Annotated in this window: 45 protein-coding genes, 1 tRNA gene, 2 rRNA genes and 1 pseudogene (2 of these 49 cut by a window edge); 20 read left to right on the top strand and 29 right to left on the bottom strand. The window is 60.6% G+C overall.

The features are described 5' to 3' along the window. Positions 1–1,685: the 5' portion of a DNA polymerase I gene (gene polA / locus ACTG2J_RS00610; RefSeq protein WP_113740652.1), read on the bottom strand. 1,081 nt of this gene lie to the left of the window's left edge; 1,685 of the gene's 2,766 nt are visible here — the first part of the coding sequence; it begins with the start codon at positions 1,683–1,685; its stop codon lies beyond the left edge, outside the window. 400 nt (positions 1,686–2,085) lie between these two features. On the opposite strand from polA, the gene elbB reads away from it, so the two are divergent. Next, positions 2,086–2,736 carry an isoprenoid biosynthesis glyoxalase ElbB gene (elbB, locus tag ACTG2J_RS00605; RefSeq protein ID WP_106844590.1) on the top strand — a complete coding sequence of 217 codons (651 nt, stop codon included), beginning with the start codon at positions 2,086–2,088 and terminating at the stop codon, positions 2,734–2,736. A gap of 72 nt (positions 2,737–2,808) precedes the next feature. On the opposite strand, the gene ACTG2J_RS00600 is transcribed toward elbB, so the two are convergent. From ACTG2J_RS00600 to fieF, 4 genes are all read right to left on the bottom strand, one after another. Continuing rightward, positions 2,809–3,018 (bottom strand): cell division protein ZapB, encoded by a 210-nt coding sequence (locus ACTG2J_RS00600; protein WP_005339554.1) that lies wholly within the window; start codon positions 3,016–3,018, stop codon positions 2,809–2,811. 246 nt (positions 3,019–3,264) lie between these two features. Next, positions 3,265–4,545, bottom strand: coding sequence for a hypothetical protein (locus ACTG2J_RS00595; RefSeq protein WP_439997062.1), 1,281 nt, complete (start codon positions 4,543–4,545; stop codon positions 3,265–3,267). Positions 4,546–4,565: 20 nt separating this feature from the next. Next, the gene (cysE, locus tag ACTG2J_RS00590; RefSeq protein ID WP_019446522.1) at positions 4,566–5,345 is read right to left on the bottom strand and encodes a serine O-acetyltransferase; all 780 of its coding nucleotides are present in this window, start codon (positions 5,343–5,345) and stop codon (positions 4,566–4,568) included. An 8-nt stretch (positions 5,346–5,353) separates the two neighbouring features. Beyond that, on the bottom strand, positions 5,354–6,265 hold the full coding sequence (gene fieF, locus ACTG2J_RS00585) for a cation efflux pump FieF (RefSeq protein WP_005339551.1): 912 nt from the start codon (positions 6,263–6,265) through the stop codon (positions 5,354–5,356). Positions 6,266–6,350: 85 nt separating this feature from the next. Between fieF and ACTG2J_RS00580 the strand changes: the two genes are divergently transcribed. The 3 genes from ACTG2J_RS00580 (at position 6,351) to trmL (ending at position 8,937) form a co-directional block, all read left to right on the top strand. Next, on the top strand, positions 6,351–7,046 hold the full coding sequence (locus ACTG2J_RS00580; RefSeq protein WP_267514239.1) for a response regulator: 696 nt from the start codon (positions 6,351–6,353) through the stop codon (positions 7,044–7,046). Further along, complete coding sequence (locus tag ACTG2J_RS00575; protein WP_005356054.1) at positions 7,028–8,398, top strand: ATP-binding protein; 1,371 nt, start codon at positions 7,028–7,030, stop codon at positions 8,396–8,398. The genes ACTG2J_RS00580 and ACTG2J_RS00575 overlap by 19 nt, the downstream gene beginning before the upstream one ends. 74 nt (positions 8,399–8,472) lie before the next feature. Then, the gene (trmL, locus tag ACTG2J_RS00570; protein ID WP_113740649.1) at positions 8,473–8,937 is read left to right on the top strand and encodes a tRNA (uridine(34)/cytosine(34)/5-carboxymethylaminomethyluridine(34)-2'-O)-methyltransferase TrmL; all 465 of its coding nucleotides are present in this window, start codon (positions 8,473–8,475) and stop codon (positions 8,935–8,937) included. A 13-nt stretch (positions 8,938–8,950) separates the two neighbouring features. Here trmL and dinF read toward each other — a convergent pair whose 3' ends face one another. The 4 genes from dinF to lexA form a co-directional block, all read right to left on the bottom strand. Then, the gene (dinF, locus tag ACTG2J_RS00565) at positions 8,951–10,312 is read right to left on the bottom strand and encodes an MATE family efflux transporter DinF (protein WP_113740648.1); all 1,362 of its coding nucleotides are present in this window, start codon (positions 10,310–10,312) and stop codon (positions 8,951–8,953) included. 2 nt (positions 10,313–10,314) lie between these two features. Then, the gene (locus tag ACTG2J_RS00560) at positions 10,315–10,941 is read right to left on the bottom strand and encodes an SCO family protein (protein WP_439997061.1); all 627 of its coding nucleotides are present in this window, start codon (positions 10,939–10,941) and stop codon (positions 10,315–10,317) included. A 210-nt stretch (positions 10,942–11,151) separates the two neighbouring features. Further along, positions 11,152–11,367: a hypothetical protein gene (locus ACTG2J_RS00555; RefSeq protein WP_005356042.1), complete on the bottom strand. Its 216-nt coding sequence runs from the start codon at positions 11,365–11,367 to the stop codon at positions 11,152–11,154. A 484-nt stretch (positions 11,368–11,851) separates the two neighbouring features. Continuing rightward, positions 11,852–12,475, bottom strand: a complete 624-nt coding sequence (gene lexA, locus ACTG2J_RS00550) for a transcriptional repressor LexA (protein WP_005339540.1) — start codon at positions 12,473–12,475, stop codon at positions 11,852–11,854. A 205-nt stretch (positions 12,476–12,680) separates the two neighbouring features. Here lexA and plsB point away from each other — a divergent pair, with 205 nt between their 5' ends. Next, entirely contained in the window at positions 12,681–15,104 is a 2,424-nt protein-coding gene (plsB, locus tag ACTG2J_RS00545; protein ID WP_107683348.1) for a glycerol-3-phosphate 1-O-acyltransferase PlsB, read from the top strand. A 69-nt stretch (positions 15,105–15,173) separates the two neighbouring features. On the opposite strand, the gene ubiA is transcribed toward plsB, so the two are convergent. Both ubiA and ACTG2J_RS00535 read right to left on the bottom strand, forming a co-directional pair. Then, positions 15,174–16,043, bottom strand: coding sequence for a 4-hydroxybenzoate octaprenyltransferase (gene ubiA / locus ACTG2J_RS00540; RefSeq protein WP_005339536.1), 870 nt, complete (start codon positions 16,041–16,043; stop codon positions 15,174–15,176). Then, positions 16,040–16,576: a chorismate--pyruvate lyase family protein gene (locus ACTG2J_RS00535; protein WP_047434103.1), complete on the bottom strand. Its 537-nt coding sequence runs from the start codon at positions 16,574–16,576 to the stop codon at positions 16,040–16,042. The genes ubiA and ACTG2J_RS00535 overlap by 4 nt, the downstream gene beginning before the upstream one ends. A gap of 145 nt (positions 16,577–16,721) precedes the next feature. Between ACTG2J_RS00535 and ACTG2J_RS00530 the strand changes: the two genes are divergently transcribed. Further along, positions 16,722–17,156 (top strand): flagellar basal body-associated protein FliL, encoded by a 435-nt coding sequence (locus ACTG2J_RS00530; protein WP_005339527.1) that lies wholly within the window; start codon positions 16,722–16,724, stop codon positions 17,154–17,156. Positions 17,157–17,269: 113 nt separating this feature from the next. Beyond that, a complete protein-coding gene (locus ACTG2J_RS00525; RefSeq protein ID WP_005339525.1) occupies positions 17,270–17,434 on the top strand; it encodes a hypothetical protein in 165 nt (54 codons plus the stop codon). A gap of 20 nt (positions 17,435–17,454) precedes the next feature. Here the strand turns inward: ACTG2J_RS00525 and ACTG2J_RS00520 are convergent, their stop codons facing one another. From ACTG2J_RS00520 to ACTG2J_RS00505, 4 genes are all read right to left on the bottom strand, one after another. Continuing rightward, the gene (locus tag ACTG2J_RS00520; RefSeq protein WP_047434106.1) at positions 17,455–17,787 is read right to left on the bottom strand and encodes a DUF2799 domain-containing protein; all 333 of its coding nucleotides are present in this window, start codon (positions 17,785–17,787) and stop codon (positions 17,455–17,457) included. A gap of 137 nt (positions 17,788–17,924) precedes the next feature. Beyond that, positions 17,925–18,050, bottom strand: coding sequence for a hypothetical protein (locus ACTG2J_RS00515; RefSeq protein ID WP_005339521.1), 126 nt, complete (start codon positions 18,048–18,050; stop codon positions 17,925–17,927). 74 nt (positions 18,051–18,124) lie between these two features. Continuing rightward, positions 18,125–19,105, bottom strand: a complete 981-nt coding sequence (acuI, locus tag ACTG2J_RS00510; protein ID WP_047434108.1) for an acrylyl-CoA reductase (NADPH) — start codon at positions 19,103–19,105, stop codon at positions 18,125–18,127. A 32-nt stretch (positions 19,106–19,137) separates the two neighbouring features. Next, the gene (locus tag ACTG2J_RS00505) at positions 19,138–20,160 is read right to left on the bottom strand and encodes a LacI family DNA-binding transcriptional regulator (protein WP_439989115.1); all 1,023 of its coding nucleotides are present in this window, start codon (positions 20,158–20,160) and stop codon (positions 19,138–19,140) included. Between the two features lie 251 nt (positions 20,161–20,411). Between ACTG2J_RS00505 and ACTG2J_RS00500 the strand changes: the two genes are divergently transcribed. From ACTG2J_RS00500 to ACTG2J_RS00490, 3 genes are read left to right on the top strand one after another with little or no spacing between them, the layout of a single operon-like run. Next, the gene (locus ACTG2J_RS00500) at positions 20,412–20,855 is read left to right on the top strand and encodes a PTS sugar transporter subunit IIA (protein ID WP_088868151.1); all 444 of its coding nucleotides are present in this window, start codon (positions 20,412–20,414) and stop codon (positions 20,853–20,855) included. 35 nt (positions 20,856–20,890) lie between these two features. Beyond that, complete coding sequence (locus tag ACTG2J_RS00495; RefSeq protein ID WP_005356014.1) at positions 20,891–21,178, top strand: PTS sugar transporter subunit IIB; 288 nt, start codon at positions 20,891–20,893, stop codon at positions 21,176–21,178. 51 nt (positions 21,179–21,229) lie between these two features. Next, complete coding sequence (locus ACTG2J_RS00490) at positions 21,230–22,489, top strand: PTS ascorbate transporter subunit IIC (protein ID WP_113740655.1); 1,260 nt, start codon at positions 21,230–21,232, stop codon at positions 22,487–22,489. Between the two features lie 78 nt (positions 22,490–22,567). Here the strand turns inward: ACTG2J_RS00490 and waaA are convergent, their stop codons facing one another. Both waaA and waaF read right to left on the bottom strand, forming a co-directional pair. Further along, positions 22,568–23,833 (bottom strand): lipid IV(A) 3-deoxy-D-manno-octulosonic acid transferase, encoded by a 1,266-nt coding sequence (waaA, locus tag ACTG2J_RS00485; RefSeq protein ID WP_113740641.1) that lies wholly within the window; start codon positions 23,831–23,833, stop codon positions 22,568–22,570. A gap of 1 nt (position 23,834) precedes the next feature. Continuing rightward, the gene (gene waaF / locus ACTG2J_RS00480) at positions 23,835–24,869 is read right to left on the bottom strand and encodes a lipopolysaccharide heptosyltransferase II (RefSeq protein WP_042030388.1); all 1,035 of its coding nucleotides are present in this window, start codon (positions 24,867–24,869) and stop codon (positions 23,835–23,837) included. 218 nt (positions 24,870–25,087) lie between these two features. Between waaF and ACTG2J_RS00475 the strand changes: the two genes are divergently transcribed. Continuing rightward, entirely contained in the window at positions 25,088–25,864 is a 777-nt protein-coding gene (locus tag ACTG2J_RS00475; RefSeq protein WP_439989116.1) for a glycosyltransferase family 2 protein, read from the top strand. Positions 25,865–25,915: 51 nt separating this feature from the next. On the opposite strand, the gene ACTG2J_RS00470 is transcribed toward ACTG2J_RS00475, so the two are convergent. Next, positions 25,916–26,953: a glycosyltransferase family 9 protein gene (locus tag ACTG2J_RS00470; protein WP_113740639.1), complete on the bottom strand. Its 1,038-nt coding sequence runs from the start codon at positions 26,951–26,953 to the stop codon at positions 25,916–25,918. 134 nt (positions 26,954–27,087) lie between these two features. Here ACTG2J_RS00470 and coaD point away from each other — a divergent pair, with 134 nt between their 5' ends. Continuing rightward, positions 27,088–27,573, top strand: a complete 486-nt coding sequence (coaD, locus tag ACTG2J_RS00465) for a pantetheine-phosphate adenylyltransferase (protein WP_005357393.1) — start codon at positions 27,088–27,090, stop codon at positions 27,571–27,573. A gap of 93 nt (positions 27,574–27,666) precedes the next feature. Here the strand turns inward: coaD and ACTG2J_RS00460 are convergent, their stop codons facing one another. The 6 genes from ACTG2J_RS00460 to radC all read right to left on the bottom strand — a co-directional run bounded on the left by ACTG2J_RS00460 (position 27,667) and on the right by radC (position 31,329). Next, the gene (locus tag ACTG2J_RS00460; protein WP_371155592.1) at positions 27,667–28,539 is read right to left on the bottom strand and encodes a VirK/YbjX family protein; all 873 of its coding nucleotides are present in this window, start codon (positions 28,537–28,539) and stop codon (positions 27,667–27,669) included. A 177-nt stretch (positions 28,540–28,716) separates the two neighbouring features. Next, positions 28,717–29,529 carry a bifunctional DNA-formamidopyrimidine glycosylase/DNA-(apurinic or apyrimidinic site) lyase gene (gene mutM, locus ACTG2J_RS00455; protein WP_439989117.1) on the bottom strand — a complete coding sequence of 271 codons (813 nt, stop codon included), beginning with the start codon at positions 29,527–29,529 and terminating at the stop codon, positions 28,717–28,719. A gap of 24 nt (positions 29,530–29,553) precedes the next feature. Continuing rightward, on the bottom strand, positions 29,554–30,009 hold the full coding sequence (locus tag ACTG2J_RS00450; protein ID WP_139438964.1) for a hypothetical protein: 456 nt from the start codon (positions 30,007–30,009) through the stop codon (positions 29,554–29,556). A 93-nt stretch (positions 30,010–30,102) separates the two neighbouring features. Next, positions 30,103–30,270: a 50S ribosomal protein L33 gene (gene rpmG / locus ACTG2J_RS00445; RefSeq protein WP_005307500.1), complete on the bottom strand. Its 168-nt coding sequence runs from the start codon at positions 30,268–30,270 to the stop codon at positions 30,103–30,105. A gap of 11 nt (positions 30,271–30,281) precedes the next feature. Continuing rightward, on the bottom strand, positions 30,282–30,518 hold the full coding sequence (gene rpmB, locus ACTG2J_RS00440) for a 50S ribosomal protein L28 (RefSeq protein ID WP_005307492.1): 237 nt from the start codon (positions 30,516–30,518) through the stop codon (positions 30,282–30,284). A gap of 136 nt (positions 30,519–30,654) precedes the next feature. Further along, positions 30,655–31,329, bottom strand: a complete 675-nt coding sequence (radC, locus tag ACTG2J_RS00435; RefSeq protein ID WP_005339502.1) for a RadC family protein — start codon at positions 31,327–31,329, stop codon at positions 30,655–30,657. A 147-nt stretch (positions 31,330–31,476) separates the two neighbouring features. On the opposite strand from radC, the gene coaBC reads away from it, so the two are divergent. The 5 genes from coaBC to pgi all read left to right on the top strand — a co-directional run bounded on the left by coaBC (position 31,477) and on the right by pgi (position 36,873). Continuing rightward, complete coding sequence (gene coaBC, locus ACTG2J_RS00430; protein WP_439989118.1) at positions 31,477–32,679, top strand: bifunctional phosphopantothenoylcysteine decarboxylase/phosphopantothenate--cysteine ligase CoaBC; 1,203 nt, start codon at positions 31,477–31,479, stop codon at positions 32,677–32,679. An 81-nt stretch (positions 32,680–32,760) separates the two neighbouring features. Continuing rightward, the gene (dut, locus tag ACTG2J_RS00425) at positions 32,761–33,219 is read left to right on the top strand and encodes a dUTP diphosphatase (RefSeq protein WP_201991014.1); all 459 of its coding nucleotides are present in this window, start codon (positions 32,761–32,763) and stop codon (positions 33,217–33,219) included. A gap of 68 nt (positions 33,220–33,287) precedes the next feature. Continuing rightward, positions 33,288–33,884 (top strand): nucleoid occlusion factor SlmA, encoded by a 597-nt coding sequence (gene slmA / locus ACTG2J_RS00420; protein ID WP_005339495.1) that lies wholly within the window; start codon positions 33,288–33,290, stop codon positions 33,882–33,884. Between the two features lie 164 nt (positions 33,885–34,048). Beyond that, complete coding sequence (locus ACTG2J_RS00415) at positions 34,049–34,885, top strand: mechanosensitive ion channel domain-containing protein (RefSeq protein WP_439989119.1); 837 nt, start codon at positions 34,049–34,051, stop codon at positions 34,883–34,885. A 338-nt stretch (positions 34,886–35,223) separates the two neighbouring features. Then, entirely contained in the window at positions 35,224–36,873 is a 1,650-nt protein-coding gene (pgi, locus tag ACTG2J_RS00410) for a glucose-6-phosphate isomerase (protein ID WP_439989120.1), read from the top strand. 156 nt (positions 36,874–37,029) lie between these two features. Here pgi and ilvC read toward each other — a convergent pair whose 3' ends face one another. Beyond that, on the bottom strand, positions 37,030–38,511 hold the full coding sequence (gene ilvC, locus ACTG2J_RS00405) for a ketol-acid reductoisomerase (RefSeq protein ID WP_041210772.1): 1,482 nt from the start codon (positions 38,509–38,511) through the stop codon (positions 37,030–37,032). Positions 38,512–38,732: 221 nt separating this feature from the next. Here ilvC and ilvY point away from each other — a divergent pair. After that, positions 38,733–39,624, top strand: a pseudogene (gene ilvY / locus ACTG2J_RS00400) (HTH-type transcriptional activator IlvY). Here ilvY and ACTG2J_RS00395 read toward each other — a convergent pair. Further along, positions 39,613–40,473, bottom strand: a complete 861-nt coding sequence (locus ACTG2J_RS00395) for a transporter substrate-binding domain-containing protein (RefSeq protein ID WP_113740653.1) — start codon at positions 40,471–40,473, stop codon at positions 39,613–39,615. The pseudogene ilvY and the gene ACTG2J_RS00395 sit on opposite strands and share 12 nt — an antisense overlap. A gap of 180 nt (positions 40,474–40,653) precedes the next feature. Between ACTG2J_RS00395 and ACTG2J_RS00390 the strand changes: the two genes are divergently transcribed. Both ACTG2J_RS00390 and ACTG2J_RS00385 read left to right on the top strand, forming a co-directional pair. Continuing rightward, positions 40,654–40,845, top strand: coding sequence for a hypothetical protein (locus tag ACTG2J_RS00390; protein ID WP_113740635.1), 192 nt, complete (start codon positions 40,654–40,656; stop codon positions 40,843–40,845). A gap of 73 nt (positions 40,846–40,918) precedes the next feature. Continuing rightward, positions 40,919–43,501 carry a bifunctional acetate--CoA ligase family protein/GNAT family N-acetyltransferase gene (locus tag ACTG2J_RS00385; RefSeq protein WP_113740634.1) on the top strand — a complete coding sequence of 861 codons (2,583 nt, stop codon included), beginning with the start codon at positions 40,919–40,921 and terminating at the stop codon, positions 43,499–43,501. 266 nt (positions 43,502–43,767) lie between these two features. Here ACTG2J_RS00385 and ACTG2J_RS00380 read toward each other — a convergent pair. From ACTG2J_RS00380 to ACTG2J_RS00370, 3 genes are all read right to left on the bottom strand, one after another. Further along, positions 43,768–43,844, bottom strand: a tRNA-Asp gene (locus tag ACTG2J_RS00380). A 97-nt stretch (positions 43,845–43,941) separates the two neighbouring features. Continuing rightward, positions 43,942–44,056, bottom strand: a 5S ribosomal RNA gene (gene rrf, locus ACTG2J_RS00375). 125 nt (positions 44,057–44,181) lie between these two features. Continuing rightward, positions 44,182–45,000, bottom strand: a 23S ribosomal RNA gene (locus ACTG2J_RS00370) (it continues 2,071 nt past the right edge of the window).

The raw sequence follows: 45,000 nt of genomic DNA, 5'->3' as shown, positions 1-45,000 counted from the left end.
GCCTGCTTCTCCAGCTCCGCCAACCGCAGCTCGATCTCCTGGCTCTGCTGGTGCAGCAGCTTGGGATCGATGGTGGTGCCGAGCAACTCCATCCGCGCCAGTACCGGCAGCAGGGGCAGTTCGATCTCGCTGAATACCTTGGCGAGACCCGGCACGGCCTCCAGCTGACCCCACAGGGTCTGGTGCAGACGCAGGGTGATATCGGCATCTTCCGCCGCATAGGGGGCCGCCTGCTCCAGCTCGATCTGGTTGAAGGTGAGCTGTTTCACCCCTTTGCCCGCAATATCTTCAAAGGAGGTGGTCTCGACCCCGAGGTAACGCTTGGCCAGCGAATCCATATCGTGACGACTGGCGGTGGAGTTGAGCACGTAGGACTCGAGCATGGTGTCGTAGGCAATACCCTGCAGGTCGATGTCGTGGTTGAGCAGCACGTTGCGATCGTACTTGAGGTTCTGCCCCACCTTGAGACGAGTCGGATCTTCCAGCAGCGGCTTGAGCTTGCCGAGCACCACGGCCTCGCTCAGCTGTACCGGTGCCCCCAGATAGTCGTGGCCAAACGGCACATAAGCAGCCTTGCCCGGCTCAACCGCGAAGGAGACGCCGACGATCCGCGCCTCCATGTAATCGAGACTGGTGGTTTCGGTATCGAAGGCAAACAGCGGTGCCGCTTTCAGCTGTTCCAGCCAGCCGTCAAACTCGGCTTCGTCCAGAATGCAGCGGTAGTCGGTTTCGATGGCGGCAACCGGAGCGGCGCTCTCATCGCCAGCTTCGTCCTGTCCGGCGCTCTCGCTCCCCTCTCCACCACCGGATTCCAGCTCCTTGATCAGGTTGCGCAGCTCGTATTCGCGATAGACCGCCAGCAGGGACTCCTTGTCGACCGGCTTGAGCAACAGCTCTTCCAGACTCTGTTCCAGCTCGACATCGGTCTTGATGGTCGCCAGTCGATAGGAGAGACGAACCTGCTCCTCCTGCTCGCGGAACTTGTCGGCGAACGCCTTGGAGCCACGGAAGCCGAGCGCAGCTACCTTGTCGAGGTTGGCGGCAATCTCGTCGATACTGCCAATTCCCTGCAGCAGAGCCAGTGCGGTCTTCTCGCCGACACCGGTCATGCCGGGAATGTTGTCGACCTTGTCCCCCATCAGGGCCAGATAGTCGATGATGAGCTCGGGCGGTACGCCGAACTTCTCGATCACCCCTTCCCGATCGGTCTTCACATCTTTCATGGTGTCGATCAGGGTGACATGGTCGGAGACCAGCTGCGCCATATCCTTGTCACCGGTGCTGATCAGCACCGGCAGCTGCTTCTCGGTCGCCTGGCGGGCCAGGGTGCCGATCACGTCGTCGGCTTCAACCCCCTCCACCATCAGGAAGGGGAAACCCATCGCCTTGATCATCTGGTGGATCGGGGCAACCTGGCTGCGCAGATCGTCCGGCATGCTGGCGCGGGTCGCCTTGTACTCGGGATAGATGTCGTCGCGGAAGGTCTTGCCCTTGGCATCAAACACCACGGCCACATGACAGTCAGGATATTGCTTGCGCAGGCTGCGCATCATGTTGGCCATGACACGGACGGCGCCGCTCGGCAAACCGGTCGATGTGCGCAGATCAGCCTGCTGGGAGGCGAAGAAGGCGCGGTAAAGATAAGAGGAGCCGTCGACCAGAATAAGGGGGTTGCTAGGGGCCATGAAATCGTCCTGCCAGAGATAAACAGCCGCTAGGATGCCACAGGGCCCCCCTCACACCAAGGGGCGCAGCAACAGCACACAGCGCCTGATAAAGGGACTCAAGCTGTGGATAACTCTGTGTTCAAAAATGGGGCGCATCAGAGCGCACAGTGATAAAACTGTGCGTAAGAATATAAAAAGCCATTAAAAACAATATATTGAGATCGTAAAAACCGATCGCAAGACAGTTAGAATGATCTCGATCAATGTGGAAAAAGATTTAAGGGAGTAGGTACGGCAGGATCCAAAACGAAACAATCCTAGCACAGCAAGATGACTTGACCAGCGGAGGGCGAGCGATAACCATACAAAAGTACAACAATCCATCCTGGCTCACATTTTCAACAACGAGGAGTTTGCCATGAAAAAAGTGGCCGTGATTTTGAGTGGCTGCGGTGTCTTTGACGGGGCCGAAATCCACGAGGCCGTCATCAGCCTGCTGGCGTTGGCCCGTCAGGGAGCCGCCGTCCAGTGCTTCGCCCCGAACGTGTCGCAACTCCATGTCATCAACCACCTGACCGGTGAAGTGAGCGAGGGAGAGAGCCGCAATGTGCTGGTCGAAGCGGCCCGCATCTGCCGTGGCCAGATAAAGGATGTGGCCGAGCTGGATGCGGCCGATTACGACGCGCTGCTGGTGCCCGGCGGCTTTGGCGCGGCCAAAAACCTGTGTGACTTTGCTATCAAAGGAGCCGAATGCCAGATCCAGCCCGATGTGCTGAAAGCGTGCCAGAGCTTTGCCAAAGCCAACAAACCGGCCGCCTATATCTGCATCGCACCCGCCATGATCCCGCTGATCTATGGCGCCGGGACGCTGGCGACCATAGGCCATGACGAGGGTACCGCCAACGCCATCGAGGCGATGGGCGGCAGCCATCTCAACTGCCCGGTCAACGAATTCGTGGTGGATCAGGAGCGCAAGGTGATCTCCACCCCCGCCTACATGCTGGCCAACAATATTGTCGAAGCGGCGGATGGCATCGAGAAGACTGTCAAACAACTGCTTGCGCTGTAATCTCAACCCTGCCAAAAACAGACGGGCCGCTCATGGAGCGGCCCGTTTTCAATTCTGCCTGAAGGCGATGAATTAGATGGTTTCGCCCATCTGATCCATTTTGCCCAGCAGGGCACGCAGACGCTCCTGCCATGCAGTGTGCTCGTTGCGCAGCTGATGGTTCTCGTCTTGCAGCTTGCTGTTCTGCTCTTTCAGCTCGTCCAGCTCCATCTTCAGCAGGGAGATGTTGTCAACGGCGGATTGTACTTTGGATTCAAGTTGCTCAAGGACTTCTAGTGACATATGCATACCTGTTTGTTCAATTGCGATGCCCCACAGAGGGCGATTCAAGCGCGTGAAGCCAGCATACCCCGAGCGCATCGGCACAAACAAGCCAGTGCGCTGTAAAATGCGCCTTCCATAGATGTATTGTCTAAATATGCGTCTATTTTTCTCGCATCCTGCGCCCGAGCCGCGACAACACACTGAACCATGCGTAAAAGACCCCGCCGCCCGCGCATCATTTGCCCCCTCCTGACGGCGCCGCCGTTATCCATGCAAGGCGATATAAGCCCCCAGCAACAGACAGGCGACCACATACATCAGCAGGCCGTAGAGCAGGTTCCAGCGCAGGATCAACCCGGCACTGAGGTTATAACGGGAGGCCAGCGCCAGATTGGATCCGGAGAGCGGACTGGTGCCGGTGGCAAGCCCCCACCCCAGCAGGAAACACATACCGAGCAGGCTGGGATCCGGCGCCAGCGGCCATAGCAGTGGCGCCAACCCGGAGATGCTGATGAGCGGATGCACCCCGACGATGGCCACCAGCAAAATCAATAGCAGAGTGAGGGATGCCTCAAGCCAGCCAAAGTGGTTGAACAGCGGCAGGCCGTGACCGGCACCGAGATCGATGACCGACAACGCACTGTTGATGCCTGCCGCCAGCAAACCGGCCCCCAGAAACAGCACCAGCTGACCACCGATGGCGGGAAAGCGCTCCACCACCTGCCGCTTGAGGGCCGCCTTGCGCCCGGCCCTAGGCATAAAAAGCAGCGCCAGCAGCGGGGCCACCAGCGCGATCACCGCCAGAATGCCGAGCTGGGGCCAGATCTGCTTGATGAGCAGTACCAGCAACGCCAGCGTGACCGGCAACCCCAGAGTCTGCAACCGCAGCGGATAACCGGCAAAGTCGGCCACCCCGATCCGCTCCACCTGCCAGGCGGTCAGCCCCATCGCCAGCAAGGCGGCGAAGATCCCGAACGGCAGAATATGGGAGAGCTGCAAGCCCGGCGCATAGGTGAGCGCCACCGCCATGGCGACAAAGAAGGGTGACCAGAAGGCAGCCGCACAGAAGATCCGGCTCAGCACCATCACCTGACGCCGCTCCAGGGTGCCATTGCGCTCCAGCCGATCGCCGATGATAAAGAGCACCGAGAGGTTGATGACCGCCCCCAGCAGATTGAGGCTGGCCATAGTGCTCCACAGCCCCTTTCGCCCGGTCCAGGAGGTGGTGCCGGTCAAGAGACCCGAGGTAGCGAGATTGAGGGTGCTCACCGCGGCAAACATGGTGAGCATATTGATGTTGGGCAGCAGCCAGTCACCGGCGGTGAGGGGCGCGCCCTGCCACCAGGAGAAGATCAACAGCAGCAGGGCGGCACCATACAAGGCCAGCGCCTGCCGCTTGGCGGCACCCACCAACCAGGGCCAAGTGAGCAGTGACGCCCCCCAGGCCGCCATGGCCGCAGGCCAGGGGGAGAGTCCCAGATAGAGATGCAGCAGGTTGAGCAGCCACATCCCCAAAATCAGATAACCCGACCAGCGTTTGGCCATCGACTACTCCGGCCGGGAGATCAGAGACACTGATCCATATCCAGTGAAGGCTTGTCGCACTCCGGACGGCCGACGATCTTGGCGGGTACGCCAGCGACCGTGGTATGAGGCGGCACCGGGTTGATCACCACGCTGCCCGCGCCAATTTTGGCACCCACGCCCACTTCGATATTGCCGAGCACCTTGGCGCCCGCCCCTATCATCACCCCTTCGCGGATCTTGGGATGGCGATCGCCGCTCTCCTTGCCGGTACCGCCGAGGGTCACGCTCTGCAGGATGGAGACGTCATCTTCAATCACCGCCGTCTCGCCCACCACTATGCCGGTGGCATGGTCAAACATGATCCCTTTGCCGATGCGGGCGGCCGGGTGCACATCCACCCCGAACACCACCGAGATCTGGTTTTGCAGATAAAGGGCCAGCGAGCGGCGCCCCTGACGCCACAGCCAGTTGGCGACCCGATACCCCTGCAGGGCATGGAACCCCTTGAGATAGAGCAGCGGGGTGGAGAAGAGATCGACCGCAGGATCCCGCTCCTGCACGGCGCAGATGTCGGCCGCCACTACCGTCAGCAGCTCGGGCTCGCTGCGCAGGGCCAGCTCGATCACCTCGCGCAGGGCGATGGCGGGCATGGTGGCGCTGTCGAGTTTATTGGCCAGCTGGAAGCTGAGGGCCGAACGCAGATTCTTGTGATTGAGAATGGTGGAGTGGAAGAAGCTGGCCAGCATCGGCTCCTGGGCCGCCATGCACTGTGCTTCTTGCTGAATTTTGTGCCAGGTTTTGGCAACCAGTTCATCCATGTTGCAGCCTACTGTTGTTCTGGGTGAGGGCTCTGTTGTTCTTTTGTCAGCACCGAGATGGGGTCCATGTGGATGATGACATCCATCCGCTCGAATGCCTGGCGTACCGCCAGTTCGGCTTCATCGGCGATCTGATGGGCCTTGACCAGGGGGATCTGATCATCCAGTTCAAGATGCAACTGTACGAATCGGGTCGGCCCGGATTGACGGGTGCGCAGGTCATGTACGCCGTGTACACCTTCTACGGCACAGCAGAGCGCCATTATTCTCGCTTGTTCTTCCGCTGGCAACTGACGATCGAGCAGCGCCTGCACCGACTCGTAGCCGATGTGTCCCGCCCCCCACAACAGGAATAGCCCGATCAGGATGGCAAACAGGCCGTCGGCCCAGTACCACCCCTGCCCCGCCAGCACCAGCGCCAGCAAGACACCGGCATTGAGCAGCAGATCGGAGCGGTAGTGCAGCATGTCGGCCTTGATGGCCACACTGTTGGTCTTGCGAATAACGAAACTCTGAAAACTGACCAGCAGCAGGGTCAGCACGATGGATCCGCCGCTGACCCAGAGACCCGCCTCCAGCCGCAGGATAGGCGCCTGATTGAGCAGGGATGAAATTCCGTGCATCACCAGCAGCAGGGCGGAGCCGGAGATAAAGGCCGACTGGATGAGGCCCGCCAGCGACTCCGCCTTGCCGTGGCCGAAACGGTGTTCGTCATCGGCGGGGGCAAGCGCATAGCGAATGGCCAGCAGGTTGATGATGGAGGCACTCACATCCATGAAGGAGTCGGTGAGCGACGCCAGCAGGGTCGACGAGTCGGTCATCAGCCAGGCGATCAGTTTGCCGATGATCAGCAAGGTAGCGGTGGTGACCGCCGCTATGCTGGCAAAGGTCACCCAACGGGAATATTGTTGATGGCTCAAAACCGGCTTTCCTCTGGCGATGAAAAACTTATTATACCCTGACCCCGGCGTCAGTTTGGCGCGAAAATCTGCGGAATAACACCAGATGAACAGAATACTCCTGGTCGACGACGATCTTGAATTGACCCAACTGCTCACCGAAATTCTGACCCTGGAGGGATTTCAGGTCACGGTCGCCGAGGATGGTGAAGAGGGGCTGCAACGGCTGGCGGAGCAGAGCTTCGATCTGGTGCTGCTGGATGTAATGATGCCCAAACTCAACGGCTTTGCCATGCTGACCAAGCTGCGCAAGACCCACGATACCCCGGTGCTGATGCTGACCGCCCGCGGTGACAGCCAGGATCGGGTCAACGGTCTGGAAGCGGGTGCCGACGACTATCTGGCCAAGCCATTCGATGACAGGGAGCTACTGGCCCGGGTACGCGCCATCCTGCGCCGTACCCAGAGCGTCCCGCCCCAGCGCGGCAGCTCCTCCGACGAAGTACACTTCATGGATATCGTGCTGCAACCCGGCCTGCAGCAGGCCCGCTGCGGCGAACAACTGCTGGAGCTGACCGCCACCGAGTTTGGCCTGCTGGAGTGCCTGCTGCGCAATCCCGGCCAGATCGTCAGCAAGAGCCACCTCTCCGAGCAGGTGCTGGGCAAGAAGCTGGAACCCTTCGATCGGGCCATCGACATGCACCTGAGCAACCTGCGCAAGAAGCTGCCGGACCGCACCGATGGCCAGCCCCGCTTCAAAACCGTACGGGGGCGCGGGTACCTGTGGCTAGAGCAAGAATAGAGCGCATCAACTCCCTAAACGGGATCTCGACCCACATCTTCCTCTGGTTCTGGTTCATGCTGCTGGTGATGCTGGCCGCCGTGATCAGCCTGCCGACCCTGGATCCCCGCAACCAGATCCCGCTGCCGACCCACGAAGTGGCGCGGATGCAGAACAACGTGCAGGCCCTGCTCAACGCCGCCGAGCCGGATCAGGATTTCGATCTGGCCAAAGCGATGGACAAGATCGCCATGCTGCCGGTGGACAACGTCTACCTGCGCGACGAGAAGGGGCAGATCCAGTCCACCACCCATCCGCGCAAGTTCGTGGTGCGCTTTATGGTGGATGCCGATGATCCGGCCAATCCCATGCTGGGCAACGAGGATCGCAAGGCGATCGCCGGCCCCTTCCTGATGGAGCACCACGGCCATCGCTATCACGTCTATTTCGGCCTCAATGCCGAGAACCCCTACCTGTTCCTGTTCATACAGGTGCTGGATCACCCGATCCGCATTCTGGGCATCTCGATGCTGGTCAGCACCCCGCTCTGCCTGCTGCTCGCCTGGCGGCTGACCCGCCCCATCCTGCAGTTACAGAAGTCGGTCTCCCAACTGGCGGCTGGCAATCTGGAAGTACAGATCCCCAACCTGGGACGGGGCGACGAGATCGGCCAGCTGGCGGACAACGTCAGCCGCATGGTAGAGACGCTCAAGAGCATGATCCAGAAGCAGAAACAGCTGCTTTCCGATATCTCCCACGAGCTGCGCAGCCCCCTCACCCGGATGCAACTGGCGCAGGCGCTGATCCGCCGCAAGCAGGGTGACAGCGCCGAGCTGGCGCGGATCGAATCGGAGATCGGACGGCTGGACAAGCTGATCGGCGATCTGCTGGATCTGTCGCGAGTGCAGCAGCATGTGGAGGCGCCGGTGGTACATCCGCTGGCCGACCTGCTGGAGCCCATCCTCGAAGATGCCATGTTCGAGGCAAACCAGAGCGGCAAACAGCTCAGACTGCCGCCACTGCCCGCAGAGTCGATCCAGATGTGGCCCGAGCTGCTGGCCCGGGCGGTGGAGAACCCCCTGCGCAACGCCCTCAAATATGCCCGCGAGTTCATCAAGGTGGACTGGTATCGGGAGGGACTGGAGTGGGTGATGACCATTCGGGATGACGGCCCCGGGGTGCCTGACGAGCAGCAGGCGCTGCTGTTCCAGCCCTTCTTCCGGGTCGATGATGCCCGCAACGCCAAGACTGGCGGCACCGGGCTGGGGCTGGCCATAGCCTCGGAGGCAATACAGCGCCACGGCGGCACCATTGCGGCCAGCAACAATCACCCGACCGGGCTGACCATCACCATCCGCTTGCCCATCGCCTGATCCTTTTCATCCGGACGGGCGCTGGGTATGCTGGCGCCCCTTCTTGGCTTTACATCTCTTTGCAGGAGCTCGTCATGCTCGATATCGTCCTCTACCAGCCGGAAATTCCGCCCAACACCGGCAATATCATCCGGCTCTGCGCCAATACCGGTTACCGGCTCCACCTGATCGAGCCGCTGGGATTTGAGTGGGATGACAAGCGGGTAAAGCGGGCGGGACTCGACTATCACGAGTTTGCTGAGGTGAAGCGCTGGCCGAGCTATGAGGCTTTTCTGGCCGCCGTGGCGCCCAAGCGGGTGTTTGCCTGCACCACCAAGGGCCGCACCGCGCACTCGGCAGCACAATATGCCCTTGGCGACGCCCTGCTGTTTGGCCCGGAGAGTCGCGGCCTGCCCATCAAGATCATCGAGAGTCTGCCATTCGAGCAGCGGCTGCGCATCCCTATGGTGCCCCAGAGCCGCAGCATGAACCTCTCCAACGCGGTATCTGTCTTTGTCTACGAGAGCTGGCGCCAGCTCGGCTACGACGGTGCCATGTAAGCGCCACCGATGATCAGTGGCGGGCGTCGAGCAGATGCCCGCTGCGCTCCAGCCGCCAGCAAGTAACCCCCAGCGACAGACCTCGCCCCACCATCAGCGCCGCCATCGCCGCCCATAACGCGGCCACGCCCCAAGACTGACAGAGCCACCAGATCGGGAAGAAGCCGCCAAACGCGGCCAGCAACATGCTGTTGCGCATCTCCCGCGCCCGGGTCGCCCCGATAAATACGCCATCCAGCAGGAAACACCAGACCGCCAGCAAGGGCATAGCGATCAGCCAGGGAAGCTGACGATGTGCCTCCGCCACCACGGCCGGAATGTCGGTGATATAGCCGATAAGGTGGGCACCAAAGAGGGCAAACACCAGGGTAAAACCACTGGCGATGAGGGCGGCCCAGCCCAGATTGAGCACGATGGCCTCCCGCAGTTTCTGCCGATCCCGCTGACCGATGGCTCGTCCTACCATGGCCTCCACCGCATAGGCAAAACCATCGAGCCCATAGGAGATGAGCATCAGGAAGTTGAGCAGCACCGCATTGGCGGCCACCGCCACATCCCCCAGTCGTGCCCCTTGCAGAGTCATGAAGGCGAAGCAGAGCTGCAAACAGAGGGAGCGCAGGAAGATATCGCGGTTGAGGCCGAGCAGCCGCACCATGGGCGCGAGCTGTCGCCAGCGCTGCCAGCCATCCTGCCACACCGTCGGCGCCAGTTGCCCCAGCTGACGGCGTACCAGCCAGATGCCGACGGCCAGCGCGCAGTAGTCCGCCATGACCGAGGCCGCCGCCACACCCCGTACCTGCCAGCCAAGCCCCAGCACAAAAAGGGCATCGAGCGCCATATTGACCAGATTGGTGAGGATCAACATCACCATCGGGCTGCGGGCATCCTGCATCCCCAACAGCCAGCCCATGATCACCAGATTGCAGAGCGCCGCCGGAGCGCTCCAGATCCGCACCGCCACGTATTGGCCCGCATAGAGCTGCACCTCGGGCGAGCCGCCACTCAGGGCGATCAATCTCGGCAACAGGGGGAAGAGCAACAGAAGCAGCATCAACCCCAAGGCGATAGCCAGCCCCAGTACCCGCAGCAGGGTATCAAGCTGGGCACGACCGTCGGCGGCGCCGTGCGCCTGCGCCGTCAGCCCGGTGGTCGACATCCGCAAAAAGCCGAGCAGCCAGAAGATGAGGTTGATCAGGGTCGCACCGACCGAGACGCCCCCCAGAAACCAGGCCTGACCGAGATGACCGATCACCCAGGTGTCCACCAGCCCCAGCAAGGGGGTGGTGATATTGGAAAAAACCATGGGCAGAGCGAGCGCAAAGACGGCGCGGTGGCGAGAGGGATCTCGCCAACAGGGAGCAACAGCTGGGGTCACGCTCAGTGGCCGGCCAGCTTCAGAATGCGGGCGAAGTCAGAGAGCATAGTGGCCATCTGCACTCTGGGCACCTGACCCGGCGCCACTTGCGGACGGAATACCGCCTGCAGCTTGCCCTTGGGATTGATGAGCACGATGGAGGCGGAGTGATCGATCAGGTAATCCTTCTCCCCCTGATTGGCGATGGAGTAGATCAGCCCCAGATTGCGCACAAACGGGAACAGTTTGTCGTGGGGGGCGGTGGCCGCCTTGAACTCGGAATTGAAGAAGGCGGTATAGGTCTTGAGACGTGGAATATCATCACGCTGGGGATCCGCCGAGATAAACACCACCTGACTGTCGGGCGCCATCTTCTTCAGCTGGTCATAGACGGAGCGCATATCTGCCAGGGTGGTGGGGCAGATATCGGGGCAGAAGGTGTAACCGACAAACAGGAAGGTCCAGTGCCCCTTCAGGTTGGCAGGGGTGAACGGCTGGTTGTCCGCATCGGTAAAGGCAAAATCATTGATGTCCCGCCCCGCCGGATAATAATCGGCCTGTTCCGGCTGCTCTGGCTGCGTGGCGTAAAACACCAGAATCAGACAGGCTGTCAGCAGCAGAAAGAGCAGGGGATAGCGGAGCTTCATCATAACAAGAGACCCTTTCAGTTCGAGGCAGATGGCCAGCAGTGACCGGACAAGAGGGGGGCATTGTACCCCAGCGAGCCGCCAAGGTGGTTCAACCTTGTGCAACGCCCTGTCAGGAGTCGACCATTTGGCATAATTAATCGCCAGTTGCGGCCATAAAAAAACCGGCCCCCTCGGGTGCCGGTTATGGATGGATTTGTTTGTCTCTTCTGCTCAGGGGCGAACGTTGCGTCCCTGCTGCAACATCTTGCCGATGGCCCGCACGCCGATGGGAATCACGGGGGCCAGCCAGCCCTCTTCCCCCTGGCGATCACCGTGACCCCGTTTGAACAGCAGCACCAGACGCACCACCTTCTCTTTCGGGCATCCCAGCCAGAGCGTCCAGTGCGAACCACGATGGTGCAGCCAGAGACCGTAAAACCAGGTCATCCGGCTACCTTTGACAAAACGGGTGATTGACGATTCCGCTGGCGCAGCCCCAGCCTCTGAATCCCATGGCGATCTTGATGCCATACCAGTCCTCCTTGACCGACAGGTCATGTTGCTTCGTCGGCCTGAACTGGGAACAGGCCCGTCACGACTATCTGCAACCATTACGAGTGGTCCCCTTTGCCCGACAAGGCTCGGGATCTCCCCACTCCCCCTTCATATCCCGTGAAGGTGTACTGCCCGATTCTCGTTGTTACCGGCCCTCCCGTACCGACGCATTGCGATGGTCAGAGGGAGGCGCCAAGGCCTGTCTCGGCGACAGGGCACTGATCTGAGCATATATCTGAAATGGATGATTGGTAGCCGGTCGCGCAGGACAAAAATGCCGCCGCCGATGATCTGTTTGATATGACAGGGAAAGTGCGCCAGAAACAGCACGGCCTCCCGAAGGAGGCCGTGTGGCAAACGCAGTTGGCGGGGATGATTACATCCAGTCGGCGTTGCGGATTACCCCGACAGCCAGCCCCTCGATGGTGAGCTGCTGGCAGGAGAGATCCACCTCGATGGGGGAGAGCTCTTCATTTTCCGGCAGCAGCCATACCTGACTGCCCTTGCGCTGGAAGCGCTTGACGGTGACATCCTCATCGAGACGGGCAACCACCACCTGACCGTTGCGCACCTCCTGGGTCTTGTGCACAGCCAGCAGATCGCCATCCAGAATGCCGATGTTCTTCATGCTCATCCCCTGTACCCGCAGCAGAAAATCTGCGCGCGGGTGGAACAGGGCGGGATCCACCTGATAGTGGCTCTCGATATGCTCCTGAGCCAGAATGGGTTCACCGGCGGCAACCTTGCCGATGAGCGGCAGGCCGCTCTCTTCCAGCACCTCTTCCTCTTCGAGCAACAGGCGAATGCCGCGGGACGTGCCCGGCATGATCTCGATGACCCCTTTTTTGGCCAGGGCCTTCAGATGTTCTTCGGCCGCATTGGCCGACTTGAAACCAAGCTTCTGGGCAATCTCGGCACGAGTCGGCGGCATGCCGGTCTCGCTCATGTTCACCTTGATCAGCTCCAGCACTTCGGCCTGGCGGGGGGTAAGGGGTTTCATAGAATTGGCACCTGTCTTTTTATACAGCACACTGGCAGTATATACAGTGCAGTGGCCAAGGCAAGGCGCAGCTGACATTTGTCGCAACCAACCCCCTCATTTACTGCTGTTTTGATCCTGCGCAGCTGACTCATCGTACCTCTCGGCGACAAGGGGCTGTCGATTTGCTATGCTCACGCCGCATTTTTTTGGAGAGCAGACGCACATGTCCCTAGGACAGAAGATTTCCAGAGCCATCTTGCAATGGCCGGTCAGCGGCTTGGTCAATCACAAGAGCCTGCCGGAAAATCCCATCACAGAACTCAATCTGGATCCGGCCAGACCCATCGTCTATGCCCTGAAAACCAGTTCGATCACCGACCTGATGACCCTGCAGCAGTGCTGCGAGGATCTCGGTCTGCCCGGTCCCTTCACGCCGCTGGAACTGAACGGCCAGCTGCTGCCGCGCTATGTCTGTCTGGACCGTCCGCCTCCCCTGTTTGGCAAACGCAGCAAACCGCTCCCCTTCCTGCAAGAGTTCCACCAGCTGCTGGACCTACACAAGCAAGATCCCGAGCTGGATATCCAGGTGGTGCCCGTCACCCTGTTCTGGGGCCGCGCTCCGGGTCGGGAAGGGGAAGAAGCCTCCGGCCTCAACATCATCAGCAGCCTGGCGCCGAACCGGCTGAAGAAGGCACTTATCGTGATCCTCAAGGGGCGCGAGAATCTGGTGCGCTTCTCGCCGCCGCTCTCCCTGCGCTACATGGCGGACAAGCACGGCACTGACGAGGCCATCGCCCACAAGCTGGCACGAGTGGCCCGTACCCACTTCAGCCGTCAGCAGCTGGCTGCCACCGGCCCGAAACTGCCGAACCGCAACCTGCTGTTCAAGCAGCTGCTCGACTCCGCGGTGATCCAGCAGGCGATTGAAGAGGAGGCCCAGCGCGAAGGGATCAGCCTCGAGAAGGCGCAAAAGCGTGCCCATGGCTACATGGACGAGATCGCCTCCAACTTCTCCTACCGGCTGATCCGCCTGGGCGAGAGCTTCCTCGGCTGGCTGTGGAACAAGCTCTACCGCGGTTTGTCGGTCAATGGCGCCGAGAAGGTGCGCCAGCTGGCGCAGGAAGGGCACGAGATCGTCTACGTTCCCTGCCACCGCAGCCACATGGACTACCTGCTGCTCTCCTACGTCATCTACCACCAGGGGATGGTGCCGCCCCATATCGCGGCAGGCATCAACCTCAACTTCTGGCCGGCGGGCCCCATATTCCGCCACGGCGGCGCCTTCTTCATTCGCCGCACCTTCAAGGGCAACCCGCTCTACAGCACGGTATTCCGGGAATACCTCAACCTGCTGTTTGCCAAGGGTTACTCGGTAGAGTTCTTCACCGAAGGTGGTCGCTCCCGTACCGGCCGTCTGCTGCCGCCCAAGACCGGCATGCTGGCGATGACCCTGCAGGCAATGATGCGCGGGCTGGACAGGCCGGTCACTCTGGTGCCGGTCTATCTGGGTTACGAGCACGTGATGGAGGTGAACACCTACCACAACGAGCTCAAGGGCAGCCGCAAGGAGAAAGAGAGCTTCCTGCAGGTGCTCGGCATCCTGCGCAAGCTGCGCAACTACGGCCGTGGTTTCGTCAACTTCGGCGAACCGCTGACCCTCAACAGCTACCTGAGCGAACATATCCCCGACTGGAAAAAGCACATCGGGGAAGAGGAGCGTCCGGAGTGGATGGCGGGCACTGTCAACAATCTGGCCGAACTGCTGATGACCCGCATCAACGGCGCTGCCGCGGTCAACGGCCTGACCCTGAGTGCGCTGGCGCTGCTGGCCGCCGAGCGCCACGCCCTGACCCGCGACGAGTTGCAGGCCCAGCTCAACACCTATCTGGATCTGCTCAAGGCGGTGCCCTACAGCCCGCAGAGCACCATTCCGGATGAGGATGCCAAGACCCTGCTGGATCAGGCGATGGAGCTCAACAAGTTCGAGGTGAGCGAGGACAAGCTGGGTCAGATCATCAGTCTCGACCGCTATCAGGCGATCCTGCTGACCTACTACCGCAACAACATCCTCCACCTGTTCGCCATGCCCTCTCTGGTGGCGGCATTGATCGAACGGTGCGAAGGGATCTCCCGCAGCGAGATCATGGCCCGTTGCATCGACATCTATCCGCTGCTCAAGACCGAGCTGTTCCTGCGTTATGAAGAGGATGAGCTGCCAGCGCTGGTCGACAGCCTGCTCGACGCTCTGCAGACCCAGCAACTGATCGAGACCCGCGATGACGGCTACTGGGTCAATCCGGCCAACCAGATGCGCCTGCTGCTGCTGGCGGAGAGCATTCAGGAGACCCTGCAACGGTACGCCATCGTGCTGACCCGGGTGTTGGCCCAGCCTCACATCGAGGCGGAGCAGCTGGAGGCGGACGGCCTGATGATGGCAGAGCGCCTCGGCACCCTGCACGGCATCAACGCCCCCGAGTTCTTCGACCAGAAGCTGTTCAGCACCCTGATCCACACCTTGCGCAAAGAGGGTTACCTCTCTCCCGAGTGCAAGCCGGATCTTGGCCGCTTCCAGGCGCTGGCCGACAACATAGTGCCGCTGCTGAGCAACAAGATCCGCCGCACCATTCAGGCGGGCAATCAGCTCTAATCAGCAACGCAAACAAAGAAGGCCGCATGATGCGGCCTTCTTTTTTATCGGAGTCTGCGCGGGAACATGTCACGCCAGCAGGTAATCGAGCACCAGACCGGCAAACACCAGCGCCCCCACATAGTTGTTGTTGAGAAACGCCTGGAAGCAGGCTTCCCGCTGCCGCTCGCGAATAAGCCGCTGCTGATAGACAAACAGCACCGCCGCCCCCAGCAATCCCCAGTAATACCAGCCCCCCAGCGTCATCAGTTGCCCGACCGCCAGCAACAGCAGCAGCGTCGAGAGTTGCAATGCGCCGATGATCCGTTTGTCGTAACGACCAAACAGGATGGCGCTGGATTTGAGGCCGATCTTGAGGTCGTCATCCCGATCCACCATGGCGTACTGGGTGTCGTAAGCCACCGTCCAGAGCAGATTGGCAAAGAAGAGCAACCAGGCCACCAGCGGCAGGGCATCCGCCTGCGCCGCATAGGCCATCGGGATCGACCAGGAGAAGGCCATCCCGAGCACCAGCTGGGGATTGGAGATAAAGCGCTTCATGAAGGGGTAACTCACCGCCAGCAGCAGGGCGACAAACGACAGGCCGATGGTGAGCGGATTCATGGTCAGCACCAGACCAAACGAAATGAGCGCCAGCACGAAGAAGAGCGCCAACACCTCCCACGGTTTGACTCTGCCCGTGGGCAAGGGGCGACCGGCGGTGCGTTTGACGTGGCCATCGAAGTTGCGATCCGCATAATCGTTGATCACGCACCCTGCCGAGCGCATCAGAAAGACGCCGACCACAAACACGGTCAGCACCCAGAGATTGGGTAGGCCACCAGCGGCCAGCCAGAGCGCCCACAGGGTTGGCCACAGCAGCAACAGAGTACCTATGGGCTTGTCGACGCGGGCCAACTGCATGTAGGCAAGTCCCCGCTCCTTGGTTAACAGATTCACTCCAGCTCCTTGTCACAGACGAGAGAGGGCAGAAACAGCTCGTGCACCAGCAGTGGCCACTGCCCCAGAAACAGACGGGAACGACGCCCCCAGACAGTGGCGGCCGGGCAACGGGGATTGGCGGCAATATCGAAACGGGCCAGCTGCAGATGATCGCGGCGGACAGGCTCATGGCCAAATACCCGCTCACCCAGCGGCTGCTCGCCAAGCTCGGCAATGCCGCTCCCTTGCAATGCGTCATCGGCAAACAAGGTCCAGCCCAGCACGGCGGGCCCACGATCCCCATGCAGGATCACCTCGCGGCAGGTACCGGCCGGCGAGGCCGAATCCACCAGCCACTGCTCATCGGCAGTAAGGGCGACCGGGTGATTGCCCAGCCACTCCACCGAAAAGTGGCGATTGTGCTGACGCAGCCGCCGGGTCATGGAACCTGGCTCCAGCAGCCAGGGGCGCAAGCTGGCGGGCAATTCGCAACATTCGGGGGCCAGCCACCCGCTTAACGGCGTGAGGGGAACAGTCAACTCGGACTTCACAGCTTCACCATCCAGAGATTTCCGTGTTCAGGTTAAAATCCGGTTTATTATCCGTAAATCAATAGCGAAATGTAAGAACATCCGTGCTTGACGGCCCCGATGGCAACATCAAAAATGGGTTATCTCTTGCTGATGAGCCATCTATATGAAGATCTTCAAAATTCTGCTGGTGTTGTTACTGAGCTGTGGCGCCCTGCAGCAGCAAGCTCTGGCTGAAGATGAGCCGCCCGCCGAGGGCGCAGAGGGGGCTGCCAAGCCCGGTTTCTCCTACCACGCGCTCGATCCCGACATCATCACCAACTACCTGAGTGATAGCAAAACCCTCGGTTATATCCGGGTCACGGTAGAGCTGATGGCGGAAAACGAAGCCGACCTCAAACTGCTGGAGCAGCATGACCCGCTGATCCGCGATGCCATCATCCGCCTGATTGGCAGCAAAAATGCCGATCAAGTGAAGTCCCTGACCAACCGAGAAGAGCTGCGCAAGGAGTGCGAGACAACCGTCAACGAACTGCTGGTGAAAGAGACCGGCAAGAAAGCGGTGCGCGAGCTTATCTTCACCAAGTTCCTCTACCAGTAATCCCTCCCGAAACAATCGCTTATTGGCATATCGGCCAATAAGCGAGCTTTGCCGGTTTATTCGAAATGAAAATCGATTACAATACGGGCCGTCAAGTCGTAGAGGTAGTCGTCATGGGCAGCAAAACCCTGTGTGAATGGCGCCGCCACGAGATCCCCACCGATCTCAAGGCGTTGCGCAAGATAGTCCGCAAACCCAAGTTTGTCTGCAGCAAGTGCGCCCGCAGTGCCAATGACAAGGGTTACCTCTGCCAGCCGCTGCGTTTGAAAGAGGAGTAACGCCCCTCCCTGTCAGGGCGTTATTGATCGGTCCACCCCTGACGTCCCTGTTCGAACAATCTGCGCGCCTGGGTATCATTCGGGCAAACGCCGCGATACTCCTCGCCTGAGCGGCCAGCCAGATAGAGGTGCTCGGGGCGGCAATACCATGCCAATCCCTTCTGATGTCCCTGCTTCCACAGTTCGGCATCCACCTTCTTGCCACACTGGCCCTGATGGAACTCGATCCGCTCGGTGGTGAAGCCCAGCTTGCCATCCGCCTCCCCCACCTCACTCCACACCTTCTCGCAGGGATCATCGTTGGAGACACAGCCACCCAGCAGGGCAGCCAACAATATGATGGAGAGTCGCATAGTCATCCTTGAGCGTCATTTGGGCAGTTCATTCTACCCAGCGCCCCGCCCCTGACCAAGGACGAACGCTCAGCCATGTGAGCGCGGCAAAAAAATCAGGCGGGCCCAAAGCCCGCCTGTTCGTTCAATGCCGTGGTTCACTGGTCATCGAAAGTGTCATCATCCTGCCAGCTTTCATCTTCCCACTGATCCAGCTCTTCTTCCCAGGAATCCGGCTCCCAATCATCATCAGAGGAGTCGTAATCCGGCTTGTGTCCACCCATCTTCACTCTCCTTGGATAGTTCACCCGCACTCCAATTTTATCCGGAATTGTCGGGCTCGCCAGTCAGAGAGAGTTCAAAGTTTGACCAGGGTGCGACCGGCGATCTGGCCTTGCGTGATGGCCTCGGCGGCCTCCACTACCTGCTCCAGCCCAATCTCGGTGACCGCCTGAGCGAAGAAGCAGGCAGGAAGATCTCGTGCCAGTCGCTGCCACGCCAGTTGACGACGTTCAAACGGGCACATCACCGAATCGACCCCCTGCAACCGCACGTTGCGCAGGATGAAGGGCATCACACTGGTAGGCAGATCAAAGCCACCCGCCAGCCCGCAGGCCGCCACGGCGCCGCCATAGTTCATCTGAGCCAGCAGCTTGGCCAGCACCTGACTGCCGACGGTATCGATGGCACCGGCCCACAGCTGCTTCTCCAGCGGTTTGGCAGGCACCAGCAGTTCGCTGCGCGGCACGATGCGGCTGGCACCCAACGCAGTGAGCATGGCGCCCTGCTCTTCGGGACGACCGGTCAGCGCCGCCACCTGATAGCCCAGGGCCGCCAGCAGGGCGACCGAGGTGGCCCCCACACCGCCTGCCGCACCGGTGACCAGCACCTCGCCGCTATCTGGAGTAATGCCCGCCTCTTCCAGCGCCAGCACGCAGAGCATGGCGGTGAGACCGGCGGTACCGATGCACATGGCCTGGCGCTCATCCAGCCCGGCGGGCAACGGCACCAGCCAGTCCCCCTTGACCCGCGCCTGTTCGGCCATGCCGCCCCAGTGCCCTTCGCCCACGCCCCAACCGGTCAGCACCACCTTGTCGCCGGGCTGATAGCGGCTGTCGGCAGATTCGAGCACGGTACCGGCGAAGTCGATGCCGGGCACCAGCGGCCACTGGCGCACGATCTTGCCTTTGCCGGTGATGGCCAGCCCGTCCTTGTAGTTGATGGAGCTGTAAGCGACCGCTACCCGCACTTCACCTTCCGGCAACTGGCTCTCGGCCAGCCGGGTCAGAGTCGGTACAGTCTTGCCGTCTTGGTTTTCCAGTAACAGAGCCTTGAACATGGTTGCCTCTTTGATGACGAGTGAAACGGGGATCAGCTGCTTTGGCGCTTTTGCAGTTGAAAATCGAGAGCCAGAGCAGTGCCCATCACGGGCTCCCCGGCCAGTTGGCGCAGGATCAGCTCGGCAGCCTCCTGCCCCATTTTGCGATAGGGGATCCTGACCGAAGTAAGGGTCGGATAACAGGCGCGCGCCACATCCAGATCGTCAAATCCGGCGATGGCGAGTTTGCCCGGCACATTCAAATGGCGACGCTGGCACTCGAACAGCACGCCAGCCGCCAGTTCGTCGTTGACGCAGATCAGCGCGTCCAGCTCGGGCCAGCGCAGCAGAAATTCACCCAGCATGGTGGCGCCGGTGCTGAAACTGGGCCGCTCAGAGGTGTTGATGATGGCATCGGGGGAGAGGTAGTTGTCGAGCAGCGCCTTCTGCCAGCCCTGCATCCGCTGTTGCAGCATCCACTGCTCCTGACGGGCACAGAGAAAACCTATATTGCGGTAGCCCCGCTCGATAAGGTGGTGGGTGAGCTGATAACCGGCATCGAAGTTGGAGACTCCCACATTCATGTCGATGGGACTGCGGGCCATGGCACCCACTTCCACCACCGGCAGGCGGGAGGCTTTCAGGCGAGTACGGATCGTCTCGCCGGGATCGCCACCAAACAGTACCACCGCCGCCGGATTGTGCTGCAAAAAGCTGGTCAGCAGGCGCTCTTCCTGCTGTTTCAGATGCTGGGCATCCCCCAGCATGATCTGGTAACCCTCCTCGAGCAGGGTCTGTTGCAGGCCAGCGATCATCTCGCTACAGCCCGCTTCCGCCAGACTCGGGACGATGACTACGATGGTCTGGGAAGTCGCAGAGGCCAACGCCCCGGCGGCCCGATTGGGGATATAGCCGAGCTCTTCCACCGCGGCTTCGATGCGCTCGCGCATCCTGTCGGAGACCATCTCCGGCGTGCGCAGGGCACGGGAAACCGTCATGGCCCCCACACCGGCCAGCTGGGCCACATCGTTGAGGGTCACCCGACCCGTGCTACGGCGCTTTTTCGCTTCTGACATCCATCCCATCCTCGGCTTGCGGCTGCTCACTTTAAGGCAAAAGAGCGCCACTGACTATTTGCTCAGGGCCGATTCTACTCTCTTTCCCCTACCGCAGGGGCAGGATGGCTCCCGTTAATGGGTGAAGTGATAGCGCTATCACAGTTTGATGTTAGCGCTATCTGATAGCGCTAACTTTCGCGATCACCCTCACAGTTTCACCACTGCAAGATCGATAGATTGGCGCCATCTTAACTAGCCGGATCACCACCATGCTGACTCAACTGCTGACCGAGGATGTCATCCGCATCGAACCCGCAGCCCGCGACTGGCGTCATGCCATCGAACTGGCGACGGTGCCCCTGCTGGCCAATGGCACCATCGAGCCCTCCTACGTGGCGGCACTGTTTCGCTCTCATGAAGAGCTCGGCCCCTACTACGTGCTGGGCCCCGGTCTGGCGATGCCCCATGCCCGCCCCGAGGACGGCGTCAACCGGCTGGGTCTGGGGCTGACTGTCATCAAGCAGGGGGTCAACTTCGACTCCGAGGGCAACGACCCGATCCGGCTGCTGATCACCCTGGCAGCCAGCGACAGCAACTCCCACGTGGAGACCATCGCCCAACTGGCCGAGCTGTTTATGAATGAAGAGGACGTGGCGGCCATTATCGCGGCCGACACCAAAGACGACATCCTGCGCATTCTGGCGCGCTATTGATCTGCGCCACTGCGCACCTGACAGAGGAAGAGACAATGAAAATTCTGGTTGTATGCGGTCACGGTCTGGGCACCAGCCTGATGATGGAGATGAGCATCAAGAGCATCCTGAAAGAGCTGGCAGTCACCGCCGAGGTGGATCACCGCGATCTGGCCTCCGCCGGCAGCGAAACCGCCGAGATCTTTGTCGCCACCCGCGACATCGCCGAGCAGCTGCAATCCATGGGGGTCAACGGCCGTCTGGTGGCCCTCGACAACATGGTCGACAAGGCCGCGATGAAAGAGAAGCTCGCCACCGCCCTGCGCGAACTGGGCGCCCTCTAAGGATCCTCCATGCGGCCTGCGGGCCGCATCTTCCGTTGCCAGGAGCTGACCATGGAATTTTTCAACTTTCTGATGTTTGACGTGCTGTCCGAGCCCGCCGTGCTGGTCGGCCTGATCGCGCTTATCGGCCTGATTGCCCAGAAGAAACCGGTGACCGAGTGCATCAAGGGCACGGTCAAGACCATCATGGGTTTCGTCATTCTGGGGGCCGGTGCTACCCTGGTGATCAACTCGCTGGGTGACTTTGCCGTCATCTTCCAGCACGCCTTCGGCATCAAGGGGGTCGTCCCCAACAACGAGGCCATCGTCTCCATCGCCCAGACCTCGTTTGGCAAGGAGATGGCGATGATCATGTTCTTCGCCATGCTGGTGAACATCCTGATCGCCCGTCTGACCCCGTGGAAATTTATCTTCCTGACCGGTCACCACACCCTGTTCATGTCGATGATGGTGGCAGTGATCCTCTCTGCCGGCGGCATGAGTGGCGCGCCGCTGATAGCGGTGGGCAGTCTGGTGGTCGGCGTAGCTATGGTCTTCTTCCCGGCCATCGCCCACCCCTTCATGAAGCAGATCACCGGCTCCGATGACGTGGCGCTGGGCCACTTCTCCACCTGCTCCTACGTGCTCTCCGCCCTGATCGGCGCCAAGTTCGGCAACAAGGCCCACAGCTGCGAAGATGTGCAGGTACCGAAGAGCTTGCTGTTCCTGCGCGATACCCCGGTGGCCATCTCCTTCACCATGGGCATCATCTTCCTGGTGACCTCCGCCTTCGCTGGCCCCGAGTTTGTCTCCAGCGTCGCCAAGGGCAAGCACTGGTTCATGTTCTCCCTGATGCAGTCCATCACCTTCGCCGCCGGTGTCTACGTCATCCTGCAGGGTGTGCGGATGGTCATCGCCGAGATCGTTCCGGCCTTCAAGGGGATCTCCGACAAGCTGGTGCCGAACGCCAAACCGGCGCTCGACTGCCCCATCGTCTTCCCCTACGCCCCCAACGCTGTACTGATCGGCTTCCTGTCGAGCTTTGCCGCCGGTCTGGTGGGGATGGCACTTCTCTACGTGATGGGGCTGACCGTCATCATCCCGGGCGTGGTACCGCACTTCTTCGTCGGCGCCGCTGCCGGGGTCTTCGGCAACGCCACCGGTGGTCGTCGCGGCGCCATCCTGGGCTCCTTCGCCAACGGCCTGCTGCTGCTCACCATTCTGCCGGTGTTCCTACTGCCGGTGCTGGGCGACCTCGGTTTCGCCAACACCACCTTCAGCGACTCCGACTTCGGTGTGGTCGGCATCCTGCTGGGGCTGATCGTTCGCTAATTCCGGTCACCGCCAAAAACAAAACGGAGCGCATCGCGCTCCGTTTTTTTATGGCTGAGATGTATGAAAGGCTGAAACTCAGTCGTTCTCCAGCGCAGTGAGGCAGTGCGAGAGAGTGCGCGCCAGCGCACCCTGATTGCGCAGCACCACGGCGCGGGCCTGCTCCCCCATCTCGCGGCGGGCACTTGCATCAGCAAACAACTGGCTCACCTGCTCGCCCAGCTCGGCGGCATCGGCCACGATGGCGGCGCCACCCTGAGCCACCAGCTGGCGGGTGATGTCGCTGAAGTTGAAGTAGGCGGGCCCAGTCAGGCAAGGCTTGCCTAGCGCCGCCGGCTCCAGCAGGTTGTGACCGCCAATCTTCACCAGACTGCCGCCGACGAAGGCCACATCGGCCGCCGCCAGCATCAGCGGCAGCTCGCCCATGGTATCGCCGAGATAGACCTTATCCTCCGCACGCACCACAGCACCATTAGTGCGCCGCACGCAGCCATGAGAGGCACACAGTTCGGCCACCCGGTCGAACCGCTCGGGGTGGCGCGGTACCAGAATGAGCAGCGCATCGGGATGGCGTTTGAGCAGCAGGTCGAAAGCGGCCAGCACCTGCTCATCCTCACCCTGATGGGTGCTGGCGGCGATCCAGACTGGCCGATCCGCCCCCAGTTGCTGGCGCAGGGCGCGACCTTTGGCCTGCACCTCGTCACCAAACTGGATGTCGAACTTGATGGAGCCGGTCACTGCCAGCCGTGAACGATCGATACCGAGACGAGCGAAGCGGTCGGCGTCATCCTGATGCTGACAGAGCAGATGGGTCAGCGGCCGGCTCAGGGCATCGAAAGCGCCGTGGAAACGGGCATAACGCTGGCAGGAACGCTCGGAGAGGCGGGCATTGATGATGGTCACCGGCAGATGGCGCGCCTCGCAGGCGGCCAGCCAGTTCGGCCACAGCTCGGTCTCCATCACCCAGAGCGCGCGCGGCTTGAAGGTGTCGAGAAAGACGGCAATGGCCCAGGGGTAGTCGAGCGGCGCGTAGCGATGGATCACCAGATCCCCCAGCTTGGCAGCCTGATCGGCGCCGGTGCGGGTGGTGGTGGTGAGCAGGATCGGCAGATCGGGCCGCTCCGCTTTCAGGGCGCGAATGAGCGGCGTAATGGCCAGCGTCTCCCCCACGCTCACCGCATGGATCCAGAGCGGGGCCTCCTGTCCGGTGGCGGGCAGCCGCCCGAGATGCTCGGCCCAGCGCTTGCCAAAGCCTGGCTTGCCTTTCTTCGGCTTGTAGAGGGCCAGCAGCGCCAGCGGCAATCCCAGATGGATCAGCAGGTTGTAGAGCAGACGGTAGGGCATCTTACTGACTCTGCTCCAGCTTCTTGCAGGCATCGACCACCTGCTCCGGCGCCAGGTCGATCAGGCACTTGAGATGGCCGAACTTGCAGGTGCGCTTGAAGCAGGGGCGGCACTCGATGTCGGTGTGGACGATCTCGACCCGATCCGCCAGCGGCGGGGTATAGAGCGGCGAGGTGGAGCCATAGACGCCCACCAGCGGCCGGTTGAGGGCGGCGGCGATGTGCATCAGGCCGGAGTCGTTGGAGATGACCCGGCTGGCCAGCGCCATCAGATCGATCGCCTCGTGCAGGCTGGTCTTGCCCGCCAGCACGTGGCAGTTGGGGCGAGTCAGCAGGTTGACCCGATCCCGGATGGTGTTGGCCACCGGCACATCCTTGTTGGAGCCGAAGATCCACACCTGCCACCCCTCGTCCAGATGCTGCTGAGCCACCACGGCGTAGTGCCCCTCCGGCCAGCGCTTGGCCGGGCCAAACTCGGCACCGGGGCAGAGCACCAGCACCGGGCGGGCGCGATCCAGCCCCAGTCGCTCCAGCGCCTTGCTCTGGTTGACCAGATCGACGTGCAGAGAGGGGTGGGGAATGGTCGGAATATCGGCCCGGCTCTTCATCTGCTCCTTGGGATAAGCGAGCGCCAGATAGCCCTCCACCATCAGCGGGAAGGCGGACTTGTTGCTGCGCATATCGTTGAGCAGGCCGAAGCGGTGCTCCCCTTTCCAGCCGGTACGCACCGGAATGCGGGCAAACCAGGGGATCAGCGCCGATTTCATGGAGTTGGGCTGGACGATGGCCTGATCGTACTTCTCGGCCGCCAGCTGCTTGCCGAGGCGGCGGCGCGCCACCAGCTTGAAGTCACCGTGGCCAAGGGGCATGGTGATCGCCTTGTCCACCTCCGGCATCCGCTCCAGCAGGGCGCAGCACCAGGCGGGGGCCATCACGTGCAGCTCGCACTCGGGATGGTTGGCCTTGATCGCCTTGTAGAGACTCTGGGACATCACCATGTCGCCGACCCAGGAGGGGCCGATCACCAATATTTTCATTACGCGTCTTCTCTCGGGTCTGGCCCGGCGGTTAATCATCACTGGGCGAGATTATGCCCCAAGAATGGTCGGATAAATAACAGAAGATCCTTACCTACCCGCCCTGACAGGGGAGACCAGCCGCCACCCGGGTCATGCCCCGGCCACGCTTTTAGGCTAGAATGGGCGCCAATTCGAGCATGTCCCGCCAGACGGGCAACAACCGAGAGCCCCATTTCGTGAAAAAACCGACTCTGGCTGCCGTTCTGATCGTCAAGAATGAAGCCGACAACCTGCGCAAGTGCCTCGCCTCCCTCGACGGACTGGTGGACGAGATCGTCATTCTGGACTCCGGCAGTCAGGACGAGACCCCGGCCATCGCCGCCGAATTTGGGGCCCGTTTCTTCGTCAACGCCAAGTGGCCCGGCTTTGGCAAACAGCGCCGACTGGCCCAGTCTCATGTGCAGTCCGACTGGGTGCTGTGGCTGGATGCCGACGAGCGGCTCACCCCCGAGCTGAAAACCGCCATCGCCAACGTGATGGCCAATCCGGCCAGCGACACCATCTACTCGCTGCCGCGCCTCTCCTGGGTCTTTGGCCGCTTTATCCGCCACAGTGGCTGGTATCCGGATCGGGTGCTGCGCCTCTATCCCAAGGCGCTCACCGGCTACAACGAGGCGCTGGTGCACGAGAAGGTGGAAGTGCGCGCCAACATGAAGATCGTCAACCTCTACGGCGACCTGCACCACTTTACCTATCGGGATCTGGAGCACTATCTGGTCAAATCCGCCGGTTATGCCCGCGCCTGGGCCGATCAGCGCACCGCTCGCGGCAAGAAGGGCTCCCTCAGTCAGGGGCTGATGCACGCCGTCGGCTGCTTCATCAAGATGTACCTGCTCAAGGCGGGCTTCCTCGATGGCAAGCAGGGGTTGCTGCTGGCGATCCTCTCCGCCCACTCCACCTTCGTCAAATACGCCGACCTCTGGGTGCGCCAGCAACCGCAGCAGCCGGAATAACCGTCATACGAAACAGGGCCCCGAGGGGCCCTGTTTGCATTGCTGCATACGTTACTTGCGCCAGAAAGGCGCCGCCCAGCGGGCCATCACCGGAACCATGGTCTTGGGATCGAGCTGACTCATATCCTCCGGGTGGTCGCTATCCTCCGGCGGGCTGAAGGCAAGGTGGCGCCCTTCGCTGTTGAGGGGCTTCCAGCGCAGCGGAGTAGCGGAGCGGCGCATCGGGAAGAAACCGATGGTCGGCACATCGAGCGCCCCGGCAATATGGAGCGGGCCGGTACTACCGGCGATAAACAAAGCGGCGTTGGCCAGCACCTGACAGAACATCGGCAGACCATCGCTGGAGCGGTAGATCCAGCCGTTGCCGCCGTGGGCCAGCAACTCGGCCGCCAGCTGTTCGGCCATCTTCTCCTCACCCGGGCCTGCGGTCAGCACGCACTGCAGCTCGGGGCAGGCCTGATTGAGCTTGATGATGATGCGGGCATACTGCTCGATGGAGAGATTGTTGGCCGAACCGCCGCTACCGGCATGCACCATCAGCCAGGGGCGGCTGGCATCGAGCTTGAGCTTGAGTGCCAGCTGCTCGCGCACCTGCCGCAAGGTCTCCTCATCGAACCGCAGGAAGGGGGTCTGGGGCTCCACCACGGCCACCTGCTGATCGGCCAGGAAGCGGCGGATCAGCTCCAGGTTGTACTCGGACTCCGGCTTCTGGGAACGGGAGCGGCGTTGCACCAGTCGCTGGTTGTAGAGCACCTGCGCCAGCTTGGTCGCCGGGGCCAGCCGATAAGGGATGTGTGCCTTCCACACCAGCATGGCGTTGCGGGAGTTGGAGAAGAGGCAGATGGACGCGTCGAACGCCGCCGCCTTGATCCGTGCCAGCAGCGCTCGCTGTTGCTCCTTGTCGGCACGCACGCCCGGATCGATGATCACCTCGTCAATCCAGGGGCAGAGCCGGGCCAGCGGCGCCGTGTAGGCCGGAACCAGGGCAGTCACATGACACTCCATGGAGCCTTTGAGCATGGCGAAACTCGGCCACGCCAGCATGAAGTCACCAATCTTGTCATTGCGAACGACCAGAATACGTTTCATAAAAAATCCCTTTGCTCCCTGTCACCAATGCAGGGAGGCTTGATGCGCGATGGCGTATTCTTGCCTGATGCACTGCTATTCTCAAGCGACGACCTTATAATGCGACCAAATTTCCAGGTTGCAGGACCGCAAAGATGACTACCAGGGTGATTTATCCCGGGACGTTTGATCCCGTTACCAATGGCCACGCCGATCTCATCGGCCGCGCCGCCAAGCTGTTTGACGAGGTGGTGGTCGGGGTCGCCAACAGCCCGAGCAAGCGCCCGCTGTTCGATCTGGCAGAACGTGTCCAGCTTGTCCAGCAAGTGACCAGCCAGCTTCCCAACGTCAAGGTGGTGGGCTTCTCCGGCCTGCTGGTCGATTTCGCCAAAGAGCATCAGGCCAACGTGCTGATCCGCGGCCTGCGCGCCGTCTCCGACTTCGAGTACGAGTTCCAGCTGGCCAACATGAACCGCCGCCTGATGCCCACGCTTGAGAGCGTCTTCCTCACCCCGGCGGAGGAGAACTCCTTTATCTCCTCCACCCTAGTGAAAGAGGTGGCGCTGCACGGCGGTGATATCCGCCAGTTTGTCGACCCCGTGGTGGCGCAGGCCATCGCCGCCAAACAGCAGCAGCGCTAATCCCTCCCCTGATTGGCAGAAACGAACAAGGGCTACCCGCGGGTAGCCCTTGCCGTTTCTGTCTCGCTATGGAGAGGTCAGCCTGCTTGCCAGTTACTGACGGGCAAACCGCTCATTCATCTCCTGCACCAGCAGATCGAGCCACTCGTAGCGGCGCCGATACATGGCCCGCTTCTTGGAGGCGATCTCCTCCAGCGGCTTGCGCGGCTGGGCTTGCAGAGCGACGAAGTTGGCATCCACATCCTGCGCGCCGAATTCCTGCCACAGCTCGTCATAATCGGCCTGCAAATTGGCTTTCTGCTTGCTGCTGTAGCGCTTGGCCTGAAACACGTGGGCCCGCTTGCGCACCGCCAGCACCTCTGCCGCCCCCATGGCCTGCGCCAGTTGCAGCACCAGCTGCACCAGCAGGGATTTGGGCCGCAGGCCATGCCCCTCTTTGGTCAGCTCGCGCACCCGATCCTGGGCATTGTCGACCGCAGGCTCCGGCCCCTGCATGGAGCCGATCATCAGAATCAAACGATCCACGCTGCCCGCCAGCGAAAAGGCGCAGCTGTAGAGGCGCTGCCCCTCGCCGTTGACGATGGAGAGCGCCAGCTCGGCCTCGCGGCGGAAGGTGCCATCGTGGCGCAGCAGAATGCGGCAGCCGCTCTGTGGATAGTGCCCCAGCGCGATCCCCTCGCCCAGATAGAGCGGGTCGATCAGCTGCGGGTAGCACTCCAGCAGCAAACGGTAGTGATTTTCCAGCATCTCGGCCCGCTCACGGGCGCTGGCACAGGCGAAGCGATAGGGTCGCATCGGCTTGTCGAGCAGCTCGGGATAGACCGCCGGCAGCGCCTTGAGCGAGTCGCACTGAAACAGACTGAAGACCCGACTCAGCGACTTGCGATAGAGCAGGCTGCGCAGCACAAACTTGCCGCGATTGAAGGTTTTCCGGTCACATCCCTCGGGGTAGAGGAAGCGGGCCATAGATTTTGCGCAATAGCGCTCCTGCCGGGATAAATATTCCCAGTCTATTGATTTAACTGTCATTTTTATATTCTCAAACCGCCTGAACGGTCGGGATACTAGTGACAGCTGTGCAAATCTTCAACAGAGTGGAAATACGCTGTTACAACTTCCCCCGGATCGGGGCAAAAAGTGCGCTCAGCGCTGGCAATGACTGCAAAAAACCGTGGTGCGCTGGCCCATTCTTGTCTCGGTCAGCAGGGTGTGACAGTGGAAACAGGGCTGACCGCCACGGCCGTAGACCTGCAACTGCTGCACGAAATAGCCCGGCTTGCCGTCGGCACTGGTGAAATCCTTGAGGGTGGTGCCGCCCTGTCTGATGGCTTCGGCCAGAACCCGCTTGATCTCGGCCACCAGGGTTCCCAGCCGCTCGGCACTGATATTGCCCGCCGCCCGTTTGGGGTGAATGCCGGCAGCATAGAGCGCCTCGTTGGCGTAGATGTTGCCCACCCCGACCACCACCTGATTGTCCATCAGGAACTGTTTGATGGCGGTGCTGCGCCCCTTGGCGCGCCCCTGCAGGTAATCAGCACTGAAGGCATCGGTGAGCGGCTCTGGCCCCAGCTTGGCGAGCAGCGCGTGGGCTTCGGCCGGTTCCCGGGTCCAAAGCAGGGCGCCGAAGCGGCGCGGATCGTTGAGCCGCAGCAGCTTGCCATTCTCCAGCTCGATATCCACGTGGTCGTGCTTCTCGGCTGGCATGCCGATATCCAGCACCCGCAGGCTGCCGGACATCCCCAGATGAAGGATGGCGGTGCCGAAATCGGTCTCCAGCAGCAGGTATTTGGCGCGGCGACGCACCCGATGGATGGTGAGGTCCACCAGCTCCTGAATCTCACCGGGGATCGGCCAGCGCAGGCGGCCATCCCGCACCACCACGCGCGTCACCTTGATACCGGTGAGCCAGGGTGAGATCCCCTGACGACTGACTTCAACTTCTGGCAATTCAGGCATGGGCACCTCGCAAGGAAAAGGAACTCAGGGGGCAGGACGCAGCAGATCGCGATACTGCTCGGCAGTGAGGGCGAGCCAGAGACCGGAGGGCAGCTGAGCGCCATATTGGCCGCTGTTCTGATAGAGGCCGATCTCGACCGGATCGCTCTGGCCGGCAATCCACACCTTGATGGTCACCGGGGTACCGCGCACCACCTCGCCGGGGGGCAGCAACCAGCTCTGCCAGCGCGCCAGACGGGCATCCAGCTGCGCCGTGTCGAGCCCCAGATCCGGCATGCTGCGCCAGCCCTGACCAATCCGCTCAATCTGCCAGCTCGGTCCCTGCCAGGTGAGCACCACAGACGCATCCGGCAGCAAGGGGCGAGCCCGCTTGGCGCTGTTCTCCTGCTGGGCAGTCTCCATACGATGCAACAGGGTGATCACGATCAGCACCACCACAATGATCACGTTATTCCAGCCTTTGCGGCTCAATTTGAACATGGCAAGCCTCCCTTTGAACCGGCAGTGTACTGAATTCGGCGCATAAAAAAACCCGGCACGAAGCCGGGTTTTTGGGAATGCAGCATCAAGTAATTACTTGATTTTGCCTTCCTTGTAGATCACATGCTGACGAACAACGGGATCAAACTTTTTGATCTCCATTTTTTCGGGCATGGTGCGCTTGTTTTTGGTAGTGGTATAGAAGTGACCAGTACCGGCGCTGGAGTTCAGGCGAATTTTCTCGCGAATACCTTTAGCCATGATCTAATTCCTTATACCTTAACACCGCTGGCGCGCAGTTCAGCCAGAACCACTTCAACGCCACGCTTGTCGATGATACGCATGCCTTTTGCGGATACGCGCAGGCTTACGAAGCGTTTTTCACTCTCAACCCAGAAACGGTGAGTGTGCAGGTTCGGCAGGAAACGACGCTTGGTGGCGTTGTTAGCGTGCGAACGGTTGTTACCAACTGCCGGGCGCTTGCCGGTTACTTGGCATACTCTAGACATGTCAGTCTCTCCAAATCTTACTTCATTGCTCGAGCAAATATCTGCCCCGCTGGCCTTCGATTGCGGGGCAAACAGAAGGCGGCATTTTATACAGCATCCGTGATCAAAGATCAACTAATACGGTGCTAGAGCACAGTTATAGCCAACCGCGCTCGGCAAAAGAAACCGTGATGCCATCACCGATCACCAAGTGATCCAGCACTCTGATATCGATCAGGGCCAAAGCGGCCGTGATCCGATCCGTGATCTGGCGGTCGGCCCTACTGGGCTCGGCGACGCCGGACGGGTGATTATGCGCCAGAATCACCGCGGCTGCATTATGTTTGAGCGCGATCTGCACGATTTCTCTTGGCCAGACGCTCGCCGAGTCGATGGTGCCGAAAAAAAGCTCAACAAATTGAATGACTCTGTGTTGATTGTCGAGCAACAGCAGGGCAAACACCTCACGCGGCCGATCCCGCAGCTGGGCCTGCAGATAGTCGCGGGTCAGCTGGGGCGAGGTGAGGGCATCACCCCGTTGCAGCTGCTCGGCCAGATGGCGTCTGGCCATCTCCAGCACCGCCTGCAACTGGGCATATTTGGCCGGGCCAAGGCCGTGCGCCTCGCAGAATGCCCGTTGATCCGCCCCCAGCAAACTGCGTAAAGAGCCGAATTGATTCAATAGATTACGTGAAAGATCCACTGCACTCAGGCCATTGACGCCAGTGCGCAGAAAGATGGCGAGCAGCTCGGCATCGGAGAGCGCCGCAGGCCCCTGACGCAGCAACTTCTCTCTGGGGCGTTCATCTTCCGGCCACTCTTTGATGCTCATTTGTCTCTCCCTCATCCCTGTTGAGAAAAAACATAGCAAAAAATTGCGCGCGCCCGACCACACCCCTTGATGCCAACCCCTGTCGTCATCCATTGCCTGTGGTATCTTAGCCGACCAGTCAGAATGAGCCGGATAGAGAAACAGCAGATGAGATTGGCCGATAAACGCATCCTGTTGGGTGTCAGTGGCGGGATCGCCGCCTACAAGAGTGCCGAGCTGGTACGCCGCCTGAAAGATCAGGGCGCCGAAGTGCGGGTGGTAATGACCCGCTCCGCCAAGGAGTTCATCACCCCACTGACCCTGCAGGCGGTCTCCGGTCATCCGGTGGCCTACAGCCTGCTGGATCCTTCCGCCGAAGCGGGCATGGGCCATATCGAGCTGGCCAAGTGGGCCGATCTGGTGCTGATCGCCCCCGCCAGCGCCAACCTGATGGCGCGGATGGCTGCAGGCATGGCCGACGAACTGCTGACCACCCTCTGTCTGGCCACTCCGGCGCCCATCGCGCTGGCACCTGCCATGAACCAGCAGATGTATCTCAACGCCGCGACCCAGGCCAACCTCAAGACCCTGGCCAGCCGCGGCATTCTGCTGTGGGGGCCGGATGCAGGAAGCCAGGCCTGTGGCGATGTGGGCCCGGGCCGGATGCTGGATCCCCTCGAACTGGTGGATCGCTGCTGTCAGCAGCTGGCCGCCGAGCCCTTGCTGGCAGGCGTCAAGCTGCTGCTCACCGCAGGGCCAACCCGCGAGGCGCTGGATCCGGTGCGCTACATCAGCAACCACAGCTCCGGCAAGATGGGTTACGCCATCGCTCGTGCTGCCCGTGAAGCGGGCGCCGAAGTGACGCTGGTGAGCGGCCCGGTAACGCTGGCTACACCAGCTGGCGTCACCCGCATCGATGTGGAGAGCGCCGAGCAGATGCATCAGGCGGTGATGAGCCGGGTCGGCGAGTGCGACCTCTTCATCGGCTGCGCGGCGGTGGCCGACTATCGCCCCGAGCAGGTCGCCAGTCAGAAGATCAAGAAGACCGGCGACAACGACCAGATGGTGGTGACGCTGGTGAAGAATCCCGACATCATCGCGGCCGTTGGTGCCCTTTCAGACAAACCCTTCACCGTCGGATTTGCCGCCGAAACAGTGGATGTGGAACAATACGCCCTCGACAAGTTGCAGCGTAAGCGGCTGGACATGATCGCCGCCAACGATGTGTCCCGCGAGGGGCAAGGCTTCAACGCCGATGACAACGCCCTGACCGTGTTCTGGCAAGGGGGCAAGGCCCCGCTGCCGCTGGCCGACAAGCTGACGCTGGCCCGTCACCTGATCGCCCTGATTGCGCGCCACTACCGGCACTGAGCGTCCCAAAAGAACAAGACTCACGGCGCCCCGCCTTGCCAAGAGGGGCGCCAATACAAGATCCAACTGAAAAAGCGATTCATGACTACACAAATTGAACTGAAGATTCTGGATGCCCGTATCGGTACCGAGTACCCGCTGCCCGCCTACGCCACACCGGGCTCTGCCGGCATGGATCTGCGCGCACTGCTGGATGCGCCGCTGACTCTGGCTCCGGGTGATACCACCCTGGTGCCGACCGGTCTGGCCATTCACATCCAGGATCCGGGTCTGTGTGCCACCATCCTGCCCCGCTCCGGCCTCGGCCATAAGCACGGCATCGTGCTGGGCAACCTGGTCGGTCTCATCGATTCCGATTACCAGGGTCAGCTGATGGTATCGGTCTGGAACCGCGGCAAAGATGAGTTCACCATGCAACCCGGCGAGCGCATCGCCCAGCTGGTGATCATGCCGGTAGTTCAGGCCAGCTTCCAAGTGGTCGATGAGTTCAATCAGAGCGAACGGGGTGAAGGCGGTTTTGGTTCTTCTGGTCGCCAATAACAGACCACACCAGCCCGATGGGCGGTGCTTAATAATAGAATCAAGCCATTGTTTTTTTAGGGGAATCCATGGCAAGCAGTAATCAGAAACAGAGTCGGCGCGATCAGATCCTGCAGGCGCTCGCCCATATGCTGGAAACCAGTCCGGGTCAGCGTATCACCACGGCCCGTCTGGCGGCCGAGGTCGGCGTCTCTGAAGCAGCCCTCTATCGACATTTTCCCAGCAAGGCGCGGATGTTCGAGGGGCTGATCGACTTTATCGAGGATTCCCTGCTGTCACGGGTCAATCTGATCATGGCGGAAGAGAAGGACACCATGGCGCGTTGCCACCATATCCTGCAGCTGCTGCTGGTGTTCGCCGAGCGCAATCCCGGCATTACCCGCATCCTCAATGGCGACGCCCTGCTGGGTGAGCACGATCGGCTGCGGGATCGCATCAGCATCCTGTTCGACAAGCTGGAGACCCAGATCAAACAGGTGCTGCGCGAGAAGCGGCTACGCGAAGGTCAGGGCTTTCAGCTCGACGAGACCATGCTGGCCAATCTGCTGCTGGCCTACACCGAAGGCCGCATCAGCCAGTTCGTGCGCTCCGAGTTCAAGCTCAAGCCGACCGCCGGTTTCGAAGATCAGTGGCAATTTATCCGCAGCCAATTGCTGCAGAGCTGATGGTTTTTCGCATCATTCAGCAAAAAGAAGGGAGGCTTTGGCCTCCCTTCTTTTTTGTGTCAGGTTTTTATGGCAGAAAAGAAGTACCAGATGCGACCCGTACTGTCGCGCTGCGGTGTTAGATTTATCCACCATAAACCTTTTAGAACCTGACAGGACATCCTATGGAACCCGAAATCATTACCGAAGCGCAGACCTGGCTGGTCAATAATCAGGGACTGCTGATCGAATACGGCGTCAATATCGCCGCCGCCCTGCTGACCCTGCTGGTCGGCTATATCGCCGCCAACATCGTCAGCGGTGGCGTGGTCAAGGTGATGCAGGCCCGCAAGCTGGACACCACAGTCACTCACTTCGTTGGCAGCATCCTCAAATACGCCATTCTGGTGTTCGTGGTGATCGCCGCACTGGGACGTGTCGGCGTGCAGACCGCCTCCTTCGTCGCCATTATCGGTGCCGCCGGTCTGGCCATCGGTCTGGCGCTGCAAGGCTCGCTCTCCAACTTCGCCGCTGGCTTTCTGCTGATCATCTTCCGCCCCATCAAGGCAGGCGAGTTTATCGAAGTGGCTGGCACGTCTGGCGTGGTGCAATCCGTTCAGCTGTTCACCACCACCCTCACCTCCGGTGACAACAAGATGGTGGTAGTACCGAACTCCGCCATCCTCAACGGCACCATCGTCAACTACTCCCGCATGGATACCCGCCGCGTCGACATGACCTTCGGTATCGGCTACGGCTCCGATCTGCGCAAGGCCAAGCAGATCCTCGAGCGTCTGGTGAATGAAGAACCGCGCATCCTGAAAGATCCGGCCGCTACCATCGCCGTCGCCGCGCTGGCCGACTCCTCGGTCAATATCGTGGTGCGCCCGTGGGTCAAGACCGGCGACTACTGGGGTGTCTGGTTCGACTTCCACGAGAAGGTGAAGCTCACCTTTGATGCCGAAGGGATCGAAATTCCCTTCCCGCAGATGGTGATGCACATGCAAAAACCGCAGGCGTGATCGCGGTAAAGCAGCAACCCACAATGCCAGCCTTCGGGCTGGCATTGTCATTTCCGGCGCGCCATCCGCTGCATAATCAGGCCGGCGGAATGAAAACAATTTCAGAGCCGCGGGCTAGCCCCAATCATGAGCGAGCGCAAGATCCCCCTTGCTTTCGTGACTCATAATCCCGATGTTCTGGTTGTATACTCCCGACGGTTGCCCCATTGCGGTAAAAGACAATCGGTAAAACTCTGTTACACGGGCCGCTCGGCCGGCTCGCTATAATGCTCGGATAATAAGGTTTGGCGGGACCTTGCCTGCAAGGTTCAAACACAACTTGGCATTTCAGGAATCCTATGAAAAACATCAATCCAACCCAAACCCAGGCCTGGCAGGCACTGGAAGCCCACTTTGCAGCAAACAAAGAGACCCGACTCAAGGATCTGTTCGCGCAGGACCCGAAGCGCTTTGACAAGTTTTCCCTTACCTTCGGTGGCGACATCCTGGTTGATTACTCGAAGAACCTGATCACCGAAGAAACCCTCAAGTTGCTGGTTGATCTCGCCAAAGAGACCGATCTTCGCAGCGCGATCGATGCCATGTTCAATGGCGAAAAGATCAACATGACCGAAGGGCGATCCGTACTGCACGTGGCCCTGCGCAACCGCTCCGACCGCCCCATCGAGTGCGACGGCAAGGACGTGATGCCAGAAGTGAACGCCGTACTGGCCAAGATGAAGGGCTTCTGCGAGAAGATCATCTCCGGCGAGTGGAAAGGCTACACCGGCAGGGCGATCCAGCACGTGGTCAACATCGGTATCGGTGGCTCCGATCTGGGCCCGGTAATGATCACCGAGGCACTGCGTCCCTACAAAAACCACCTGCAGATGCACTTCGTCTCCAACGTCGATGGCACCCATATCGCCGAGACCCTGAAGAAGATCGATCCGGAAACCACCCTGTTCCTGGTGGCCTCCAAGACCTTCACCACCCAGGAGACAATGACCAACGCCCTGACCGCCCGCGACTGGTTCATCAAGATCGCCGGTGACAAGGCCCACGTTGCCAAGCACTTCGCTGCCCTCTCCACCAACGGCAAGGCCGTGGCCGAGTTCGGTATCGACACCAACAATATGTTCGAGTTCTGGGACTGGGTTGGCGGCCGCTACTCCTCCTGGTCTGCCATCGGCATGCCCATCGCCCTCTCCGTCGGTTTCGAGAACTTCGAAGCCCTGCTGCAAGGCGCCTTCGAGATGGACATGCACTTCGCCACTGCCTCCTATGAGCAGAACGTGCCGGTGCTGCTGGCGCTGATTGGCCTGTGGTACAACAACTTCTACGGTGCCGAATCCGAAGCCATCCTGCCGTACGATCAGTACATGCACCGCTTCCCTGCCTACTTCCAGCAGGGCAACATGGAATCCAACGGCAAGTACGTGGATCGCAACGGTAATCCGGTTGACTACCAGACTGGCCCCATCATCTGGGGTGAGCCGGGTACCAACGGCCAGCACGCCTTCTACCAACTGATCCACCAGGGCACCAAGCTGATCCCCTGTGACTTCCTGGCGCCAGCCATCAGCCACAACCCGATCGGTGACCACCACCCGAAACTGCTGGCCAACTTCTTCGCCCAGACCGAGGCGCTGGCCTTCGGCAAGAGCAAGGAAGAGGTTGAAGCCGAGTTCCTGGCTGCTGGCAAAACCCTGGAGCAGGTCAAGGATCTGGTGCCGTTCAAGGTGTTCGAAGGCAACCGCCCGACCAACTCCATCCTGTTCAAGAGCCTGACCCCGAAAACCCTGGGTGCCCTGATCGCCATGTATGAACACAAGATCTTCGTACAGGGCGCAATCTGGAACATCTTCTCCTTCGACCAGTGGGGCGTGGAGCTGGGCAAACAGCTGGCCAACAAGATCCTGCCGGAGCTGGGCAACAACGAGGCTGTCACCAGCCACGACTGCTCCACCAACGGTCTGATCAACACCTGGAAAGCGTGGAAAGCCTGATTTATCCAGCCTTTCTGAATGCAAAAGCCCCGCTCGATGAGCGGAGCTTTTTTATGACTGTCAGGCTGATTGTTCTGGCTGGCCGGTCGGGTGTCCAGTCCGACCGGCGACGGGGATCGTCATCCCCGCCCCTTCATCATCCAGCCCGATGCCGGCTTAACCGCCGACGGCGATACGTTTCATGTCCTTCATGTAGCCGCGCAGTACCTGACCGATTTTCTCGATCGGGTGGTTGCGAGTCGCTTCGTTGGCCGCCAGCAGCGCCAGGTTATCCACGCTCTGCCCTTCCGCCTTGCTGGCACCCAGATCACCCGCCTTCAGGGTCGGCATGAAGTGCTCGCGCAGCAAGGGCACGGCGGCATTGGCGAACAGGTAGTTACCGTACTCGGCAGTATCGGAGATGACCACGTTCATCTCGTACAGGCGCTTGCGAGCAACTGTGTTGGCGATCAGCGGCAGCTCGTGCAGGGATTCGTAGTAGGCGGACTCCTCGTAGATACCGGAAGCCACCATGGTCTCGAACGCCAGCTCGACACCCGCCTTGACCATGGCCACCATCACCACGCCATTGTCGAAGTACTCTTGCTCGGCAATCTTGCCTGCAAACGCCGGGGCGTTTTCGAAAGCAGACTTGCCGGTCTCTTCGCGCCAGCCAAACAGCTTGGCATCGTCTTCGGCCCAGTCGGCCATCATGCCGCGAGAGAATTCACCGGCGATGATGTCGTCCATGTGCTTCTCGAACAGCGGGCGCATCAGGGTCTTGAGCTGCTCGGAGAGCTCGAAGGCGCGCAGCTTGGCCGGGTTGGAGAGGCGATCCATCATCAGGCTGATGCCACCCTGTTTCAGGGCTTCGGTGATGGTCTCCCAGCCGAACTGGATCAGCTTGCCGGCGTAGGCAGGGTCTGTGCCTTCGGCAACCAGCTTGTCGTAGCAGAGCAGGGAACCGGCCTGCAGCATGCCGCAGAGGATGGTCTGCTCGCCCATCAGGTCGGATTTCACTTCCGCCACGAAGGAGGACTCCAGCACGCCGGCACGGTCGCCGCCGGTAGCAGAGGCCCACGCTTTCGCGATGGCCATGCCTTCGCCTTTCGGGTCATTTTCCGGGTGAACGGCGATCAGAGTCGGTACGCCGAAACCGCGCTTGTACTCCTCACGCACCTCGGTGCCCGGGCACTTGGGAGCCACCATCACGACTGTGATGTCGGAGCGGATCTGCTGACCCTCTTCCACCACGTTGAAGCCGTGGGAATAGCCCAATGCGGCGCCCTGCTTCATCAGCGGCATCACGGTTTTCACTACGTCGGAGTGTTGCTTGTCCGGAGTCAGGTTCAGCACCAGATCGGCGGTCGGGATCAGCTCTTCATAGGTACCGACCGCGAAGCCGTTGTCGGTAGCCTTCTGCCAGGAGGCGCGCTTCTCGGTGATGGCAGCCTTGCGCAGGGCGTAGGAGATATCCAGCCCGGAGTCGCGCATGTTCAGACCCTGGTTCAGACCCTGGGCACCACAGCCCACAATCACCACCTTCTTGCCCTTCAGCACGTTGCAGCCGTCCGCGAACTCTTCGCGCTGCATGAAACGACACTTGCCCAGCTGGGCCAACTGCTGACGCAGGTTCAAGGTGTTGAAATAGTTAGCCATGGTGATTGCTCCGTTCGATTGATTCCATGCCGGATAGCGGCGTTGTCTGAACCACTATAGCGCGGGACACTTATTGCCTGAACTGATATATTCGAAACAGTACGTTGCAATAATTGAAACGTTAATCCTTCATAATTGCCTGCTAAATGTACCGCGAGATGGCAGAAACAAGCCGCCAACCGCTGGATATCGGGCACACATGCCGCGCCAGGAGCTGAAAGATGGACCTTCGCAATCTCGAGCTGTTTCTCCACCTCGCCGACTCCCTCCACTTCGGCAAGAGCGCCGATGCCATGGCGGTCAGCCCCTCCACCCTGAGCCGCGCCATCCAGCGGCTGGAGCAGGAGACCGGCTGCATCCTGTTCGAGCGGGACAACCGCTCGGTTCGGCTCACCCCCGCCGGCGAGAAGCTGCGCGAATTTGGCGGCGGCCTGTTGCAGGAGTGGCGTCAGCTCAAGCAGGAGCTCAAACGCAGCGATGAACCGCTGCAGGGGCGGCTGCGGGTCTTCTGCTCGGTCACCGCCAGTTACTTTCTGCTGCCCGAGGTGCTGGAGCGCTTTCGCCGCCGCTACCCCCAGCTGGAGATCAAGCTGGAGACCGGCGACCCGGCGCTGGCGGTGGACAAAATCCTGGCCGACGAGGCCGATCTCGCTATCGCCGCCCGTCCCGACGCTCTGCCCGCCAAGCTGGAGTTCGCCAGCCTGCAACTGGTGCCGCTGGTCTTTATCGCGCCGCGCAATGCCCCGCAGCTGAACCAGTGGTTCCGTCAGGGCGAGCCGGACTGGGAGCAGCTGCCAGTTATCCTCTCCGAGCAGGGGCTGGCCCGCAAACGCAGCGATCAGTGGTTTCGCAACAAGGGGATAGCGCCCAACATCTATGCCGAAGTGGCGGGTAACGAGGGGATTGTCGCCATGGTGGCGCTCGGCTGTGGCGTAGGATTGGTGCCGGCGGCGGTGATCGACCACAGCCCGCTCGGCGACAAGGTGCGTCATCGACCTCAAACCCGCCTTCAAACCATTTGATGTGGGGATCGGGGTGCTCAAGAAGCGGCTGGAAGAACCGCTGATCCGCGCCTTCTGGGATACCGCGCAGAATCAGGGCTCACTGCGCTGACACCGGTTTATAGATAAGGGCCGGATCGGCCATCATGACGCGACTGGGCTGCGGCAAGTCGGGGTTATGCAGCTCGAGGCGCACCCGCTCATCCAGTTTCAGCCGCCGAATGGTACTGCCGAATCCCTCTTCAAAGACCCGGTCAAAAGCACCAGACTGCCGCGCCCGCAGCAGGCCAAGCTCGATGCGCTGGGCCAGCTCCGGATATTTTGGCGAGACAAAGAAGAGCAGCGCCAGCGGATAGCGAAACACCAGACGGGGCTCGATGGCGAGATCCGGATGCTGCCTGAGCTCATCCTCGACCTCGATGACCGAGCGCAGGAAGCAGTCAAAGCGCTTCTTGCGCAGCATGTTGAAGAGCGCCTCATAAAGATTGCCCACCGTCACCTTGAGGCCGTTAGCCCGCAGCAACTGGGTGTCTGGCCAGGATCTGTGCTGACCGATGGAGAGCCCGGCGCGATGCCAGTCTGCCAACGACCCGATCGAGGCAAAACGTCCCTCATCCCCCTGCCGAACCAGACACACCCGCCACCCCAGCAGCCCCTTGGCCAGCGGAATGTGGATTGCCAGCAACTCCCGTTCTCGCTGACCATCCGGGGCAAAGACGCCGACCTGAACCAGCTCACCGCTGCGCAGCTCCTTCACCGCCCGCCCCTGCTCCATTTGCGGGCTGGATACCAGCTGATAGGGGCCATATTCGGGCACGGTGAGATCGAGGGAGAGGCGCAACAACTGGACGACGGCGGGGTTGGGGTGATCCAGCAGCAGATTCCAGGCGCGGATAGGCTGCTCGGTTGCCGTTGCGCCAACCGTCCACAGTGCCATGCACCACCACCAGACTCTGATCATCCTGCGCACCATCCGTGCCTCATGCTCCTCGCCATACTATAACGTCAGCCAGCGCCTCCACTGTGCCCTCTCTGAAAGATGTGTGAGCGCTCTCGTGTCAAAAGTGACAATAGGCAAACCCGTCAGGTCATCGCAGACTGGGCGTTAATCAACACACGCCAAGGCGCAGGGAGGAGAGCCATGAAACAGCATCTGGTAGAGATCAAGGGTTCAACCCTGTTTGACGAGTATCTGCAAAGCATAGGCGTGCCCAGCACGGCGCTCGACCGGGAGCAGGATATCTATCTGCAGGAACGCCACCTGGGAGCCATTCGCCGGGTGCAGGGCGAACTGCGCTTTTATCTGCGTGCCAATGCCCTGAACAAACGGTGATCAGGATCCGGTCACAGAACCCGCAGCAAAGGCGTATTAGACTGGTATCTTCCCCCTTTTGTCGGGAGTGCCCATGAAAGCAAGCGGTCTGGATCGGCTGTTCAAACCCCACTCAATCGCCGTGATCGGCGCCTCGACCGACCCGCTCAAGGCGGGTCATGTGATCGTGCGCCACCTGCTGGCGGGCCAGTTCAAAGGGCCCATCCTCCCCGTCACTCCGCGCAACAAGTCCATCGCCGGTGTGCTGGCCTATCCCGATATCGCCAGCCTGCCGCTAACCCCGGATCTCGCCATCATCTGCACCAGGCGGGAGCGGGTCTTGCCGTTGCTGGAAGCGCTCGGCCATAAGGGGGCGGGGGCGGCCATCATACTGGCCGCCGACTTTTCCCCCGAGGAGCGGCTGGAGCTGAAACGGGTCTGCCAGCAATATGGCATTCGCCTGCTCGGCCCCAACAGCATGGGGATGCTGCTGCCCGGCCAGGGGATTAACGCCAGCTTTTCACCCATTGCCGCCAAGCCGGGACAGGTCGCCTTTCTGTCGCAATCCGCCGCCGTCAGCACCACCATTCTGGATTGGGCCAAGCAGCATGAACTGGGCTTTTCCGCCTTCATCTCCCTTGGCGATCACTGCGACATCGACTTCGGCCAGCTGCTGGATCAGCTCTCCCGCGACAGCGTCACCCGCGCCATCTTGATCTACATGGACAAGTTGCACGACGCCCGCCACTTTCTCTCGGCGGCGCGAGCAGCCTCGCGCAACAAGCCGATCCTGGTGCTGAAAAGCGGGCGCCACGATCCGGCCCACGGCCTCGACAACGTCTATGATGCCGCCATCCGTCGCGCCGGCATGTTGCGGGTACGGGATACCCACGAACTGTTTGCCGCGGTGGAAACCCTCAGCCACTCCATGAACCTCAAGGGAGAGCGGCTTGCCATCATCTCCAACGGTCGCGGGCTGGCCAATATGGCGGTGGATGTACTGCTGGAGCGGGGCGGCAAGCTGGCTCGCCCGCCGCTCGATATTGGTAGCGATGCTACCATCACCACCTATCAGGAAACGCTGGACAACGTGTTGCAGGAGGATGGCATCGACGCCATTCTGATCATCCACGCCCCCTCGCTCACGGCGCCAAGCGCGCCGCTGGCCAGCCATCTTATTGCCCATCTGAAACAGCATCCCAGAGCGCGCCGTTTCAACATCCTCACCAACTGGGCGGGCGAATACTCGGCGCAGGAGGGGCGCAAACTCTTTACCGAGGCGGGCTTCCCGACCTACCGCACGCCGGAAAGCGCCATGGCCGCCTTCATGCACATGGTGGAATACCGCCGCAACCAGAAGCAGTTGATGGAAACCCCGGCATCCCTGCATGGCAACCAGCTCAATGTAGATCTGTGCCAGCAGCTGATCCGCCAAGCGCAGGAGCGCAAACAGCTAAGATTGGATACCCATCTGGTGCACCCGATTTTACAAGCCGCCGGTCTCTCGACCCTGCCAACCTGGATCGTCACCGACGCCATCGAGGCGACCCTCACCGCCGAGCAGATCGGCTATCCAGTAGCGGTAAAACTGCGCTCGCCCGATATCCTGCACAAGTCTGCCGTGCACGGGGTGGTCCTCAATCTGCGCACCTCGGCCGAAGTGGCGCAAGCTGCAGATGCCATTCTGGACAGGGTCAAACAGCATGATCCGGGCGCCCGCATCGAAGGCTTGCTGGTGCAGCGGATGGCTCGCCGCAGCGGCGGCCTCGAGCTGCGGGTACGCATCCAGCAAGACGCCATCTTTGGCCCCGTCATTCTGTTGGGTGAGTCGGGTGCGGAACCGCAGGAGATGGTCGCGGCGCTACCGCCGCTCAATCAGGCGCTGGCTCGTTACCAGATCATAGGAGCCCTCAAGAACCGCAAGATCCGTGAGCAGGCCACACCGGAGCGACTGGATATCGATGCCTTGGGCCAAGTGCTTTGCCAGCTCTCCGAGCTATTGCTCGCCTTTCCTGAGATTCAGGAACTGGACCTACACCCGCTGCAAGCGTGCGGCGCAGAGATGGTGGTGCTGGATGCCAGCCTCACACTGGCTGACCCCGCCATCCCGACCAGCAACCGACTGGCGATCCGCCCCTATCCTACCGAACTGGAGGAGGGGGCCTGGCTTAAAGATCAGCGCCATATCCTGCTGCGCCCAATCCGGCCGGAAGATGAACCGGCTCACAAGCAGTTCGTACTGCTGGTCTCCGATGAAGACAGGTACAAACGCTTCTTCGCCGATGTGGGTGAACTGGGTCATGAAGAGCTGGCTCGTATGACCCAAATCGATTACGACCGGGAGATGGCCTTCGTGGCTGTGGGGCAAGATGGCGAGCTGCAGGATCAAATCCTCGGCGTGGTACGCGCCATTTCGAGCCCGGACCAGAGCGATGCCGAGTTTGCCATTCTGGTGCGATCGGACTTGAAAGGGGTGGGGCTCGGCAAATTGATGATGGAGAAGATCATCCGCTACGCCAAAGAGCAGGGGATTGGCCAGTTATCCGGCATGACCATGCCCAGCAATCGCGGCATGGTCAACCTCGCCAAACGGCTTGGCTTCAAGATCGACGTGCAGATGGAAGAGGGGGTGGTCAATATGGAACTGCTCTGTAGCCAGCAAGCGACAGAAGCCTGATTTGACCACCTGAAGAGGCGTCAAAATGGCTGCAAATGAAACTGGCAAGGCTCAGATATAGCCCGAAAATGGTGGAAATAACCGGCTATCTGGCACTCTTACTTGGCAGGGAAAAGCCAGAGATTGGTGGTTTAACGCGCTAAAAATACAAAAGCCCGGTTATGAGGCCGGGCTTTGTGTTGGTTCCGGTGTGCAACCATCGGGGTCAGTGGGTAAAAATGCCCATAGCAAAAAGGCCTTCCCATCAGGGAAGGCCTTCAAATTAGTGGCGGAGCGGACGGGACTCGAACCCGCGACCCCCGGCGTGACAGGCCGGTATTCTAACCGACTGAACTACCGCTCCGCATTCGGTTAGCTTTCGCTAAATTTTCTGCTGCTTCTTCTGAGGTGTCATCCTCGCAGCCAGTGACGTGATTCTTCACATCGCTGTTTAATTGGGTGCCTGGCAGTGTCCTACTCTCGCATGGCGAATGCCACACTACCATCGGCGCTACCGCGTTTCACTTCTGAGTTCGGCATGGGATCAGGTGGTTCCACGGCGCTATGGCCGCCAGGCAAATTCTTAATCCAGAAAGCTGACGTGAGTAACGAGGTTGCCTATTGGCTTGTCGCTATCACTGAATTAGTTAGTAGTTCGCTTGGTATTTGCTACAAGGCCCAGAACACTTCTTGGGTGTTGTATGGTTAAGCCTCACGGGTAATTAGTATGGGTTAGCTCAACACGTCGCCGCGCTTACACACCCCACCTATCAACGTTGTGGTCTCCAACGGCCCTTTAGGACCCTCAAGGGGTCAGGGATGACTCATCTCAGGGCTCGCTTCCCGCTTAGATGCTTTCAGCGGTTATCGATTCCGAACTTAGCTACCGGGCAGTGCCACTGGCGTGACAACCCGAACACCAGAGGTTCGTTCACTCCGGTCCTCTCGTACTAGGAGCAACTCCCTTCAATCATCCAACGCCCACGGCAGATAGGGACCGAACTGTCTCACGACGTTCTGAACCCAGCTCGCGTACCACTTTAAATGGCGAACAGCCATACCCTTGGGACCGACTTCAGCCCCAGGATGTGATGAGCCGACATCGAGGTGCCAAACACCGCCGTCGATATGAACTCTTGGGCGGTATCAGCCTGTTATCCCCGGAGTACCTTTTATCCGTTGAGCGATGGCCCTTCCATTCAGAACCACCGGATCACTATGACCTACTTTCGTACCTGCTCGACCTGTCCGTCTCGCAGTTAAGCTGGCTTATGCCATTGCACTAACCTCCTGATGTCCGACCAGGATTAGCCAACCTTCGTGCTCCTCCGTTACTCTTTGGGAGGAGACCGCCCCAGTCAAACTACCCACCAGGCACTGTCCGCGAGCCCGATTCAGGGCCCTGCGTTAGAACATCAAACATACAAGGGTGGTATTTCAAGGACGGCTCCAGCGCAACTGGCGTCACGCCTTCAAAGCCTCCCACCTATCCTACACATGTAGGTTCAATGTTCAGTGCC

Origin of the sequence: Aeromonas sp. 6P, assembly GCF_051919525.1 — a bacterium.
Classification (GTDB): Bacteria; Pseudomonadota; Gammaproteobacteria; order Enterobacterales; family Aeromonadaceae; genus Aeromonas; species Aeromonas veronii.
The sequence above is the reverse complement of the archived record's forward strand: the minus strand, read 5'-3'. Positions and strand labels throughout refer to the sequence as shown.

What these genes read in the sequence shown, in the direction of transcription:
- elbB (WP_106844590.1), top strand. Translation starts at nt 2,086, where the DNA reads ATGAAAAAAGTGGCCGTGATTTTGAGTGGCTGCGGTGTCTTTGACGGG.
- ACTG2J_RS00600 (WP_005339554.1), bottom strand. Translation starts at nt 3,018, where the DNA reads ATGTCACTAGAAGTCCTTGAGCAACTTGAATCCAAAGTACAATCCGCC.
- ACTG2J_RS00595 (WP_439997062.1), bottom strand. Translation starts at nt 4,545, where the DNA reads ATGGCCAAACGCTGGTCGGGTTATCTGATTTTGGGGATGTGGCTGCTC.
- cysE (WP_019446522.1), bottom strand. Translation starts at nt 5,345, where the DNA reads ATGGATGAACTGGTTGCCAAAACCTGGCACAAAATTCAGCAAGAAGCA.
- ACTG2J_RS00580 (WP_267514239.1), top strand. Translation starts at nt 6,351, where the DNA reads ATGAACAGAATACTCCTGGTCGACGACGATCTTGAATTGACCCAACTG.
- trmL (WP_113740649.1), top strand. Translation starts at nt 8,473, where the DNA reads ATGCTCGATATCGTCCTCTACCAGCCGGAAATTCCGCCCAACACCGGC.
- ACTG2J_RS00560 (WP_439997061.1), bottom strand. Translation starts at nt 10,941, where the DNA reads ATGATGAAGCTCCGCTATCCCCTGCTCTTTCTGCTGCTGACAGCCTGT.
- ACTG2J_RS00555 (WP_005356042.1), bottom strand. Translation starts at nt 11,367, where the DNA reads ATGACCTGGTTTTACGGTCTCTGGCTGCACCATCGTGGTTCGCACTGG.
- lexA (WP_005339540.1), bottom strand. Translation starts at nt 12,475, where the DNA reads ATGAAACCCCTTACCCCCCGCCAGGCCGAAGTGCTGGAGCTGATCAAG.
- plsB (WP_107683348.1), top strand. Translation starts at nt 12,681, where the DNA reads ATGTCCCTAGGACAGAAGATTTCCAGAGCCATCTTGCAATGGCCGGTC.
- ACTG2J_RS00530 (WP_005339527.1), top strand. Translation starts at nt 16,722, where the DNA reads ATGAAGATCTTCAAAATTCTGCTGGTGTTGTTACTGAGCTGTGGCGCC.
- ACTG2J_RS00525 (WP_005339525.1), top strand. Translation starts at nt 17,270, where the DNA reads ATGGGCAGCAAAACCCTGTGTGAATGGCGCCGCCACGAGATCCCCACC.
- ACTG2J_RS00520 (WP_047434106.1), bottom strand. Translation starts at nt 17,787, where the DNA reads ATGCGACTCTCCATCATATTGTTGGCTGCCCTGCTGGGTGGCTGTGTC.
- ACTG2J_RS00515 (WP_005339521.1), bottom strand. Translation starts at nt 18,050, where the DNA reads ATGGGTGGACACAAGCCGGATTACGACTCCTCTGATGATGATTGGGAG.
- acuI (WP_047434108.1), bottom strand. Translation starts at nt 19,105, where the DNA reads ATGTTCAAGGCTCTGTTACTGGAAAACCAAGACGGCAAGACTGTACCG.
- ACTG2J_RS00505 (WP_439989115.1), bottom strand. Translation starts at nt 20,160, where the DNA reads ATGTCAGAAGCGAAAAAGCGCCGTAGCACGGGTCGGGTGACCCTCAAC.
- ACTG2J_RS00500 (WP_088868151.1), top strand. Translation starts at nt 20,412, where the DNA reads ATGCTGACTCAACTGCTGACCGAGGATGTCATCCGCATCGAACCCGCA.
- ACTG2J_RS00495 (WP_005356014.1), top strand. Translation starts at nt 20,891, where the DNA reads ATGAAAATTCTGGTTGTATGCGGTCACGGTCTGGGCACCAGCCTGATG.
- ACTG2J_RS00490 (WP_113740655.1), top strand. Translation starts at nt 21,230, where the DNA reads ATGGAATTTTTCAACTTTCTGATGTTTGACGTGCTGTCCGAGCCCGCC.
- waaA (WP_113740641.1), bottom strand. Translation starts at nt 23,833, where the DNA reads ATGCCCTACCGTCTGCTCTACAACCTGCTGATCCATCTGGGATTGCCG.
- waaF (WP_042030388.1), bottom strand. Translation starts at nt 24,869, where the DNA reads ATGAAAATATTGGTGATCGGCCCCTCCTGGGTCGGCGACATGGTGATG.
- ACTG2J_RS00470 (WP_113740639.1), bottom strand. Translation starts at nt 26,953, where the DNA reads ATGAAACGTATTCTGGTCGTTCGCAATGACAAGATTGGTGACTTCATG.
- coaD (WP_005357393.1), top strand. Translation starts at nt 27,088, where the DNA reads ATGACTACCAGGGTGATTTATCCCGGGACGTTTGATCCCGTTACCAAT.
- ACTG2J_RS00460 (WP_371155592.1), bottom strand. Translation starts at nt 28,539, where the DNA reads ATGGCCCGCTTCCTCTACCCCGAGGGATGTGACCGGAAAACCTTCAAT.
- mutM (WP_439989117.1), bottom strand. Translation starts at nt 29,529, where the DNA reads ATGCCTGAATTGCCAGAAGTTGAAGTCAGTCGTCAGGGGATCTCACCC.
- ACTG2J_RS00450 (WP_139438964.1), bottom strand. Translation starts at nt 30,009, where the DNA reads ATGTTCAAATTGAGCCGCAAAGGCTGGAATAACGTGATCATTGTGGTG.
- rpmG (WP_005307500.1), bottom strand. Translation starts at nt 30,270, where the DNA reads ATGGCTAAAGGTATTCGCGAGAAAATTCGCCTGAACTCCAGCGCCGGT.
- rpmB (WP_005307492.1), bottom strand. Translation starts at nt 30,518, where the DNA reads ATGTCTAGAGTATGCCAAGTAACCGGCAAGCGCCCGGCAGTTGGTAAC.
- radC (WP_005339502.1), bottom strand. Translation starts at nt 31,329, where the DNA reads ATGAGCATCAAAGAGTGGCCGGAAGATGAACGCCCCAGAGAGAAGTTG.
- coaBC (WP_439989118.1), top strand. Translation starts at nt 31,477, where the DNA reads ATGAGATTGGCCGATAAACGCATCCTGTTGGGTGTCAGTGGCGGGATC.
- dut (WP_201991014.1), top strand. Translation starts at nt 32,761, where the DNA reads ATGACTACACAAATTGAACTGAAGATTCTGGATGCCCGTATCGGTACC.
- slmA (WP_005339495.1), top strand. Translation starts at nt 33,288, where the DNA reads ATGGCAAGCAGTAATCAGAAACAGAGTCGGCGCGATCAGATCCTGCAG.
- ACTG2J_RS00415 (WP_439989119.1), top strand. Translation starts at nt 34,049, where the DNA reads ATGGAACCCGAAATCATTACCGAAGCGCAGACCTGGCTGGTCAATAAT.
- pgi (WP_439989120.1), top strand. Translation starts at nt 35,224, where the DNA reads ATGAAAAACATCAATCCAACCCAAACCCAGGCCTGGCAGGCACTGGAA.
- ilvC (WP_041210772.1), bottom strand. Translation starts at nt 38,511, where the DNA reads ATGGCTAACTATTTCAACACCTTGAACCTGCGTCAGCAGTTGGCCCAG.
- ACTG2J_RS00395 (WP_113740653.1), bottom strand. Translation starts at nt 40,473, where the DNA reads ATGATCAGAGTCTGGTGGTGGTGCATGGCACTGTGGACGGTTGGCGCA.
- ACTG2J_RS00390 (WP_113740635.1), top strand. Translation starts at nt 40,654, where the DNA reads ATGAAACAGCATCTGGTAGAGATCAAGGGTTCAACCCTGTTTGACGAG.
- ACTG2J_RS00385 (WP_113740634.1), top strand. Translation starts at nt 40,919, where the DNA reads ATGAAAGCAAGCGGTCTGGATCGGCTGTTCAAACCCCACTCAATCGCC.